This is a genomic window from Stenotrophomonas sp. STEN008 (assembly GCF_056760435.1).
On the sequence record NZ_JBRRET010000005.1, the window covers coordinates 111,355 to 162,955 of the forward strand.

Here is a 51,601-nt window from a genome sequence, read left to right on the forward strand (position 1 = left end):
CTGACCGGCCCAACCGGGATAACGCCATGTCGCCCATTTCCACCCTCGCCCGCACTGTCCTCGCCAGCACGGTGGCCGCCCTGCTCGGCGGCTGCGTGATTGCCGGCGACGTGCGCCCCTACCCCGCGATGGCGCCGCTGCAGCCGATCATGCCGCCCCAGGCCGAGCCGACGGCCGGTGCGATCTATGCGGCAGGACCAACCCTGCAGCTGTACTCGGACCGCCGCGCGCGTGATGTCGGCGACCTGCTGACCATCACGTTGCTGGAAAACACCACCGCCCAGACCAGCGCCAACACCGCCACCAACAAGGAATCGAACCTGAGCCTGGGGACGCCCTCGATCTTCGGTGCGCCGGTCACCCTGGGCGGCAAGGACATCCTCAGCGCCAGCGCCAAGGGCGCGCGCGACTTCACCGGCAAGGGCAACAGCGCACAGAGCAACCGCCTGCAGGGCAGCGTCACGGTCACCGTGATCCAGCGCCTGCCCAATGGCAACCTGGTCGTGCAGGGACAGAAGAATCTGCGCCTGAACCAGGGCGACGAGCTGGTGCAGGTGCAGGGCATCGTGCGCCCGGGTGACATCAGCCCGGACAACACCCTTCCCTCCAGCCGTGTGGCCGAGGCCCGCATCGTCTACGGCGGCCGCGGTCCGGTCGCGCAATCCAACGCGATGGGCTGGCTGAGCCGCTTCTTCAACTCCGGCCTGACGCCGTTCTGAGCATGGCCATGACGCTTACCTTCTTCTCTTCCTGGCACCGCCTGTCATCGCTGTGCTGCCTGGTGCTGCTGGCAGTGGCTGCGCCCGCCAATGCCGAGCGCATCAAGGATCTGGCCCAGGTCGGCGGCGTGCGCGGCAACGCGCTGGTCGGCTACGGCCTGGTGGTCGGCCTGGATGGCAGTGGCGACCGCACCAGCCAGGCCCCCTTCACCGTGCAGAGCCTGAAGAACCTGCTGGGCGAGCTGGGCGTGAATGTGCCGGCCAACGTCAATCCGCAGCTGAAGAACGTCGCCGCCGTGGCGATCCACGCCGAATTGCCACCGTTCGCTAAGCCAGGGCAGCCCATCGATGTCACCGTGTCCTCGATCGGCAACGCGGTGTCGCTGCGTGGCGGCTCGCTGCTGATGGCGCCGCTGCGCGGTGCTGATGGCCAGGTCTACGCCATCGCACAGGGCAACCTGATCGTGGGCGGCTTCGGTGCCCAGGGCAAGGATGGCTCGCGGGTGTCGGTGAACGTGCCCAGCGTCGGCCGCATTCCCAACGGTGCCACGGTCGAACGCGCGTTGCCGGATGTGTTCGGTGCCAACGGCGAAATCACCCTGAACCTGCACAACAACGACTTCACCACCGTCTCGCGGATGGTCGCCGCGCTCAACAACGCCTTCGGCGAAGGCGCGGCACGTGCCGTCGACGGCGTGACTGTGGCGGTGGCCGCGCCGACCGACCCGGGTGCACGCATCGGCCTGCTTGCCCGCATCGAGAACCTGGAGCTGACCCCGGGCAGCGCCCCGGCCAAGGTCGTGGTCAACTCGCGTACGGGCACGGTGGTCATCGGCCAGCAGGTCCGCGTCGGCCCTGCGGCGATCTCGCACGGTTCGTTGACGGTGACCATCCAGGAGAACACCAACGTCAGCCAGCCCAACGCACTGGCCGGCGGCAGCACGGTGGTCAGCCCGCAGTCGACCATCACCGCCACCAACGATGGCAGCCGCATGTTCAAGTTCAATGGCGGCACCACACTGGATGAGATCGTGCACGCGGTGAACGCCGTCGGCGCCGCGCCGGGCGACCTCATCGCGATCCTGGAAGCACTGAAGCAGGCCGGCGCGCTGAGCGCCGAACTCGAGGTGATCTGACATGCGCATCACCCCCGCCTTCGAGCTGAATCCGGCGCAGCAGAACGACCCGGCCAGGATCGACAAGGTCGCGCGGCAGCTGGAAGGCCAGTTCGCGCAGATGCTGGTCAAGAGCATGCGCGATGCCAGTTTCGGCGACTCGCTCTTTCCCGGTGAGAACAAGATGTTCCGGGAGATGTACGACCAGAAGATCGCCGAGGCGATGACCCGTGGCAAGGGACTCGGGCTGTCGGCCATGATCACCCGCCAGCTGTCCGGAGCGACCGCCGAAGGACCGGCGCTGGATACCGGCATCGGCGCTGCTAAGGCCAGCCGGGCCTATCAGCTCAACGCGCCCGCCAAGGCGGCGCCGTCGCTGCCGCTGGAGGACGCCGGCCAGGCCGTACGCATGCTGCAGCAGATGGCCGCAGGTGCACAGCAGGACGCGTCGGCCGCCATCGCGCCGATGGAACAGGCCCTGGACCTGATCGCCGGCCGCGAAAGCAGCAGCGTCCACCGGTCGCTGGGCACCGATGATCCGTACATCGCCGGGCTTGACGGCCCCGACTGGGCAGCCCGCAACGACCAGTGGGCCGCCACTGCCAGCAACCGTGGCAGCGGCACTACGACCGATGCGCTGGCGACCCGCACCGCGGTAGCCCAGTTGGGTGCGCATACCCCGGAAGGCTTCGTCGCCAGCATCTGGCAGCACGCGCAGAGCGCAGCCAGGGAGCTGGGCGTGGACGCCCGCGCGCTGGTTGCGCAGGCCGCACTGGAAACCGGCTGGGGCAAGCGCCAGATCAAGCACGCCGATGGCAGCACCTCGCACAACCTGTTCGGCATCAAGGCCAAAGGCTGGAACGGACAGCGTGCGGTGGCCGGCACCCATGAGTACGTCGATGGCGTGCGCCGTAATGAAACCGCAAGCTTCCGTGCCTACACCTCGCCGGCCGAGAGCTTCGCCGACTACGTGCGCCTGCTGAAGACCAGCCCGCGCTACCAGCAGGCCCTGCAGGCCGGCACCGATGTGCAGGGCTTCGCCCGGGGCCTGCAGCGGGCCGGCTATGCCACCGATCCGCGCTACGCCGCCAAGATCGCCGCGATCGCCGGCGGCCCGACCATCGAGCGTGCCGTCGCCGCCGTGACCGATGCCGGCAGTCGCCTTGGCCAGACCTTCGCCAGCACCGCAACAGCGGCGCTGGGTATCACCCGTCGTTGAGGAACCCCATGTCCAGCGTACTTTCCACCGGTACCGGTGCCCTGCTCGCCTTCCAGCGCGCCCTGGCAACCACCAGCCACAATGTGGCCAACCTCAACACGCCGGGCTACAGCCGGCAGAAGGTCAATTTCGCCACGGCCGATCCGCAGAACTTCGGCTACGGCACGGTGGGCAACGGCACGCGCATCACCGACATCCGGCGCACTGCCGACCAGCTGGCGATCTCGCGCCTGCTCGACAGCAGCGGTGAGCTGGCACGCCTGAAGCAGTTGTCCGGCATGGCCGACCGAGTCAACGCCCTGTTCTCCGACGCCGCCACCAACGTCGCAGGCGTCTGGTCCAGCTTCTTCGATTCGGTCAGCGGCCTGTCTTCCAATGCCTCCGGCACGGCCGACCGGCAGAGCATGCTGGACGGTGGCAAGGCACTGGCCAACCGTTTCGTGCAGCTCAATACCCATCTGAACAACCTCAACAGCGAGGTCAACAACGGCCTGCTCGCCGGAGCGACCGAGGTCAACCGGCTGGCGCAGGAAATCGCCCAGATCAACGGCGCCATCGGCACCAACATCGCCAGCGCGGCCCCGGACCTGCTCGATCGCCGCGACCAGCTGATCTCGCAGCTGATCGGCTATACCGGTGGCACCGCGGTGATCCAGGACGGCGGCGTGATGAACGTCTACACCGCCGGCGGCAACGCACTGGTGGTCGGCACCACCGCCACCCGGGTCACCACCGTGGCCGATCCGTACCAGCCCGAGCGCCTGCAGCTGGCACTGGAAACGCAGGGCAACACCATCACCCTGGATCCCAAGGCCGTCGGCGGCCAGATCGGTGGGCTGATGGAGTTCCGCGACACCGTGCTGACCCCGGCGCAGGCGGAACTGGGCAAGCTGGCGATCGGCCTGGCCGACAGCTTCAACCAGGTCCACCACCAGGGCGTGGATCTCTACGGCCAGCTCGGCGGTGACTTCTTCAACATCGGCACGCCGCGGGTGACGGCCAACAGTGGCAACAGCGGGACGGCCAGCATCAGTGCCAGCTTCGGCGATCTCGGCAAGCTGGACGCGCAGAACGTCGTCCTGCAGTTCGATGGCACGCAGTGGAAGGCGAGCCGCGCCGACACCGGCGCCAGCATTCCGTTGACCGGCACCGGCACCGCCGCCGATCCGCTGGTGATCAACGGCGTCGAGCTGGTGGTCGGCGGCACGCCGGCAATCAACGACCGCTTCCTGCTGCAGCCCACTGCCGGCGTGGCCGGCAGCCTGGAGATCGCCATCACCGATCCCTCGCGCATCGCAGCCGCGGCTGCCGTGAAGGGCGCCGCCGCCACCGCCAATACCGGTACGGGCAAGCTCAGCGGCGTCTCCGTGACCGATGCCGGCCATGCGGACCTGCGCAATCCTGCGGCGATCGTCTTCACCTCCGCCACCACCTACACCATCGATGGTGGCCCACCGCAGACCTACACCCCGGGCCAGACCATCAGCGCCAACGGTTGGAGTTTCGTTCTCGACGGTGCACCACGCACCGGCGACACCTTCAACATCACCCCGACCCCAGCCGGCTCTTCGGACAACAGCAACGCGGCAAGGCTGGCCAAGGTGGAGAGCGCCAAGGCGTTCAGCAGCGGCACCGTCACCCTGAACGGCGCACTGGGCGGGCTGACCACCCAGGTCGGCGCGGCAGCGCGCTCGGCCGAGTACTCGCTTGAAGCGCAGCTGGTGATCAACGAGAAGGCCCAGGACGCGCGCGACGAAATCTCCGGCGTCAACCTGGATGAGGAGGCGGCGAACATGCTCCGCCTGCAGCAGGCCTACCAGGCCGCCTCGCAGTTGATTTCCACTGCCGACAACATGTTCCAGACCATCCTGGGAGCCGTCCGCCGATGAGCAGCCGCATCTCCACCGGAATGATGTTCAACCAGTCGGTGACGCTGATGCTGGCCAAGCAGGCCAAGCTCAATCACCTGGAGCAGCAGATCGCCACCGGCAGCAAGATCGTCAGCGCCAAGGACGATCCCGTGGCCGCGGGCACCGCCGTGGGCCTGGACCGCAGCCTGGCGGCCCTCGAGCGGATGGGCCTCAACGCCGGCAACGTGCAGAACCGGCTCGGCGTGCAGGAGAACACACTGGCCCAGGTCAACGATCTGATGGGCCGCGTCAGCGATCTGACGCTGCAGGCCAGCAATCCGGCGCTGAGCGCCGCGGACAAGAAGACCCTGATCACCGAGCTGAACCAGATCCGCGACGGCCTGCTGTCGCTGGCCAACAGCAGCGATGGTACCGGCCGCTATGTATTCGGTGGCACCCATGACGGCGATCCGCCGTTCGCCAAGATCGACGGCAAGGTGGTCTATCGCGGCGACCAGACCCAGCGCCAGGTGGAAGTGGGGCCGGACACCTACGTGCTCGACGCCCTGCCCGGCAGCGAGATCTTCATGCGCATTCCAACCGGCGATGGCTTCGTCGACGGCAGCGCCGCCGCAGGCAACACCGGCAAGGGCGTGCTGACCAACATCACCCGCGACGGCAGCGACAGCTGGAACGGCCAGGCCTTCAGCGTGCGCTTCACCGCCAGCGACCAGTACGAGGTGCTGGACGCAACGGGCAACGTGACCAGTACCGGCTCCCTGAAGCCCGGCGACGAACTGGAAGTGAACGGCGTGCGCCTGCAGATCACCGGCGCTGCCGAGCCCGGCGATACCTTCAACGTGCAGCCGGCCGGCAGCCGCGACATCTTCGCGACGATGGACAAGCTGATCGCCGCACTCGACGCCGATACCGGCAGCACCGCGCAGCTGGCGGCGCAGCAGAACCAGCTGCAGAGTGCATTGCGCGACGTCGGCCGCGCGTCCGAGCGGATGATCGATTCGCGTGCTGCCGGCGGATCGCAACTCAAGGCGCTGGACAATGCAGCGGACATGCGCGAAGCCAACAGCGTGACCTTGAAGACCACCCTGTCACAGATGCGCGACCTGGACTACGCCGATGCCCTGAGCCAGTACCAGTTGCAGAGCACCGCGCTGCAGGCTGCACAGACGATCTTCTCGCAGATGCAGTCGATGTCGCTGTTCAACAAGATCGGCTGATCCGTTTCCCGCACACGCCCATGAAGGGGGCCGGGGCCCCCCCAGCGGGCCGGTTTGTTTTTAACAGGGGGGGGGTGGGGGGATAGCCCCGCGGGGGCCCCCCCCGGGCAAAAGGCACCCCCCCCCCCCCGCCCCCCCCCCCCCCCGGCCCCCCCCGGGGCCCCCGCCCCCCTGCCCGCCCCCCTTCCAGGCCGGTGAAACCCCGGAAAAACAGCGTCCCGCGGGCTTTTTCCGGTTCACCGGAATTCACGCCTAAAGGTTGTTGACAAAGCGCCGTTATTCATTTGGCAACGGCGAAGCACACAGCCAAACAAAAAACAGGCGGCGCTTCGTTCCATTCACCTACGGGTTCCAAATAAGAGGAGACGACCCCATGGCACAGGTAATCAACACCAATACGATGTCGCTCAACGCTCAGCGCAACCTGAGCACCAGCGGCAACTCGCTGGCCACCACCATCCAGCGCCTCTCGTCCGGCCTGCGCATCAACAGCGCGAAGGACGACGCCGCCGGCCTGGCGATCTCGGAGCGCTTCAGCACCCAGATCCGCGGCCTGGACGTGGCCATCCGCAACGCCAACGACGGCATCTCGCTGGCCCAGGTCGCCGAAGGTTCGCTGAGCGAAGTCGGCAACAACCTGCAGCGCATCCGCGAACTGGCCGTGCAGGCCTCCAATGCCACCAACTCCAGCAGCGACCGCAAGGCGCTGCAGGCCGAAGTGACCCAGCTGGTCAGCGAAATCGACCGCGTCGCCAAGCAGAGCGACTTCAACGGCACCAAGCTGCTCGACGGCAGCTTCACCAGCCAGCTGTTCCAGGTGGGTGCCAACGCCGGCCAGGCCATCGCCATCAACAGCGTGGTCGACGCCAAGGCCAACTCGCTGGGCGCGACGACCTTCGTCAACGCTGGCAGCGCCACCCTGGATGACGCAGCCGTCGATGCCGCCGCCGGCACGCTGGCCAACATCACGGTGGGCGACGTCAGCATCGGCGACGTCACGTTCGACTACACCACCCCGCCAGGCGCGCCGGCCACCGCCGCCGAGATCGCTGCGGTGCGTAAGGTCAACCAGGACAACGCCACCAAGGCGCTGGCTGCTGCCCTGAACGGCAAGATCGGCGAAACCGGCCTGCATGCCGCGCAGTCCACCACCGCGGGCGAAGTCACCCTGACCTCGGTCAAGGCCGACAACACCGTGGCCGGTGTGACCGTGAAGATGGGGCCGACCGCCACCGCAACCGACCTGAACGCCCCCGCCGCCGGCACCGCTGCCGCCCACGTCGCCGACATCCAGATCGATACCGTCGCCGGCGCCCAGCAGGCCCTGGAGATCGTCGACAAGGCCCTGGAATCGGTCAACAGCGTCCGCGCCGACCTGGGCGCGATCCAGAACCGCTTCACCTCGGTGGTCGCCAACCTGCAGACCTCTTCCGAAAACCTGTCGGCCTCGCGCAGCCGCATCCGCGATACCGACTTCGCCAAGGAAACCGCCGAACTGACCCGCACCCAGATCCTGCAGCAGGCCGGCACGGCCATGCTGGCCCAGGCCAACCAGGTGCCGCAGAACGTGCTCAGCCTGTTGCAGCGCTGACATGAGCCGCTCCCGGGGCACGTCGGGGGCGTCTGACCCAACTCACGTGCAACCGCTCAAGGACCTCTCCTCATGGCACAAGTCATCAACACCAACACGATGTCGTTGAATGCTCAGCGTAACCTGAGCACCAGCGGCAGCTCGCTGGCCACCACCATCCAGCGCCTGTCCTCCGGTTCGCGCATCAACAGCGCCAAGGACGACGCCGCTGGCCTGGCGATCTCCGAGCGCTTCGGCACCCAGATCCGCGGCACCGATGTGGCCATCCGCAATGCCAACGACGGCATCTCGCTGGCCCAGGTCGCCGAAGGCTCGTTGACCGAGATCGGCAACAACCTGCAGCGCGTCCGCGAGCTGTCGGTGCAGGCCGCCAATGCCACCAACTCGGCCAGTGACCGCAAGGCGCTGCAGGCCGAAGTGACCCAGCTGGTCAGCGAAATCGACCGCGTCGCCAAGCAGTCCGAGTTCAACGGCACCAAGCTGCTGGACGGCTCGTTCTCCAGCCAGCTGTTCCAGGTCGGCGCCAACGCCGGCCAGGCTATTGCCATCGACAAGGTGGTCGATGCCAAGGCCGACGCGCTGGGCAATGCCGTCTTCGACTCCAACTCGATCACGATCGAAGAAGGTGGCTCGTTGGCAGCCGATGCCGGCAAGGAAATCACCTATTCCGGCCTGACCATCGGTGGCGGCAGCCTGACCTCGGCGATCAAGATCGCCGACGTCAAGATCACCTCCACCGGCGACGCCGCCAAGGACCAGGCTGCCCTGGCCGCGGCGACCGTGACCGCGATCAACGCCAAGATCGGTGAGACCGGCGTCTACGCCGAACTCGACGGCACCACCGCCGGCCAGATCAACCTGACCTCGGTGAAGGAAAGCGTCGACAAGGACGGCAAGTTCGTCGCCATGTCGGCCACCGCGGGCGCCAGCACCGGCGTCACCGGGTTCGACAGCGATGCCGCCACCGCCAGCCCCAGCGCCGCAGCGGGCAAGCTGCTGAAGGACGTCGACATCAGCACCGTGAAGGGTGCCCAGCAGGCGCTGGAAGTGGTCGACAAGGCACTGGGTTCGATCAACAACACCCGCGCCGACCTGGGTGCGATCCAGAACCGCTTCACCTCGGTGGTCGCCAACCTGCAGACCTCGACGGAGAACCTGTCCGCCTCGCGCAGCCGCATCAAGGACACCGACTTCGCCAAGGAAACCGCTGAACTGACCCGTACCCAGATCCTGCAGCAGGCCGGCACGGCCATGCTGGCCCAGGCCAACCAGGTACCGCAGGGCGTGCTCAGCCTGCTGCGCTGATCCGCACCGCGATCGACTCCCGGGCGTCGGCCAGGCCGCCGCCCGGACCCTGAACCACGCACCACCTCCGCCAAAGGAAATGCACCATGGCACAAGTCATCAACACCAATACGATGTCGCTGAATGCTCAGCGCAATCTGAGCACCAGCGGCGCCTCGCTGGCCACCACCATCCAGCGCCTGTCCTCGGGCTCGCGCATCAACAGCGCCAAGGACGACGCCGCCGGCCTTGCGATCTCCGAGCGCTTCGGCACCCAGATCCGCGGCACCGACGTGGCCATCCGCAATGCCAACGACGGCATCTCGCTGGCCCAGGTCGCCGAAGGTTCGCTGACCGAGATCGGCAACAACCTGCAGCGCATCCGTGAGCTGTCGGTGCAGTCGTCCAACGCCACCAACTCGGCCAGCGACCGCAAGGCCCTGCAGGCTGAAGTGACCCAGCTGGTCAGCGAAATCGACCGCGTCGCCAAGCAGTCCGAGTTCAACGGCACCAAGCTGCTGGACGGCTCGTTCTCCAGCCAGCTGTTCCAGGTCGGCGCCAACGCCGGCCAGGCCATCGCCATCGACAAGGTGGTGGACGCCAAGACCGAATCGCTGGGCACCGCGACCTTCGCCACCGGCACTACGGCTGCCCTGGCAGCGGGCGGCGACGGCGCACGCATCACCGGTACCGTGATGGACGTGGATATCGGCACCGTCGAGATCAAGGCCGGCGCGACCACCGAAGAGGCCGCCAAGGCCGTGGCCACCGCCATCAACGCCAAGATCGGTGAAGCCGGCATTTACGCAGAAGCCAACAGCAACGGCACCCTGAAGCTGAGCTCGGTGAAGGAAGGCAAGGATGTCGTTGCCGCCGACATCGCGCTGGAGCGCAGCGACCTGACGGCCGCAACCGGCGTGTGGAGTGCAAAGACTGCAGTCGCGGCCTACGCCCCTGGCACCGCCACCGATGCCAGCGTGCAGAAGCTGGACGTGAGCACCGTGCTCGGCGCCCAGCAGGCGCTGGAAGTGGTCGACAAGGCACTGGGTTCGATCAACAACACCCGCGCCGATCTGGGTGCGATCCAGAACCGCTTCACCTCGGTGGTTGCCAACCTGCAGACCTCGACGGAGAACCTGTCCGCCTCGCGCAGCCGCATCAAGGACACCGACTTCGCCAAGGAAACCGCTGAACTGACCCGTACCCAGATCCTGCAGCAGGCCGGTACGGCCATGCTGGCCCAGGCCAACCAGGTACCGCAGGGCGTGCTCAGCCTGCTGCGCTGATCCACGGCAAGAAGGTACCGCTGCCGCCGGTCGAACCGGCGGCAGCGGCAACCCGACAGCCACGGCGCACGCAGGCGCGGGCCATGCCCGGCCCGGGACGCTTCCCGAACCGGCTTGGCATCGCCCGCCCCTGCGGACCTCTGTTTCAGCGCTGTACCTTTGACTGTACGCACCGGGCGGCTTCGTCTCCCCCCGATTGTCAGTAGCCTGATCCCTCCCCTGCTTTGGGGGAGGGTTTTTTGCAGACTCCCGGCAGCCTGCGTCGTCCCGACCGCACCCTGCCCCGTCACTCCTGCAACCTGCATGCCAAACCTGCCGTCCGGCACTGGCACGGCGCATGCATCAACGAAGTCCTCAAGACCCAGCGGCGCAGGCCGCTATTTTCGTTGACGACGGGCGGCCGCAGCGCGGCGCCCGGATTACCAGGAGAAACGACGTGGCAGACTTTGGATACGGTGGCATCGGCTCGGGCCTGGACATCTCCAGCATCGTCAGCCAGCTGGTCGCGGCCGACCGCAAGCCCGCCGACAATGCGCTGAACCTGCAGCAGTCCAAGACCAAGATGCAGCTGTCGTCGATCGGCACCGTCACCGCGGCCTTCGACAAGCTGAAGACCGCACTCACTGCACTGAAGGCCACCACGGCCTTCGACACCCGCACGGTCACCGCCAGCAAGGGCGGCAGCGGCGGTACCGACGAGATCCTGACGGCCAGCGTGGCGCTGTATGACGTCGGCACCACCAAGGCGGCAGCGTCCAATGGCACGCACATCATCGACGTCAAGTCGCTGGCGACCGCACACAAGCTGATCGCCGACACCTCCGTGCCCAAGACCGATACGTTCGCCGCCGGAACCTTGACGTTGACCGTCGGCGTCGGCGACAAGGCCAAGACCATGAACGTGGAGGTCGAGGAAGGCGACACGCTGACCACGATCCGCAACAAGATCGACGCCGCCGGCCGCAAGGAAGGCGTGCAGGCCACCCTGATCAGCTCCGGCGACAACCAGTACCTGTCGATCGCACAGGAAAAGACCGGCGCGGCAAACGCGATCAAGCTCGAATACGCCGGCAGCGACCCGAAGTTGGGAGCGCTGGTCGGCAGCCTGAAGCAGAACACCGCGGCCGCCGATGCCAAACTGACCATCGATGGCGTTGAAGTGGTGAGCGCCAGCAACACCGTGGCCGACGCCGTGCCGGGCCTGACCCTGAACCTGAAGAAGGAAGGACAGAGCACGGTCACGATCAGCACCGACACGGCCGCGGCGACCAAGGTGATGCAGGATTTCGTGACCGCGTACAACGCGGCCATCGCCGCCATCAACACCGAAACCAAGTACGACGCCAAGACCAAGGAAGCGGCAGCCCTCACCGGCGACGCACAGATGCGCGGCGCCGCCAGCCAGCTGCGCTCGGTGATGTCGGGCGTGCTCAAGTCGTTGTCCGGCGATGGCCTGGACGCCAAGGCCATCGGCCTGCAGACCCGTGGCTACCCCAATGCCGATGGCAGCCTGGTGCTTGATACCACCAAGTTCGCTGCCGCGCTTGCCAGCCAGCCGGAGAAGATCCGCCAGGCGATCACCGGCGATGCCGGCGGTGCGGGCCAGCTGTACTCGCTGGTCGACGGCTACGTGAGCACGACGGTCGGCAAGGAGGGTGCGTTCGTTGCCCGCACCAAGGGCCTGAACAACACCCTGGACAGCATCGACAAGCGCCGCAAGGACCTGGATACCCGCATGGTCGGCGTGGAGGCACGGTACAAGAAGCAGTTCCTCGCACTGGACAGCCTGATGGGCAAGCTGCAGCAGAGCAGTTCGGCGCTGCAGCAGCAGCTGGCGCAGTTGAACGGTTGACGGACGCGCGCGGCACTCAAGTTTGGTGCCGAACGCACCGATAACGGACGCAACAGCAATCATCGCGGTACTGCCGGCAGTGATCGTCACGATCCTGCTGCAGCACCCAGCGCAAGGAGAATCACGAATGTACGGTTCCAGCCGTCAGTACGCCGAGCAGTACCGCCAGGTGGGTGTGACCAGTGCGGTCACCGATGCCGATCCGCACAAGCTGGTGGCCCTGTTGCTGGCGGGCGCGCTGGAGCGCGTGCGGCGCGCGCTGGCCAGCCTCGAGCGCGGCGACCATGCCGGCAAGGGCAAGGCGATCGGCGAGGTCTGCGCCATCGTCGGCCACCTCAACGGCTCGCTGGACCATGAGGCCGGCGGCGAGATTGCCGGCAATCTTTCGTCCCTCTACGACTACGTGCTGCAGCGCCTGACCGAGGCCAACCTGCACAACGACCGCGCCGCCCTGGACGAATCGCTGCAGCTGCTGGGCGAGATCGACAGCGCCTGGAACGCAATTCCGCACGAGCAGCGCCGTACGGCAGCGGTGGCACCATGAGCCTGCAGGCACTGCATGCGCAGCTGGATGCTTTCGAGAAGGCGCTGGGTGAAGATGCCTTCGACACCGCCGACAGCCTGCTCGAAGGCCATGACAGCAAGCTGCACGCGCTGTTGAGCCAACCGCTGGCGGCCGCCGACCATGCGCCCCTGACCGCGCTGTTCGAACGCCAGCAGAACCTGCTCACCCTGCTGCGCCATCGCCGCGACGCGGTGGCCGTGCAGCTGCACGATGGACGGCGCTCCCTTCGCGCCGCGCACGCCTACCTGCAGGCAGAATCGCTGGCATGACCCTCCTGCCGACCACGTCGCTGCATCACCCGGCCGAAAGCGAGCTGTTCGACGAGACGCTCAGCTGCGAACTGGCGCTGCCGGTCGAGTTCCAGGCCGGCAATGCGGCGGGACGTACCAGCAGCGCCGAAGGCCTGCTGCGCAGCCTGGCGCTGGTCGAGGACAGCCGTGTCGATGAACACGAGGAGCGCAGCGAGGCCAGCCTTCCGCTGCAGCGGCTGGAAGCCAAGCTGGATCTGGCCATGGTGCTGCTGGGCCGGCTCGTGCGCCAGCAGGGCCCGGCATTGACCCTGCGCCCGGTGCGCTGGTCCCGGCGCGGCATCCGCCTGCAGCTGGGCCCCCGCAGTGGCGCGGCCCCGGGCCAGGCCGGCGTGGTCCGCGTGCAGCCCAGCGACTGGCTGCCCGACCATATCGATCTGCCGGTGGAAGTGGTTGCCGAGGCCGCCGATGGCAGCGGAGGCCACTATCTCTGGCTGCGTTTCCATCGCCTCGGCGACGGGCTGGAAATGGCCATGGAGCGGCATCTGTTCCGCCTGCACAGACGTCAGGTGGCCGAAGCAAGGCGCGCGCGCTGAACCCTGGCACGCCCGCCCGCAACGGACGACGCTTGGCTCGCCCGTTCAGCTAAGTTAAGGTGGACTCCCCTCCCGGACCTCCAGCGTGCCTGTGCGAGTTCTCATCGTCGACGATCACACCCTGGTCCGCGCCGGCCTGGCGCGGCTGCTGCAGGGGTTTGCCGACGTGCAGCTCGTGGCCGAGGCCAGCAACGCCGAGCAGGCGCTGCAACTGGCCCTGCAGCACGCGCCGGACGTGGTGCTGATGGATCTGTCCCTGCCCGGACGCACCGGCCTGGAAGCACTCAGCGACATCCGCATGCGCGCACCCGGCACCCGGGTGGTGATGATGACCATGCACGACGATGCCGCCCACGTGCGCGACGCACTGGATCGCGGTGCCGTCGGCTTCGTGGTCAAGGATGCCGCGCCGCAGGAACTGGAACTGGCGCTGCGCGCCGCACACGCCGGCCAGGTGTTCCTGAGCCCGCAGATCTCGGCGAAGATGCTGGCGCCGATGCTGGGCCGCGAGAAGCCCACCGGCATCGCCGCGCTGTCACCCCGCCAGCGCGAGATCCTGCGCCGCATCGGCAAAGGCGAAAGCAACAAGGAAATCGCCGCCGATCTCGGCATCAGCGTCAAGACCGTGGAAACCCACCGCGCGCGCATGATGGAATCGCTGGGGTGCCGCCGCGCCAACGACCTGCTGCTGCTCGCCGCCCGCCACCAGCACGAGCTGGAGTGACCGCGCCATCCGGATGACGGGTTCCCGTCACCCCCACAGGCACTGACGGAATCCCGTACACGCCGGCACGACGCCCCGACCGCGTGCGCAACAGGAAATCAATGGCTTGCGACCGGGAAACGTCAACATCCCGCGCCGATGTCGGGAAAAACCCTACACGCTGTCGGGTAATTCACCAACCACCTCAGGAACCCCCTGATTCCGCACCTGCCGGATCAGAAGCAAGATGCGTTCCACAAGGCGTCGGGGAGCGGCGCCGGGGAACCACGATGAAGGCTGCACTCTCGGCCCAGCTGGGCCAACAACTTCACCTCACCCCGCAGCTGCTGCAGTCGATCCGGCTGCTGCAGCTGGACGGGCTGCATCTGGAACAGGAAATCCAGCGCCTGCTCGACTCCAACCCGATGCTGGACATCGAGGATGCCGAAGCGCCTGCGCCCGAACCCGTCGACGCCGGCGCCACCACGCTGGAAACCGCGGCGTTCGACGAGCTGCCCGAATCCTCGATGTGGGACGTTGCCGGCGCCAGCTGGCAGGACGGCGACGATGACCGCATGGCACGCATCGCGGCGGGCGAATCGAGCGATCCGCAGCTGCGCGTGCTGCAGCGGCTGGCACTGGACCTGGATGACTGCGAGCTGGCGGTCGCCGCCTTCTGGCTCGAGCATTGCGATGACGCCGGCTATCTGCAGGCACCGCTGGCCCAGCTGCAGCTGCTGGCCAGCGCCCAGTTCGACATCGCCGCCGATGGCGTCGAAGCGGTCCGCCAGCGCCTGCTGCATGGCGAGCCCGCCGGCATGGCCGCGCGGGACCTTCGCGAAAGCCTGCAGGCCCAGCTGCGCAGCCTGGACGGCGTGGTTCCCGCGCGGCACCTGGCCACCCGCATCCTTGCCGGCGCGCTCGAGCCGCTGGCCGCGCACGACTACCCCGCCCTCGCCCGCCTGCATGACGCCGAGATCGGTGACGTGCGCGAAGCAGTGCGACTGATCCTCTCGCTGCAACCCCGCCCGGGTGACAACCTGCTGCCGGAGCGCAATGCCGTGGTGGTGCCGGATGTGGTCGCCTGGCACGCCGACGGCCAGTGGAAAGTGGCCCTCAATCCGGCGACCAGCCGCCGCGTATCGATCAACACGCAGTACGAACAGGCCCTGGCCGACAGCAACGAGGCTGCACCGGCGCTGCGCGAGATGCTGCAGGAAGCGCGCTGGTTCAGCCGTGGCCTGTCGATGCGCTATGACACCCTGCTGCGTACCGCGCGGGTGATCGTCGAGCGCCAAGCTGCGTTCCTGGTCCGGGGCGAGGAAGCGATGGCGCCGCTGACCCTGAAGGAAGTGGCCGAGGAGATCGGCATGCACGAGTCCACCGTCTCGCGCATCACCACCGGCAAGTACCTGCAGACCCCGCGTGGCACCTTCGAGCTGAAGCACTTCTTCGCGGTGCGCCTGGAAGGCGCCAGCGTCTCCGGTCAGGCGGTGAAGGCCATGGTGCGCCGCCTGATCGATGCCGAGCCGGCCGGTCGGCCGCTGGCCGATGAGGCCATCGCCGCCCTGCTTTCGCGCCAAGGGGTGAACATTGCCCGCCGAACCGTCGCAAAATACCGAGAACAACTGGATATCGCCCCGGCCCGCGAACGGCGCCGGCTCAGCGCCAGGCAACCGCAGCTGGCCCGGGTGGGCTGAAAAGGATGTTGGACATGAACACGCTCACGGTCCTGCTGGTCGACGACCACGAAGGTTTCATCAACGCAGCGATGCGCCATTTCCGCAAGATCGACTGGCTGCAGATCGTCGGCAGTGCCGGCAACGGCCTGGAAGCGATCGAGCGTTCGGAGACGCTGCGCCCGCAGGTGGTGCTGATGGACCTGGCGATGCCGGAAATGGGCGGCCTGCAGGCGACCCGCCTGATCAAGTCGCAGGATGACGCCCCGTACATCGTCATCGCCAGCCACTTCGATGACGCCGAGCACCGCGAGCATGCACTGCGCGCCGGCGCCGACAATTTCGTCAGCAAGCTGTCCTACATCCAGGAAGTGATGCCGATCCTGGAAGGCCTCAGGGAGGATCGATCGTGAGCGAGTCGCGCATCCTGGTGCTGGACAACGACGCCGTGCGTGCCGAACGCACCGTTGCCCTGCTGGAATTCATGGACTTCAATCCGCGCTGGGTTTCCGACGCGGCGGACTTCGACCTGGGGCGGCAGCGCCAGAGCGACTGGATGGCGGTGATCGTCGGCAGCCTCGACGACAGCGCCGCCAGCACCGCCCTCTACGCATGGCTGGGTGGCAGCAGCCTGCCGCCGCCGGTACTGCTGGCCGATGGCGAGGCCAGTGCCTTCGCCCACCGCCACGGCCTGCATGAAGCCAACATCTGGCCGCTGGAGACGCCGCTGCGCCATGCGCAGATGGAAGCCCTGCTGCGCCGTGCCAGCCTCAAGCGCCTGGATGCCGAGCACCAGGCGGGCGCCGTGCAGGAGCAGGGACCCACCGGCAATGGTGCCGCTGTGAGCGCGCTGCGCACGATGATCGACCAGGTCGCGGCATTCGACACCACCGTACTGGTGCTGGGCGAGTCGGGCACCGGCAAGGAAGTGGTCTCGCGCGCCATCCACCAGCGCTCGCCGCGCCGCGACGGGCCATTCGTGGCGATCAACTGTGGCGCCATTCCAGCCGACCTGCTCGAGAGCGAACTGTTCGGCCACGAGAAGGGTGCCTTTACCGGCGCGCTGACCGCGCGCAAGGGCCGCTTCGAAATGGCGGAGGGCGGCACCCTGCTGCTGGATGAGATCGGCGACATGAGCCTGCCGATGCAGGTCAAGCTGCTGCGCGTGCTGCAGGAGCGCAGCTTCGAGCGTGTCGGCGGCAACCAGACCATCCGCTGCAACGTGCGGGTGATCGCAGCGACCCACCGCGATCTGGAGAGCCGTATCGCCGACGGCAAGTTCCGCGAAGACCTGTTCTACCGCCTCAATGTGTTCCCGATCGACGTGCCGGCCCTGCGCGAACGGCGCGAGGATCTGCCGGCACTGGTGGAAACCATTGCCGCGCAGCTGGCGCGCACCGGCCGCGGCGAAGTCCGTTTCACTGCCGAAGCCCTGCAGGCGCTGGCGGGCTACGAATGGCCGGGCAACGTGCGCGAGCTGACCAATCTGGTCGAACGCCTGGCGGTGCTGCATCCAGGTGGTTCGGTACGCGTGCAGGACCTTCCCGCGCGCTACCGGGGCGACGCCCTGCTGGCCCCCGCCAGCACCCCGGCGGCGGCACCAGCAGCACCCAGCGAAGAGCGATTGGACCTGCGCAGCTTCTCCTTCCACACCCCCGGCAGCGGCGGCCAGCCGTCGCTGGAGCACGGCATCGCGGTCAACCGCGCTGCGGCTGCCACTGCGCTGCCCGACGATGGCCTGGACCTGCGCAACCACATGGCCAGCATCGAGCTGGGCCTGATCAACGAAGCGCTGGAGCGGACGCAGGGGGTGGTCGCCCACGCCGCGCAGCTGCTGGGCCTGCGCCGCACCACCCTGGTGGAAAAACTGCGCAAGTACGGCATCGAACGCGAGCAGGCCGAACTGGCCAGCTGAGCGCGATCGCCAGCATGAAGGGGGCACGGACGCCTGGGCTTGCCCGGGCGTTCGTGTATCCGGCGGCCGCCGGCAAGGCCAAAAAACCGACGCCGGTTCACTGACACCGGCAGACGACGACAGCGTATCGGCACGCCAGCTCGCCCGTCCTCCGCCGAACGCAAACTTCCGTCACGTTTCTGAACCACTCAGGCGTTCCGGCACGGCACTTGCAGTGATCCCTGCAGATTCCCCATCCCTGTTCCTGGAACCGTTGCAGATGTCCCACTCCGTCACTTCGATCCTTTCGCAGATCCGCACCTACCAGTCCCAGATGGGACAGCCGGTGCTCAATCCGCTGGCTGAAGCGCCGCGCAGCAATGCCCTTCCTGGTGCGGTGCTGGATGCGCCGCAGGTGCAGCCGGCCAGCTTCACCGAGACCCTGCGCGGTGCGATTGCCGGCGTCAACAATGCGCAGCAGACGTCCGGCGCGCTGGCCAAGGCGTTCGAGATGGGCGAACCCGGCGCCGACCTGGCCAAGGTGATGGTCGCCTCGCAGCAATCCCAGATCGCCTTCCGCGCCACCGTGGAAGTCCGCAACCGTCTCGTCCAGGCCTACCAGGACGTGATGAACATGCCGCTGTAAGGAACTTGACGCATGGCACTGACGCTTTCCAAGGACAGCCTGAACGCCGAGAAGGCGGGGCAATGGTTCGACCGCCTGCAGAGCCTGCAGATCACCCGTCGGCTGGGGCTGATGGCGATGATCGCAGTGGCGGTGGCGGCGGGCCTGTTCGTGTTCTTCTGGTCGCAGAAGCCCGGCATGGTTCCGCTGTACACCGGCCTGGACCAGAAGGCCACCGCTGAAGCGACCGACCTGCTGCGTGCAGCGCAGATCCCGTTCGCCCTGGACCCGGCAACCGGTGGCATCACCGTGCCGGAGAAAAACCTGCATGACGCCCGCCTGAAGCTGGCCGGCTCCGGTCTGACCGACAGCGGCAAGCTGGGTTTCGAGCTGATGGAGCGCGACCCGGGCTTCGGTGTCAGCCAGTTCGTGGAAAGCGCGCGGTACCAGCACGCGCTGGAAACCGAACTGTCGCGCACCATCAATACGCTGCGACCGGTGCGTGACTCACGCGTACACCTGGCCATCCCCAAGCCCAGCGCCTTCACCCGCCAGCGCGACGTCGCCAGTGCTTCGGTGACCCTGGAACTACGCGGTGGCCAGCAGCTGGAACGCAGCCAGGTGGATGCGATCGTGCACATGGTCGCCGCCAGCATTCCGGACCTGTCGCCGGAACGGGTGACCGTGGTCGACCAGAGCGGGCGCATGCTCAGCATCAGCGACCCGAACAGCGAAGCGGCGGTCAACGCCGCCCAGTTCGAGCAGGTCCGCCGGCAGGAGACCTCCTTCAACCAGCGCATCCGCGAGTTGCTGGAACCGATGACCGGCCCGGGCCGCGTCAATCCGGAAGTCAGCGTGGACATGGACTTCTCGGTCACCGAGGAAGCGCGTGAGCTGTACAACGGCGAGCCGGCCAAGCTGCGCAGCGAACAGATGAGCGAGAACACCACCAGCACGCCCGGACCGCAGGGCGTGCCTGGCGCCACCAGCAACACGCCTCCGGGCCAGGCTGCGCCGCCACAGACCGCGCAGACGCCAAGCGAAAGCAGCAAGAACGCGACGCGCAACTACGAGCTGGACCGCACGCTGCAGCACACCCGCCAGCCGGCCGGCCGCATCAAGCGCGTGTCGGTGGCGGTGCTGGTGGACAACGTGCCGCGCCCCGGCGCCAATGGCGCACTTACCCCGCAGCCGCTGTCGGCCGCCGAACTGACCCGCGTCGAGGCGCTGGTCAAGCAGGCCGTCGGCTTCAGCGCCGAACGCGGCGATACGGTCTCGGTGATGAATGCCCCGTTCGTGCGCGAGACCACACCGGTGGAAGGCCCGGCTTGGTGGGAGCTGCCGTGGGTGCACGATGCCGGCCGCATGCTGCTGGGGGCCATTGTGGTGCTGGCGCTGCTGTTCGGCGTACTGCGTCCGGCGCTGCGTGCCATCACCGGCCAGGCGAAGAAGCACGACCCGCTGGCACTGGAACCGCATACCGCTGACGTACAGCTGGTCGATGACGATGGCAGCCCGCTGCCGGCCCTGGGTGCCGAGCGCGCTGGCCTGGGTGGACCGGAGGCGCTGGCCCTGCCGGTGGACTCCTACGAGGAACGACTGCGGATGGCCCGTGAAGCCGTGAAGACCGACTCCAAGCGCGTGGCCCAGGTGGTCAAGGGTTGGGTGGCCAATGACTGAGGTACCGCTGACCGGAGTGCAGCGCGCCGCCGTGCTGCTGCTGTCGCTGGGTGAACTGGACGCGGCCGAAGTGCTGCGTCACATGGAACCCAAGGAAGTCCAGAAGATCGGCATCGCGATGGCCACCATGTCCGACATCACCCGCGAACAGGTGGAACGGGTGATGGACCAGTTCGGCCAGGAGCTGGGCTCCAAGACCTCGCTGGGCGTGGGGTCGGACGACTACATCCGCAACATGCTGGTGCAGGCACTGGGCAGCGAGAAGGCCGGCAACCTGATCGATCGCATCCTGCTGGGCCGCAACACCACCGGCCTGGATGCGCTGAAGTGGATGGATCCGCGTGCGGTCGCCGACCTGGTCCGCAACGAGCACCCGCAGATCATCGCCATCGTCATGGCCCACCTGGAAACCGACCAGGCCGCCGATGCGCTGAAACTGCTGCCCGACCGCACCCGCGTGGACGTGCTGCTGCGCATCGCCACCCTCGATGGCATTCCGCCGAACGCACTCAATGAACTCAACGAGATCATGGAGCGCCAGTTCGCCGGCAACCAGAACCTGAAGTCATCCAACATCGGCGGCGTGCAGTGCGCGGCCAACATCCTCAACTTCATGGACAGCGGCCAGGACCAGGCGATCCTGGGCGAGATCGCACGCATCGACGCGCCCTTGAGTGGCCGCATCCAGGACCTGATGTTCGTGTTCGACGACCTGGTGGATCTGGACGACCGCGAGATGCAGCTGGTGCTGCGCGAAGTCAGCGGCGAGCGGCTGGGACTGGCCCTGCGCGGCGCCGACATCAAGGTCCGCGACAAGATCACCCGCAACATGTCCCAGCGTGCCGCCGAGATCCTGCTGGAGGACATGGAGGCCCGTGGGCCGGTGCGTCTGTCCGACGTGGAAGGCGCGCAGCGCGAGATCCTGGCCATCGTCAAGCGCATGGCCGATGAAGGCACCATCACCATCGGCGGCAGCGCGGAGGCCATGCTGTGAGCACGGTCGTGCGCTGGCTCGCCCCTGACCTGCTGGCCCAGCCGGAACCCGTGCTGGAACAGGAGGACGCGTCCGGGCACGCCGGGCCGGATCCGGAGCACGAGCCGGAACCGCCGCTGCAGTTGCCGACCCTGGAAGAGATACAGGCCATCCAGGACAGTGCCGAGAAGGAAGGCTTCCAGCACGGCCATGCGGAGGGCTATGGCCAGGGCCAGGCCGAGGTGCGCCGGCTTGCCGCGCAGATCGAGGGCATCCTGGACAACTTCAGCCGCCCGCTGGTCCGCCTGGAGAACGAGGTGGTCGGTGCGCTGGGAGAGCTGGCGGTCCGCATCGCCGGTGCCCTGGTCGGTCGCGCCTACGAGGCCGAACCGGCGCTGCTGGCACAGCTGGTCGGCGAAGCCATCGATGCGGTCGGCGGCAGCACGCGCGAAGTGGAAGTGCGCCTGCACCCGGACGACATCGCTGCCCTCGCCCCCTTGCTCACCCTGCCACCGCAGCAGCGGCTGGTTGCCGACACCAGCCTCAGCCGCGGCGACCTGCGCGTGCATGCCGAGGCCGTGCGCATCGACGGCACTCTCGAAGCCCGCCTGCGTGGCGCGCTGGACGCAGTGATCCGCCAGACCGGAGCGAACGCATGACGGCCGAAACGCCACTGCCGCCGCCTGCGGCCGACTGGGCCCTGGCCCGCAATCTACGCTTGGCCCGTCGCCTGGACGGGCTGCGCGTGGACACCGCACACGGCCGTGGCCTGATCCGCGAAGGCGTGCTGCGCCGCGCGGTCGGGCTGACCCTGGAAGCGGTCGGCTGCGAAGCACCGCTGGGGGCCAGCTGCAAGGTCGAAGTGGTCGACGGTGGCTGGGTGGATGCCGAAGTGGTCGGCTTCGCCGGTGAGCGCACCTACCTGATGCCCAGCGCCGAACTGCATGGCCTGTTGCCCAACGCGCGGGTCGTGCCATCGGCACGGCGCGGCGGCGTGGAAGTGGGCGAAGGCCTGCTCGGCCGGGTGATCGACAGCGATGGCGTGCCGCTGGACGGCAAGGGCCCGATCCGTGCCGAAGGCCACGTCGGCATGGCCGGTGTGTCGATCAATCCACTCGCGCGCGAGCCGATCACCCAGCCACTGGATGTGGGCGTGCGCGCCATCAACGCACTGCTGCCGATCGGCCGTGGCCAGCGTGTCGGCCTGTTCGCCGGCTCCGGCGTCGGCAAATCGACACTGCTGGGCATGATGACCCGCTACACCGCTGCCGACGTCATCGTGGTCGGGCTGATCGGCGAACGCGGCCGCGAAGTGCGCGATTTCGTCGAAACCACGCTGGGCGAGGAAGGCCTGCGCCGCGCGGTGGTGGTCGCCAGCCCGGCCGACCGGCCACCGCTGGCGCGCCTGCATGGCGCCTACCGTGCAACCGCCATTGCCGAATGGTTCCGCGACCAGGGCCTGAACGTCCTGCTGCTGATGGACTCGCTGACCCGCTTCGCGCAGGCACAGCGCGAGATCGGCCTGTCGGTGGGCGAACCGCCGACCACGCGCGGCTACCCGCCGTCGGTGTTCGCCAAGCTGCCCGCGCTGGTCGAACGCGCCGGCAACGGCGCCAAGGGGCGCGGCTCCATCACCGCGTTCTACACCGTGCTGACCGAAGGCGACGATCCGCAGGATCCGATCGCAGACGCCGCACGCGCGATCCTCGACGGCCACATCCTGCTGTCGCGCCGGGTCGCGGACAGCGGCCTGTACCCGGCCATCGACGTGGAATCGTCCGTCAGCCGCGTGGTCACGGAAATCGCCGACGAACCGTGGCGCCTGCGCATCCGCAAGCTCAAGCGGCTGGTGTCGGCCTACTCGGCCAACCGCGACCTGATCGCCATCGGCGCCTACCAGCGCGGCAACGACGCAGCCACCGACGAAGCCCTGGAACGCTGGCCGGAAATCATGGAATTCCTGGGACAGGACGTGGCCAAGGCCGCGGATCTCCCGCACAGCCAGGCGGCGCTGCAGCGCCTGGTGGAAAACGAGGTGTAAGCGATGAACCAGTCCAAGCGTATCGACCCTCTGCTGAGGCGGGCACAGGAACATGAAGATGCGGTCGCCCGCGACCTGGCCGAGCGCCAGCGCCTTCTCGACACTCACCTGTCGCGTCTGGACGAACTGCGACGTTATGCCGAGGAGTACGCCAACGCACAGATGGCCGCGACCAGTCCCGCCCAGCTGTTGAACCGGCGTGCGTTCCTTGACCGCCTCGACAGTGCGGTGGAGCAACAGCAGCGCACCGTCGACGGCAACCGCGAGAAGGTCGAAGCCGAACGCGCGCGCCTGATCCTGGCCAGCCGCGACAAGGCGGTACTGGAGCAGCTGGCCGCCAGCTATCGCGCACAGGAAAAGGTGGTGACAGACCGCCGCGACCAGCGCGAGATGGATGACATCGGCGCGCGCCGCTCCCGCCTGGCGCAGGCCGAGGACCAGGACGGCGCAGACACCGGAGGCCGTTCGTGACGCCCGCCGCGCTTTCGGGCAGCAGCACGACGGCCACTCCGCCCGGCGTGGGCAGCAGCCCGTCGCGCACGGCACGCAGCGAAGGCGGCAAGGACTTCGGTCAGCTGCTGCAGGGCGGTGCGACCGTCCCGCCCGCGGACAGCCCCGCGCCGACCGGCGTTGCGGCCACCGGCAGCGATGACGCCGCCAGCGTGCGGCCCCCCGCCAGCGAGCAGGCTACGGGCGAGGCCGCTGCGCCACCGGCCGGCAAGGCTGCGACCGACCAGGACGCGACGACGGAAACCGACGAAGCGCCCTGGCCTCCATTTGGACTGGCCGGGCTGGTGCTGGCCACCCCACTGCCCGCCGACCCTGCGGCCAGCGTCCCACCGTCCGCAACGGGCACAGCGCCTCCGGCCCTGGCGGCGACCACCGCCCCCCCATCGCCGGTTGCCGCGTCGCCTGCCGCCGTGGTGCAGTCACCCGCCACGGGCGTCGATGGTGAGGACGGCGCACTGTCCCTGCCTGTGCTGCCGACGGGCGACGCCGCGCTGGAGCGCAGCGGTGACACCGACAGCACGTTGCAGGGTGATCGTGCCCCGCCTGCACCCCTGCAGGCGCCCCTGCCCGCCGCACTGCAGGATCTGAAGGCGGCGCTGTCCAGCAACGCGGTCTTCAACGGTGAACCGACGCCGAAGCCGGTGCTTGGCGACGATGGATTCGACCAGGCCATTGGCGCCCGCCTGGGCTGGCTGGCCGACCAGAAGATCGGCCACGCCCACATCCGACTGAGCCCGGACGATCTGGGGCCGGTGGACGTACGCCTGCAGCTCAACGGTGACAAGGTCCACGCCAGTTTCAGCAGCCCGCACGTGGATGTCCGCCAGGCGCTGGAAAGCAGCCTGCCACGCCTGCGTGAACTGCTGGGCGAACAAGGCTTCCAGCTGGCCCACGCCGATGTCGGCCATCAGTCGGGCGGCGGTGGCGCACCTGCCGGCCAGGCCGGGCAGGAGGCAGGTCGGGGTGACGGAGAACCGACGCGGGGTGATGCCAGCCTGCCGGCCACCCCGTTGATCCGCCAGCGTGGCCTGCTGGACGCCTACGCCTGACAGGTGTGCCAACCAAGGTTGGCACCCACCAGAGCGGAGCGGTTGGCACCCACCAGAGCGGAGCGGCTGGCACCCATCAGAGCGATGTGGTTGGCACCTGCCAGCATCGCGTTGGTGGGTGCGGAGCTTGCTCCGCACGGCCCCACCGGCACCCCGACGGAATTCCGTCGCACCCTGTTCCCGGTGCATCGGCACACCCCTTGCATATCCCGGTGAAGCAACCCTCAGGAGCTTCACCTCGTGGCCGCAGCCGCTGACAAAACCAAGAAGAACGTCGAAAAGGACAAGGCCCGCACGCCGCGCAGTCCGATCCTGATCACCGCGCTGGTGGCCGTACTGGCTGCCGCTGCCGCCGGTGGCGGCGTGTGGTTCTTCACCCAGTCCACGCAGGAAGAAAAGACCAGCCAGGCGCCGAAGAAGAAGAACGCCACGCCGGCACCGGCGCAGTACTTCGCGCTGGAGCCCGCGTTCGTGGTCAACCTCAATGGTCCCATCGACGGCCCGCGCTACCTGCAGCTGGAAGTGCAGCTGATGACCCGTGATCCGGCCGCGCTGGAGGCCATCAAGACCCACGCCCCGGCCCTGCGTGCACGACTGCTGATGCTGTTCTCGCAGGTCGAGCCGGCACAGATCGCCGATATCGCCGGCAAGAAGAAGCTGCAGGCCGATTCGCTGGCCGAGGTGCAGAAGGTGCTCAAGGCCGAGACCGGCAGCAATGGTGCCGACGATCTGCTGTTCACCAGCTTCGTGACCCAGTAAGGGCCCACCGATGAATGATCTGCTGTCCCAGGACGAGATCGATGCCCTGCTCCACGGCGTGGACAGCGGCGCGGTCGAGACCGACCCGGAGCCGCCCTCCGGCGAAGCGCGTTCATACGACTTCGCCAGCCAGGACCGCATCATCCGCGGCCGTATGCCGACGCTGGAAATGGTCCACGAGCGCTTTGCGCGCCTGTGGCGCATCGGCCTGTTCAACCTGATCCGGCGCTCGGCCGAACTGTCGGTGCGCGGCATCGAGCTGATCAAGTTCAACGACTACATGCATTCGCTGTATGTGCCGACCAACCTGAACCTGATCCGTTTCAAGCCACTGCGCGGCACCGGCCTGATCGTGTTCGAGCCGACCCTGGTGTTCGCCATCGTCGACAACTTCTTCGGCGGCGACGGGCGCTACCCCACCCGGATCGAAGGCCGCGAGTTCACCGCCACCGAGATGCGCGTGATCCATCTGCTGCTGAAGCAGACCTTCGCCGACCTGCGCGAAGCGTGGGCACCGGTGATGGACGTGGAATTCGAGTACATCAACTCGGAGATCAACCCGCACTTCGCCAACATCGTGACCCCGCGCGAATACGTGGTGGTGTGCCGCCTGCATGTCGAGCTCGACGGCGGTGGCGGCGACATCCACGTCACCCTGCCGTACTCGATGCTCGAACCGATCCGGGAGCTGCTCGATGCCGGCATCCAGAGCGATCGCAACGACCGCGACGAAAGCTGGGGCCAGACCCTGCGCGAGCAGCTCAACATCGCCGAAGTGACCCTGTCCAGCGTGCTGGCCAGCAAGCGCATGACCCTGCGTGACCTGACCCGGTTGAAGGTCGGCGACATCCTGCCGATCGAGCTGAGCCCGCAGGTGCCGCTGTGCGTGGAGAACATCCCGGTGTTCACCGGCGAATTCGGCATCGCCAACGGCATGAATGCCGTGAAGATCACTGCTACCCATCCGCCGGGCACCCGCCCGCGCGTACCCGTCATCCAGGAAGACCCGCAATGAACGATACCGACGCCCTCGAACCGACTCCGGCCCAGTTCGGCACCCTGCACGCCGACGAGGCCTCCGGGGTCGATCTGAATCTGGACGTGATCCTCGACGTGCCGGTGACCCTGTCGCTGGAAGTCGGCCGCGCCCGCCTGCCGATCCGCAACCTGCTGCAGCTCAACCAGGGTTCGGTGGTGGAGCTGGAGCGTGGCGCCGGTGAATCGCTCGACGTATTCGTCAACGGCACCCTGATCGCGCATGGCGAGGTCGTGGTGATCAATGACCGCTTCGGCGTGCGCCTGACCGATGTGGTCAGCCCGAGCGAACGCATCCGGAGACTGCGTTGAGCCTGCTGGCGTCCACCCTGCTGGGCGTCGGCAAGGCCGCCGCCCCGGTCGGCCAGCACGCGGCCTCGGCACCGGGCCTGTTCGGCGCGGTGCTGGCGCTGCTGGCCGTGCTGGCCCTGGTGGTCGGCCTGGGCTGGCTGCTGAAGCGCCTGCCCGGCAGCGGCTTCCGCCCGGCCGACGGCATGAAGCTGGTGGCCAGCCTCAGCGTCGGCGCCAAGGAACGCGTCGTGGTGGTGGAGGTCAACGGCCAACAACTGCTGCTGGGCGTCACCGCCGGCAGCATCAACGCCCTGCACACCCTTTCCGAACCGCTGCCGCCGCCCGCGCCGGTGCGCGTGCCGGACCTGAAGAACCTGCCGAATTTCGCCCAGCTGCTGCAGCAGCGGCTGCGCAAGGACCCCTGACATGCGTGTCATCCGTACCCGTCCAGCTACCCTGATCGCGTGGCTGCTGCTGATTGCCCTGTGCCTGCTGCCCGCGCTCGCCTTTGCCGCGCCGGGCGCTGCTCCGACCACGCCACTGCCGGATGTCAACGTGGGCAGGATCGGTGGCCAGCCGGTCAGCCTGCCGCTGCAGACACTGCTGCTGATGACGGCGATCACCCTGATCCCGTCGATGCTGCTGGTGCTGACCTCGTTCACCCGCATCATCATCGTGCTGGGCCTGCTGCGGCAGGCACTGGGCACCGGCCAGACCCCGTCCAACCAGGTGCTGCTGGGCCTGGCCCTGTTCCTCACCGCGATGGTGATGATGCCGACCTGGGACAAGGCGTGGAGCAGCGGAATGGCGCCCTACCTCAACGGCCAGATCGACTTCCAGACCGCGTGGACACTGACCACCCAGCCGCTGCGCGGCTTCATGCTGGCGCAGATCCGCGAGACCGACCTGATGACCTTCGCCGGCATCGCCGGGCACGGCACCTACGCCAGCCCGGATGCGATCCCGTTCCCGGTCCTGGTCGCCTCGTTCGTGACCAGCGAACTGAAGACCGCCTTCGAGATCGGTTTCCTGATCTTCATCCCGTTCGTGATCATCGATCTGGTCGTGGCCAGCGTGCTGATGTCGATGGGCATGATGATGCTGTCACCGATGCTGGTCTCGGCACCGTTCAAGATCCTGCTGTTCGTGCTCGTCGACGGCTGGGTGCTGACGGTGGGAACGCTGGCGGCCAGCTTCAATCCGGCGTGACCCGGACCGGCGTGATTGCAGGGGCCGCCAGCCATTGCCGGCGGCCGCATTGACCACCGCCGGGCAGGACCCGGCGCTACCGATGGAAAGACGATGTCTCCCGAACTTGCCCTGACCGAACTGCGTGGCGGCCTGATTGCCGTACTGTGGGTGGCTGGCCCGCTGCTGCTGACCGTACTGGTGGTAGGTGTGGTGGTCGGTGTCGTGCAGGCCGCGACCCAGCTCAATGAGCCCACCATCGCCTTCGTCGCCAAGGCGGCAGCGTTGACCGCCGTGCTGTTCGCCCTGGGCAGCCTGCTGATCGGCCATCTGGTCGAATACACCACGCTGCTGTTCCAGCGCATTCCGCACCTGATCGGCTAGGACGCGCACCGCGATGGATGCCGCCACCCAGATGGCTGCCGACGGCCTGCAGGCCTTCGGCATGATCGGCACCGTGCTGTGGACGATGCTGCGCATCGGCGCGGTAGCCATGGCCATGCCCATGGTCGGCACCCGTGCGGTGCCGGCGCGGATCCGCGTGGTACTGGCCGGTACCCTCGCCATCGCGCTCGCCCCGCTGCTGCCGCCCGTGCCGGAGTGGACCGGCTTCGATGCGGCCACCGTGCTGACCATCGCCCGTGAGCTGGCCATCGGCGTGGCCATCGGCTTCCTGCTGCGGCTGGTGTTCGAAGCTGGCGCGATGGCCGGCGAACTGGTGGCACAGGGCACCGGCCTGGCGTTCGCGCAGATGAGCGACCCCCTGCGCGGCGGCACCTCCGGCGTGATCGGGCAGTGGTTCTACCTGTTGTTCGGCCTGCTGTTCTTCACCGCGAACGGCCACCTCGCGCTGATCTCGCTGGTCGTGGACAGCTACCGGGCACTGCCGATCGGTGCGCCGCTGCCCGATCCGCACGCGTTCTTCAGCATCGCCCCGACGTTCCTGCTGACCGTGCTGCGCGGTGCGTTGACACTGGCCATTCCGTTGACGGTGGCGATGCTGGCGGTGAACCTGGCGTTCGGCGTGCTCGCCCGTGCGGCACCTGCGCTCAATCCGATCCAGCTCGGGCTGCCGGTGTCGCTGCTGCTGGGCCTGTTCCTGCTGGTCCTGCTGGCCGGCGAAATGGGGCCGCCGGTGCAACGACTGTTCGATGCGGCGTTCCAGGCTGCGGATGCGGTCACACACTGACGCTTCCATCACGCTTTGCTGCTTGCCGTCCCCCGGGGGACGCGCGTTAGAGTGAATACGCGGCAACCGGGGGGATGCCGCACCTGGCGGCCGCTTCTGGCTGCCTGCCACATGCATGCCCCACCGTAGTTTCCGTCGACAGGCAGGTCCGGGAGACTGACGAATGCTGGTAGGCACGTACAACGCATGGCTGGTGGCAGTCTCGCTGTTGGTGGCCGTGATGGCTTCCTACACGGCATTGGCGATGGCCGGACGCACGGTCACGGCACCCGGCAGGGGCGCGACCTGGTGGTGGCGGCTCGGTGGCGGCTTCGCGATGGGCCTGGGCATCTGGTCGATGCACTTCATCGGCATGCTGGCCTTCGACCTGCCCATTCCGCTGGGCTACGACCTGCCGATCACCCTGCTGTCGCTCGCCCTGGCCATCGCCTCGTCGGTGTTCGCGCTCTGGCTGGTCTCGCTGCCCACCCTGCCACATCCACGCCTGGCAGGGGGCGCCTTGCTGATGGGCACCGGCATCGCCGGCATGCATTACGTCGGCATGGCCGCGATGCGCATGCAACCCGGCATCGACTACCACACGGGCTGGCTGCTGCTGTCGCTGCTGGTTGCGGTCGCTGCATCCTGGACCGCCCTCTACGTCGCCTTCCGCCTGCGCGCGCAGCGCACCCGGGTCGGTGACCGGCTGGCCGCCGCCGCCCTGCTCGGTCTGGCCATCGTGGGCATGCACTACACCGGCATGGCCGCCGCACGCTTTCCACAGGGCAGCATCTGCGGCGCTGCGGTGGGCGATGGCCTGCAGAGCACCTGGCTGGCGATGCTGGTGGTGGTGCTGACCGTCGCGATCCTGGCGGTGGTGCTGGTGGTGTCCTGGCTGGACCAGCGGGTGGAAGCGCAGCTGCTGCGCCTTCGCAACGCGATGCTGAGCACCTCGCTGACGGATGCGCAGGAGGAATTGACCCAGGCCGCGCTGCACGACCCCTTGACCCGCCTTCCGAACCGGCTGCTGCTGCAACGGCGCATCGTGCAGTCACTGGCCGAAGCCGAACAGGGCGGCAGCCGCTTCGCGGTGATGTTCATGGACCTGGATGGCTTCAAGCAGGTCAACGATGCCTATGGCCACCAGGCCGGCGATGCCCTGCTGGTGGCCGTCGCCGAGCGCACCCGCCAGCTGCTGCGGCCGAACGACCTGCTGGCGCGGCTGGGCGGCGACGAGTTCGTGCTGGTGGTGCGCATCGACCATGACGAGGATCTACCGACCCTGGCCCGGCGCATCCTGCAGGCGGTGGGAAGCGGCCCGCTGCTGCCCGACAACGAACTGCAGGTGACTGCCAGCATCGGCATCGCCATCTGCCCCGACCACGCCGCCAGCGAACGCCAGCTGATGGCCTTCGCCGACGCTGCGATGTACCAGGCCAAGGAATCCGGCCGAAACTCCTTTGTCCTGTTCGCGGATTGGATGAACGACAGCGCCGAACAGCAGTTCCGCCTGCTGGCCGACCTGCGCCGGGCGATCGGCAGCGAACAGCTGTTCCTGCACTACCAGCCGAAGATCCGCGTGGCCACCCAGAAGGTCGCCGGCGCCGAGGCGCTGATCCGCTGGCGTCATCCGGAACAGGGCCTGATTCCACCGGATCGCTTCATCCGCCTGGCCGAGCGCAGCGGCGCGATCAACGAGATCGGCCGCTGGGCGCTGGACCAGGCGTGCCTGCAACTGCGGCACTGGCACGACGCCGGCCACGAGGGCTGGTCGATATCGGTCAACCTGTCGCCGGTCCAGTTCAGCTCGCCGCACCTGCTGCGCGATGTGCGCGACGTGATCGAGCGGCATCGCATCACGCCGCGCAACCTGGTGCTGGAGATCACCGAAAGCACCGTGATGCGCGACACCGACACCAGTTTGCGGCTGCTGCAGGCGTTGTCGGTGCTGGGGGTCGGCATCTCCATCGACGATTTCGGCACCGGCTATTCCAGTCTGCTGTACCTCAAGCGCCTGCCGGCCACCGAGATCAAGATCGACCACGCCTTCGTGCGCGATCTCGAACACAGCGCGGAGGACGTGGTGATCGTATCGGCGATCGTGGCGCTGGGCCATGCACTGGACATGGACATTGTTGCCGAGGGCGTGGAAACGGCTGCCCAGCGTGCCTACCTTGAGCGGCTGGGGTGCGATTACCTGCAGGGCTACCTGCTCGGCCGCCCGGTCGATGCGGGCCGTTTCATGCAACTGCACGACCTGCCGCGGCCACGGGTGGAGCTGGCGCAGACCCCGCCCCCACCGGCCCCGCCAGGGTAAGGTCGGACTCTCCGCGGCGGGCGGCCACCCACCGTATGATGGCCACGCGCCCGCCATTGCAAGGAACACCCCGTGACCTTACGCGCTCTTCTTGCTGGCCTGCTGCTGGCGCTCACCTGCACCGGCGTGGCCGCCAGCGATCTGCGGTGGTCACTGCCCCGCGATGCGCCGCCAGCACAGGTGGATACGGCACTGCAGGCGCTGGGTACGAAGCTGTTGCAGTCGGCAACGCTGACCGATGCACAGCGCTGCCATGCGCTGCTGGCCACGGGTCGCTACGCCGAGGCACGCACCATGATCGAGAAGCTGCGCGCGACGCTGGCCGCTGCCGGCGATGGCGCGGCGGCCCAGCGCTGGATGCCGATGCTGCTGGCAAGCACTGGCGCGCGGGATGCGGAAGCGTATTCGCGCGCCTTCCATTCGGCCTTTGCTGGCCTGGATGATGTTGCCGCCGTGCAGGCCGATGCAGCGCTTGCCTTGCCTCCCGCTGCGGTACAGGCGCAGCTGACGCAGGCGCTTGCGGCACAGGCCGATGCCGCCACCGTGCCGCAGTCAGCCGCGCTGGAGCTGGTGCGTCTGCAGGCTGTGTTGCGCGCGCAGACCCTGGCTGCGGCACTCGCCCCTGCACTGCTTGACGCAGAACAGCAACGCCGCTTCGTGATCGACAGCGGAGTGCGTATCCCCGTGGCCGAAGGGGTGGTGCTGTCCGCACAGCTGGCACGGCCCCGCAGCGCGTCCGCGCCGCTGCCGACGGCCATGCTGTTCACCATCTACACCGACCCGCCCAAGAACCGTCTGAAGATGCTGCTGGCCGCAGCCCACGGCTACGCCGGCATCGTGGTCGACGCACGCGGAAAAGGTCAGGGTACCGGCACCATCGCCCCCTACGAACACGACGGGGTGGACGCCAATGCCGCGATCGACTGGGTCAGCCGCCAGCCCTGGAGCGACGGTCGGGTCGCCATGTATGGCGGCAGCTATGAAGGATTCACCGCATGGGCGGCAGCGCGCCATCACCATCCGGCACTGAAGACCATCGTGCCCTACGTGGCTGCCATTCCGGGCCAGGGCCTGCCGATGGAGAACAACGTATTCCTCAGCGCCAACTACGGCTGGGCCTTCTACGTGGCCAATGGCCCGATGCTGGATACCGACACCTATGGGCAGCAGGACCGGTGGTCACAGCTGCCCGGCCGCTGGTATGCCTCCGGCCGGCCGTACCGGCAGATCGACCAGATCGACGGCACCCCCAATCGCTGGCTGCAGCGCTGGCTCGCCCACCCGGCCTATGATGGTTACTGGCAGGCCATGGTGCCGTACGCCGAAGACTTCAGGGACATCCGCATTCCGGTGCTGACCATTACCGGCTACTACGACGACGGCCAGATTTCCGCGTTGCAGTACTTCACCGATCACATGCGCTACCGGCCGGACGCCGATCATGTCCTGCTGATCGGGCCGTATGACCACGGCGGTGCCCAGGCCGCCAGCAAGCCGATGCAGCTGCGCGGCTACACGGTGGACCCGGTCGCGCAGTTCGATACGCCTGCGCTGACCTTCCAGTGGCTGGACCACGTACTTCGCGGTGCCCCGCGCCCGGCGCTTCTGGCCGACCAGGTCAACTTCCAGCTGATGGGCAGCAACACCTGGGGGCATGCAGCCACCCTTGATGCCGCTGCGGGCGGCCACCGCACGTACTACCTGTCGGCAGCCGCTGAGGGCGACCATCACCCGTTGCAGGAACAGCGGCCAACGCCGGGAACACTGCGGCAGACGGTGGACCTCGCTGACCGCACGGAGGTCCGGCATGGCTACTATCCGTTCCCGATCGTGGCCGCCGGGGACGAGTCGGACACGGCACTGACCTTCCTCTCCGAGCCCTTCCCAGCACCGATGGACCTGATCGGACGCTTCTCGGGCGATCTGAAGGTCCGCATCAACAAGCGCGACATGGACTTCACGGTCACCCTGTACGAGCTGCTGCCCGATGGGCGCCGGATGCAGCTGTCCTACTACGTCGGCCGGGCCAGCCACGTACGCGACCCGACCACGCGGCAGCTGCTGGTGCCGGGGCGATGGACCGACCTGCCCTTCGATCGCACCCGCATGGTCGCCCGCCGTGTGGGCGCGGGCAGCCGGCTGCTGGTGAAGGTGGACGTGCTCAAGGACGCCATGCACCAGGTGAACCACGGCACCGGACGCGATGTCAGCGACGAGTCAGCCGCCGATGCCGGTGAGCCCCTGCAGGTGGACTGGCACAGCGACAGCACGCTGAGCATCCCGCTGCGGCCGGCCCTGCCCGGCTAGCGTCGGGCGTTGCCCCGGCGGTGAACCACACGCCGCGGAACAGTTCTTGCAGGCAGCCCGGCATCCCCTGCCGCAGTGCCCGTGATGTCCGAGAACGAATCCGCCGGCGAAAAGACCGAACAACCCACCGAAAAACGCCTGCGCGAGGCCCGGGAACAGGGCAACCTGCCGCGTTCCCGCGAACTGGGGACCGCCGCGGTGTTCGGTGGCGGCGTGCTGGCGGTGATGGCCATGGGCGGCTCGATCGGCCGTGGTGCCACGCAATGGATGAAACAGGCGTTGAGTCCCGAGCAGGGGCTGCGGCAGAACCCGAAGGAACTGTTCGGCCACTTTGGCGACCTGCTGCTGCAGTTCATGCTGGTGATCACCCCGCTGGTGCTGGTCTGCCTGCTGGCCAGCTTCGTCGCCCCGCTGGTGATGGGCGGATTGCGCTGGTCGGCCAAAGCGATGATGCCCGACATCAATCGGCTGAACCCGCTGACCGGCCTCAAACGTCTGTACGGGCCGGAAGCCATCGCTGAATTCACCAAGTCACTGCTGCGCGTGGCGTTCGTGGGCGTCGCCGCCGGACTGGTGGTGTGGGGCGGCTTCGACACCCTGCGCGGGTTGATCCACCACCCACTGGAAACCGCCATCACCGATGGCCTGGGCTTCACCCTGCGACTGCTGCTGGCCACCGCCGGGGCAATGCTGGTGCTGGCGGCGATCGACGCGCCGTACCAGCGCTGGAACTGGATGCGCAAGCTGAAGATGACCCGCGAGGAACTGCGGCGGGAAATGAAGGAAAGCGAAGGCAGCCCGGAGGTGAAGGGCCGCATCCGCCAGCTGCAGCAGCAGATGGCCAACCGCCGGATGATGGAAGCGGTGCCCACCGCGGACGTGGTGGTGGTCAACCCGACCCACTACGCCGTGGCCCTGAAGTACGAGGGCGGCGCCATGAACGCGCCCACCGTGGTGGCGCTGGGCGTGGACGAGACCGCCCTGCGCATCCGTGAAGTCGCCGATGGCAACAAGGTCGCCATCGTCTCCGCCCCGCCTTTGGCACGCGCCTTGTATCGGGAAGGCCAACTCGGAAAGGAAATCCCCGTGAGACTGTATTCGGCCGTGGCCCAGGTCCTGTCCTACGTCTACCAGCTGCGCGCCTGGCGCACCGGCCCGATGCCGGGCGCCCCGCACATCGAGGTGGATGAATTCGGCAAGGGAGGCCGGGCATGAGCGCGCAGGCCTCGTCCGGATTCAACACCCGCCGGCTGCTGGAGATGATCCGCCAAGGCCTCGGCGCACCGCTGATCGTGCTGGCGCTGCTGGCGATGGTGGTGGTGCCGCTGGCGGCGCCCGTGCTCGATGCGCTGTTCACCTTCAACATCGCCATCTCGCTGATGGTGCTGTTGGCGGTGGTGTACGTGAAGCGCCCGCTGGATTTCACCATCTTCCCGATCGTGCTGCTGGTCACCACCATGCTGCGGCTGGCACTGAACGTGGCCTCCACCCGCGTCATCCTGCTCAATGGCCAGAACGGCCACGACGCGGCTGGCAAGGTCATCGCCGCGTTCGGTGAATTCGTGATCGGCGGCAACTATGCGGTCGGCATCGTGGTGTTCGCCATCCTGACCATCATCAACTTCGTGGTCATCACCAAGGGCGCCGGCCGTGTCTCGGAAGTGACCGCGCGCTTCATCCTCGACGCCATGCCCGGCAAGCAGATGGCCATCGATGCCGATCTCAACGCCGGCCTGCTGACGCGCGAAGAAGCCAAGCTGCGCCGCGAGGAGGTCCGCGAGGAAGCCGACTTCTATGGCGCGATGGACGGCGCCAGCAAGTTCATCCGGGGTGATGCGATTGCCGGCATCCTGATCCTGTTCATCAACATGCTCGGTGGCCTCGCCGTGGGCGTGCTGCAGCATGGCATGCCGTTCGGCGATGCCGCTGCGACCTACACCCTGCTGTCCATCGGTGACGGTCTGGTGGCGCAGCTGCCGGCCCTGCTGGTTTCCAGCGCAGTGGCGATGCTGGTCACCCGTGCCTCGCGCTCGCAGGACATGGCACAGGCGATGACCGGCCAGGTGTTCGGCCAGTACCGTGCCCTGGCCATCACGGCCGGCATCATCGGCCTGGTCGGCCTGGTGCCCGGCATGCCCAACGTCGCTTTCCTGACGCTTGCCTCCATTCTCGGCTTCATCGCCTGGAAGCTGTACCGGAAGGGACAGGCCCCGGCCCCGAGCGACGCTGCCGGCAGCGACCCCGGCGCGGTCAGTGCGCTGGGCCGACCGGCGGCGCCGGCCCCCACCGCGGAACTGAGCTGGGACGAACTGCGCCCGGTCGACCCGCTGGGGCTGGAGGTCGGTTACCGGCTGATTCCGCTGGTGGACAGCAATCAGGGCGGCGAACTCATGGCACGCATCAAGGGCGTGCGGCGCAAGCTGACCCAGGACGTGGGATTCCTGATTCCATCCGTGCACATCCGCGACAACCTGGAACTGCCGGCCAACGGCTACCGCGTGCTGGTACATGGCGTGCCGGTGGCAACCGCCGAGATCCATCCCGACCGCGAACTGGCGCTGGACCCCGGCAGTGCGCTCGGCCCGCTGGACGGCATCGCCGGCAAGGATCCCGCCTTCGGCCTGGACGCTACCTGGATCCAGCCGCACCAGCGCGCCCAGGCCGAAACCATGGGCTACACCGTGGTCGACCCGGCCACCGTGGTCGCCACCCATCTTTCCCACCTGATCCGCGAGCATGCGCCGGAGCTGCTGGGCCACGAAGAGGTGCAGCACCTGCTGGCCAACCTCGCCAAGAGCGCGCCCAAGCTCGTCGAAGATCTGACGCCCAAGGCGCTGCCGTTGTCGGCCGTGGTGCGGGTGCTGCAGAACCTGCTGGTGGAACGCATTCCGATCCGCCAGCTGCGCAAGATCGCCGAAGCACTGGTGGAGCACGCGCCGTCCAGCCAAGACCCGGCCACGCTCACCGCCGCAGTGCGCACCGCGCTCGGCCGCTTCATCGTGCAGGAGATCGCCGGAATGTCGGCGGAGCTGCCGGTGTTCACCCTCAACCCGCAATTGGAACGCGTCTTGCAGGAGTCCACGCAGGGCAACGGCGCCGCGCTGGAACCCGGGCTTGCCGAGCGACTGCATCAGAGTCTGGCCGAATGTGTCAGCAAGCAGGAAGCCCGCAACGAGCCCGCGGTCGTGCTGGTTCCCGGCCCGGTACGTGCCGCGTTGGCACGCCTGGTCCGTCACAGCGTTCCGTCGCTGTCGGTACTGGCGTACAGCGAAGTGCCGGAGGACAAGCGCCTGAAGCTGGTCGGAACGATCAGCTGACGCCGCCCACCGATGCGTCAGAAAACAGACACCACCTTCGAACCACCGCAACAGACAGATGCCAAGGGGAACCCGTTCCGTGCAGACCACCGACCACCCGCGTTCTCCCACCCCCACCCCGCCGTCCCCGTCCCGTGACCACAGCATGAAAATCAAACGATTCGTCGCCGCCGACATGCGCTCGGCCATGAACCTGGTGCGCAAGGAACATGGTCCCGATGCTGTGATCCTGTCCAACCGCCGGATCGAGGAAGGCGTCGAGATCGTCGCCGCAGCCAACTATGACGAGAGCGCGGTGCAACGCGCGCTGGAAGCCTCGCGGCGCGACTTGGCTCCGCCGCCGCCGAAACCGCGCACCGCCGCGGATGCAGTGATCGCCGCGGTCACCCGTCGCCGCTCCGCGACACCGGCCCAGCAGCCGGTGACGGCCACCACATCGGCCGTGGCCGCCCTCGCCCGCGCGGCCGTCGGTGCCACCGGCCGCACCCTGGACAGTGCGGACGAGATCGTGCCCACCCGCGGCAGTTCCGGCTTCGCTGCCACCCTGGCGCGTGCCACCGTCAACGATCCGGCACTGCCGGAGCAGATCTTCGCGCCGTTCGCGAGCGCCGTCGTGGCTCCCGCACCGGCGCCCGCCAACCGCGCCCGTTTCCTGATCGACCCGCCGCAGGACGAGCATCACGAATCCCCCGCGCCGGCAGTTCTGCCGCCGCCGCTGCCGATCACCGCTGCGGCCACTGCGCAGGCCGAGTCCGTGCACCCCGAGCCGCCGTACGCGCAGGACGTTGCCGAGACCACGCCAGCCCCTGCCGCTGCCGCTGAAGCGGAGACCGCGCCGGCCCCGGCGCCGCTCCTTGCCCCGACGCCGGTACTGACGGTGGTTGCACAGGACGATGCCGAGATCCGCCAGCTGCGCCACGAAGTGGCCGGCATGCGCCAGGTCATCGAGCGCGAGATGAACCGCTTCACCGACGAGCGCCTGCGCGGCTGCCCGGTGCGGGCGACCGCCCTGGACCTGATGGACGAGTACGGATTCGATGCCGGGCTGGCCCGCGATGTGGCCATGCAGATACCGCTGGAAACCGAAGCCCACCGGGGCCGCGGGCTGATGCTGGGCCTGATCTCGCGCAGGCTGCCGATCGCGCCGGTCGATCCGCTGGAAGAAGGCGGCGTGATCGCTCTGGTCGGTCCGACCGGGGCCGGCAAGACCACCACCATCGCCAAGCTCGCCTCGCGCTTCGCCGAGAAGCACGCGCCGCGCGATGTGGCCCTGGTCACCACCGACACGCTGCGCATCGGTGCCCGCGAGCAGCTGTACGGCTATGGCCGCCAGCTCGGCATCGCGGTGCATGAAGCCAACAGCGGTACCGACCTGGACCAGCTGCTGGAGCGGCTGAAGGACTACAAGCTGGTGCTGATCGATACCGCCGGCCTGGGCCCGCGTGACCGCGCCCTGGCCGCGCAGCTGCAGTGGCTGCGTGCCGCCCGCCAGGTCCGCACTCTGCTGGTGCTGCCGGCCAATACCAGCTTTGGCGACATGGACGAGGTGGTGCGCCGCTTCGGCTCGGCCAACCTGCAGGGCCTGGTGCTGAGCAAGCTGGATGAGACCGGCCGCTTCGGCAACGCCCTGTCAGTGGCGGTAGACCACGCGCTGCCGATCACCTGGGTGACCGATGGCCAGGACGTTCCGGACGACCTGCACCGGGCCAGCGCGGCCAATCTTGTACTTCGCCTTGAAGATTTGCGCCGAGCGGCCGATATGCCCTGCAACCCGGAGTTGAACCATGCCGTCGCGTGAGTACGCCAAGCTGACCAAGACCTTCCCGCTGTCGGCCACCCGCAGCGAGCCGCTCGGCCCTGTGCGCACCATCGCCGTGACCGGCGGCAAGGGCGGCGTCGGCAAGACCAACGTCTCGGCCAACCTGGCCGTGGCGCTGGCCGGCATGGGCAAGCGCACGCTGCTGCTCGACGCCGACCTGGGCCTGGCCAACATCGACGTGATCCTGGGCCTGAATCCCACCCACACCCTGGCGGATCTGGTCGCCGGCCGCTGCTCGCTGGAAGACGTGATCGTCGAAGGTCCGAACGGCGTGCTGGTGGTGCCGGCCGCGTCCGGTCGGCGGCACATGGCCGAGCTGGCCCCGGCCGAGCACATCGGCTTGGTGAACGTGTTCTCCGAACTGGAACGCGAGCTGGACATCATGGTGGTGGACACCGCCGCCGGCATCACCGATGGCGTACTGACTTTCTGCCAGGCCGCACAGGACACCGTTGTCGTGGTCTGCGACGAGCCGGCCTCGATCACCGACGCCTACGCACTGATCAAGGTGCTGTCGCGCGAGCGCGGCGTGGACCGCATCCAGGTGGTGGCCAACATGGTGCGCGACCCCAACGAGGGCCGCGTGCTGTATGAAAAGCTGACCCGGGTCTGCGAGAAGTTCCTTGCCGATGTCTCGCTGAACTACCTGGGCTGCGTGCCGCAGGATGACTGGCTGCGCCTGTCGGTGCAGCGCCAGCAGCCGGTGGTGAAGGCCTATCCATCCAGCCCGGCGGCGCTGGCGATCACCGAGATCGCCCGTCGCACCGCCCGCTGGCAGGCCCCCACCGAGCCACGCGGTGGCGTTGAATTCTTCCTCGAGCGCATCCTCAAGCAACGCGGGGTGGCAGCATGAAAGGCGCGGCCCAGTACAGGGAAGTCCAGCGCTCGGCGGCGACCGAGGTCATCGCCCAGCACTCGGACCTGGTGCGGCGCATCGCCCATCACCTGGCCGCACGCCTGCCGGCCAGCGTCGAAGTGGACGACCTGATCCAGGCCGGCATGATGGGCCTGATCGAAGCCTCGCGCAGCTACGACGCCGACCAGGGTGCCTCGTTCGAGACCTATGCCTCGATCCGCATCCGCGGCTCGATGATCGACGAGATCCGCCGCGGCGACTGGGTACCGCGATCGGTGCATCGGCGCGCCCGCGATGCGGCCGCCACCATCCGCCGCCTGGAGCAGACCACGGGCCGTGCAGCCAGTGCCACCGAGGTGGCGGCGGCCATGGACATGCCACTGCCCGAATACCTGCGGCTGATGGAGGACGCCTCGCGCGGCCAGGTGCTGAGCCTGGAATCGCGCATCGAAGACCAGGGCGAACTGGACACCGTCGCCCAGGGCGGACCCACACCGCAGCAGGTCCTGGAACGTGGCGAATTCGGCCGCGAACTGGGCAAGGCCATCGGCCATCTGCCCGAACGCGAACAGCTGGTGCTCTCGCTGTACTACGAGCAGGAGCTGAACCTGAAGGAGATCGGCGCGGTGCTCGGCGTGAGCGAATCGCGCGTCTGCCAGATCCACGGCCAGGCCGTGCTGCGCCTGCGCGGCCGGCTGAAGATCTTCGAGGCCGCGGATGCCGGGCTTGAAGAATGAACATGCCTGCGGCGGCCACGGCCACCGCGGGCGACTGAACAACAAAGGAACTCCGCTTTGAACAAGAACATGCGCATCCTGATCGTCGACGACTTCTCGACCATGCGCCGCATCGTCAAGAATCTGCTGGGCGATCTGGGCTTCACCAACACCGCCGAAGCCGAGGACGGGCATGCCGCACTGTCGATGCTGCAGAGCCAGCCGTTCGACTTCGTGGTCACCGACTGGAACATGCCGGTGATGACCGGCATCGAGCTGCTCAAGGCGATCCGCGCCGATGCCAAGCTCAAGACCCTGCCGGTCCTGATGGTCACCGCCGAGGCCAAGCGCGAGCAGATCATCGAAGCGGCGCAGAGCGGCGTGAACGGCTACATCATCAAGCCGTTCACCGCGCAGACGCTGGAAGAGAAACTGGGCAAGATCTTCGAACGCCTGGCGGCCAGCGCCTGATGGACGCCACGGTCGACAAGAACGCCCTCGCCCTGCGCCTGCAGGAAGCCCTCGACGCGCTCGAATCCGGCGACGAGAGCGCCTGGCGCCAGCGCATCGATGCCCTGGTGGCCGCACGCACGCAGCCGATGATGAGCGGCCTGTCACGGCTGGCCCGCGAACTGGGCCAGGCCCTGGGCGAACTGCCGACCGTCCCCAGCGAGGCGGGCGAGCTGGACGACGCCTGCGCGCGCCTGGACCATGTGGTGGCGATGACCGAACAGGCCACGCACCGCACCCTGGACCTGGCCGAAGAGTGCCGCAGCCTCACCGAACAGCTGCGCGCCGAAGGCCTGCAGCCGGGGCAGGATGCGCAGCTGGAACGCATCCGCCACAACCTGACCGAGATTGCCCTGACCCAGAGCTATCAGGACCTGACCGGACAGATCATCCGTCGCGTGGTCGGCATCGTCCGCCGCGTGCACGAAGGCTTTGGCGCGCTGGGCCTGCCACCGGAGCAGCATCGCACCGATCCGGCGCTGGCCGGACCGGCACTGAAGGGACTGGACCGTCACGCGGTCTCTCAGAACGACGCCGACGACCTGTTGTCGGACCTGGGACTGTAAGCATGAGCGCGGTATCCGACGACATCACCGCCGATTTCATCATCGAGGCACAGGAAATCCTGGATCGCCTCGGCGAACAGCTGGTGTCGCTGGAACAGGCGCCGCAGGACGCCGACCAGCTCAACGCCGTGTTCCGTGGCTATCACACGCTCAAGGGCGGCGCCGGCTTCCTCGGCATCACCGCCATGGTCGAGCTGTGCCATGCCGCCGAAGAGGCACTGGGCGCCGCCCGCGCTGGCCAGGCGGTGCTGCAGCCGCATCACTTCGATGCCGCACAGCAATCCCTGGACTACCTGCAATCGATGCTGGATGCCGTGTCTTCCGGCAACGAACCCGGCTATGCCCCGCCGGACCTGATCGCCCAGTTCGACGTGCACGGCGCTGCTGCGCCGGCCGCCGCCGCTCCCGCAGCGGCCGCGCCCGCTGCCGGTGACCTGATCACCGACGACGAGTTCGAGGCCCTGCTCGATCAGCTGCACGGCAGCAACGCCCCCACCGCGGTGGCGACGCCGGCCAAGGCCGACGATGGCCTGATCAGCGAGGATGAGTTCGAAGCCCTGCTTGACCAGCTGCACGGCGGCGCCGCCCCGGGCGCGAAACCCGTGACTGCCCCGCCGGCGCCTGCACTGCCCGCACCGCGCCCCGCGGCCGCCGCGGCCAAGCCCGCGGCCAACAAGCCGGTGGCCGAGGCCGAGCACACCGTGCGCGTGGATACCAAGCGGCTGGATGCGATCGTCAACCTGATCGGCGAGCTGGTGCTGTCGCGCAACCGGCTCAAGACCCTGCGTGCGCGCCTGCGCGACGAGGAACTGGACCGCGCCGTGTCGACCCTGGACATCGCCACCGCGCGCCTGCAGTCGGCAGTGATGCGCACGCGCATGCAACCGGTCGGCAAGGTGTTCTCGCGCTTCCCCAAGGTCGCCCGCGATGTTGCCCGCTCGCTGAAGAAGGAAGTGGACCTGGAGCTGGTCGGCGCCGAAACCGAGCTTGACCGCAACCTGGTCGAGGCCCTGGCCGACCCGCTGGTGCACCTGGTCCGCAACGCCATCGACCACGGTGTGGAGATGCCCGATCTGCGCGAAGCACAGGGCAAGCCACGCATGGGCCACGTGCGTCTGTCGGCCCAGCAGGAAGGCGACTACGTCAGCATCGAGGTGCAGGACGATGGCGCCGGCATCGATCCGGAAAAACTGCGCGCGAAAGCACGCGAAAAGGGCTTGATCGACCCGGAGGCGGCGGCCCGGCTGAGCAGCGAGGAATGTCTGCACCTGGTGTTTCTGCCCGGCTTCTCCACCAAGCAGCAGGTGACCGACATCTCCGGCCGCGGCGTCGGCATGGATGTGGTGCAGTCGCGCATCCGCGAGCTCAGTGGGCAGATCCAGATCCAGTCGGAACTGGGCCGGGGCAGCCGTTTCCTGATCCGCGTGCCGCTGACCCTGGCGATCCTGCCAACCCTGCTGGTGCAGGCCGGCGAGGACGTCTATGCGCTGCCGCTGGCGCGCGTGATGGAAGTGCTGCATGCACCGCGCACCTCGCTGGGCTGGTTCGATGGCCGGGCGGTGCTGGATCGTCGCTCGCACACCCTGCCGCTGGTCGATCTGCGCCAGTGGCTGGATGTGACGCCCGCCGCCTCGGCGCTGCTCACCATCGTGGTGCTGCAGGCCGGCGAGGCGCGCTTCGGCCTGGTCGTGGACCAAGTCCGTGGGCGCGAGGAAGTGGTCATCAAGCCATTGCCGAAGGCCCTGCGCGGCCTGCGCGGCTACGCCGGTGCGACGCTGATCGGTGATGGCCGGATGGCCCTCATCCTCGACGTGGATGGCCTGCGATGACGCTCGCCGGGCATGGCCCGGCGAACCAGAAACTGTGACTACCGTCTGTACGCGATCGACCGGTGTCTCAAGTCCCATTCACACACGCCGATACCGGACCCATGGATAGACTCAGCCTCATCGGACTCTTTCTCGCCCTGGCCTCGCTGGTCGGCGGCAGCATCCTCAAGGGCGCCGGACTGGCGTCCCTGTGGTCGCCTGCGGCGTTCGTGATCGTCATCGTCGGCACCATCGCCGCGATCCTGCTGCACACCGCACCCGCCGTATTCAGGCATGCCTTCCGGATCGTGCGCTGGGTCGTGCGCCCGCCGCACAGCGATCGTCGCGAGCTGATCCAGCAGATCGTCGAGTGGAGCAACATCGCCCGCCGCCAGGGCCTGCTGGGCCTGGAAGCGCAGGTGGAAGCGCAGCAGGATCCGTTCCTGCGCAAAGGCCTGCAGCTGCTGGTCGACGGCGTCGAGCCCGAATCGATCCGGCACATGCTGGAGATCGAGCTGGGCAGCCAGGAACACCGTGACCAGGCCGCTGCCAAGGTCTTCGAGGGCATGGGCATCTATGCGCCGACGCTGGGCATCATCGGTGCGGTGCTGGGCCTGATCGCCGTCATGAAGAACCTGGCCGACCCCAGCAAGCTGGGGCATGGCATCGCCGCCGCCTTCACCGCCACCATCTACGGCATCGCGTCGGCCAACCTGCTGTTCCTGCCGATCGCCGCCAAGCTGAAGGGAGTGATCGCCCACAACAGCCGCGACCGCGAGATGGTCATCGAAGGCCTGATCTCGATCGCGCAGGGCGAGAACCCGCGGAACATCGAAACCAACCTGTCCGGCTTCCTGCACTGACATGGCCCGCCGCAGACACCACGAAGAGCACGCCAACCATGAAGCATGGGCGATCCCCTATGCCGATCTGATGACGCTGCTGCTGGCCTTCTTCGTGGTGATGTATGCGATCTCCTCGATCAACGAAGGCAAGTACCGGATCATGGCCGATGCGCTCACCGATGCCTTTGGTGGCGCGCCGCGCACCATCAATCCGGTGCAGGTCGGCAACAAGCAGGTGCAGGGGGGCGGCTGGGACAGTCCTTCGGTGATCAAGTCCGGCACCAAGATCGGCCCGTCCGCACCGGCACCCTCGCACGACCCTACCCTGCTGCCGGCCATGGCCTCGCAGATGCGCATGCCGGTCTCGGTGCACGACCAGCAGCAGATCGCCCGTGCCGAGCGCCAGCTCAGCAGCATCGCCGACCGGTTGACCGCCGCGCTGTCGCCGCTGATCGAGCGCGGCATGATCAGCGTGCGCCGCACCGAGCTGTGGATCGAAGTGGAGATCAACAGCGACATCCTGTTCCCGACCGGCTCGGCGGCGCTGGACGTGCACGCGCGCGGGACGCTGTCCAGCCTGGCCGGTGTGCTGCGCGACGTACCCAACAGCGTGCGGGTGGAAGGCCACACCGACAACGTGCCGATCGCCACCGCCACCTTCCCCTCCAACTGGGAACTGTCGGCCGCGCGGGCCGCCAGCGTGGTCCACCTGTTCGCCGACCAGGGCCTGCAGCCTTCGCGTCTGGCCATGGTCGGCTACGGCCAGTTCCGCCCGCGCGAGGACAACGACAGTGCGCAGGGTCGCAACCGCAACCGGAGGGTGATGGTCATCATCCTGGCCGACACCTCGCACTCGGTCGACCCGCTGGGCCAGCGCCTGAACGCCGCCAACGGCGCGGCCGACCCGTCCGCCGGGCCTGCGGCAACACCCGCCACAGTGCCCTCCCCGTCCCCCATCGCACCGGTGCAGTTGCCACCGGTGCCGGCTGGCAGCCGTGTCGGCGCCGCCGCTCCCCCGGCAATGAAGGAGTAAACCCATGCGCATCTGGGCAGTCGCCAACCAGAAGGGCGGAGTCGGCAAGACGACGACCACCCTGGCCCTCGGTCGCAACCTGGCCACGCAGGGCCATCGCGTGCTGCTGATCGATCTTGATCCCCACGCCTCGCTCAGCCGCGCCTTCGGCGTGCCGGTGGACCCGCCACCGACCGGCGTACTTGAGCTGTTCAGCGCACCTCCGGCCGAGCTGTCCAGCCTTTGCCACACCAGCAGCGTCAGCGGCCTGGACTACGTCTGCGCACAGCCGGCACTGGCCACGCTGGAGCGCCGCAGCGCCAACCAGCCGGGCCTTGGCCTGGCGCTGCAGAACGCGCTGGCACGGCACCAGGGCCAGCACGACTACATCCTGCTCGACTGCGCGCCCACACTCGGCCTGCTGATGATCAATGCGCTCGCGGCAGCGGACCGCCTGATCATTCCGACGCAGGCCGAGCCGCTGGCACTGCACGGGCTGGACGGCATGGTGCGCACCGGTGAAATGGTCGAGCGCTCGCGCCGGCGCCCGCTGCCGATCTCGATCCTGCCCACCCTGTTCGACCGCCGCACCCGCACCGGCAACGAATCACTGCGCAGCATGCAGGACCGTCACGGCGCACGCGTCTGGGAGGATGCGATTCCGATCGACACGCGGGTCAGCAACGCGGCCGGCCTGACCCTGCCGAGCGTCGGCGAGGACTATCCCGGCCGCGGGCTCGCGGCCTACCGTCGCGCGCTGAACTGGATCCTTGGCGAGGATGCGCGCGCGCTGGAGCAAGCCGCATGAACACCACCGGCGTGCTGGACGACTATCTGGACGAGCTGCTGGGCGAAGCGATCGCCCCGGTGGCGGCCAGCCCCGATGCAGGCAACACGGCGCTTCCGGCGGCGATCGCCGAACGCGAGCCGACCTGGGACGACCTGCCGGCAGAGGTCATCTACGAAACCGGCAGCAGCGACGTGGTGCCCGTGGATGACGCCGCTCTGGCGGCCGCCTTCGAGGCCGCCAGCCAGTCCTCTGCACCGGCATCTGCCGAACGCCAGCCGACCTGGGACGATCTGCCCGATGAGGTGATCTACGAGACCGACGGCGCGGAAAGCCCGTTGCTGGCCCACACCGACAGCCCCGCGCTGCAGGCTGCCTTCGAGGCCGCCGCCAGCGGCGAAGGGGTGGATCCGGTGGCGCCCGCGCGGATCGTGCCCCCGGCACCCGCCGCTGCGCCGCCGGTAGTGGCCGCGCCGCCGCGTGTCGCCCTCGAAGCACCCGCCGCCAGCCGCCCTGCCAGCTGGCAGGAACTGCAGGCGCAGGCCCATCGACCCGCCAACAGCCCGCATCCGCAGCACCGCCGCGCGAACGAGCGCACCTCGCGCTGGCTGCGGATGCGCTGTGGCAGCCAGGCCTATGCACTGGAACTGCTGAAAGTGCAGGAGGTGGTACTGCCGGTACCCCTGCTGCCGCTGCGCGGCACTGCGCCGGCGATGCTGGGGATCATGAACCTGCGCGGCCAGGTGGTGCCCGTGATGGACCTTGGGCTGCACCTGGGCGCAGCGGCGGCCGAGGACGACGCACAGACCCGCATCGTGGTGCTGGAGGAGGACGGCGAGACCATCGGCCTGCGCGTCTCGGCCGTGGAAGACGTCGCCAATCTCACTGATTCGCAGATCGAGCCACCGGATACCGCCCGCATCTGCCAGATCTCCAACGACCTCTTCCGTGGTGTGGCCCGCGTCAGCCAACGGCCGATGATCCTGCTCGACGCCACCCGCCTGCTCAACTGAGGCGGGGTCCACGCGTTGCCCGGGCCCGTCGGAACGGGCACGCAGGGCCTCACCGCCCCCTAAAGAACCCCTGGCGGGTGCCGATATGGATGACGGAACCGTTTGTCCGGAGCAACGATGAGCACTGTCGAACTGGGTGAGGATCTCGGCATCGAGACCAGCACCGAGCTCAAGAACCGCCTCGCCCCGCTGGTAGCGCAGGTTGGCGAGCTGACCCTGGATGCAAGCCAGGTCGGCCGCGTCCACACCGCCGCCGTGCAGGTGCTGTGTGCATTCGTGCAGGCACGCCGCGAGGCGGGCCTGGACACCGGCTTCCACGGTTGCACTGCAACCTTCCGTGACGCCGCGCGCCTGCTGGGCGTCACCCAGGCCCTGGGCCTGGACGTACCCCATGACAACCTGAAATCTGTGGAGAACGCTGCATGAGCGCACGTATCTTGGTGGTGGACGATTCGGCGTCGATGCGCCAGATGGTGTCCTTCGCCCTCACCTCGGCCGGTTTTGCCGTCGAAGAAGCTGAAGACGGCGCGGTCGCGCTCGGCCGCGCGAAGGGACAGCGCTTCAACGCGGTGGTCACCGACGTCAACATGCCGAACATGGACGGCATTGCGCTGATCCGCGAGCTGCGCCAGCTGCCGGACTACAAGTTCACGCCGCTGCTGATGCTGACCACCGAGTCCGCCGCCGACAAGAAGTCCGAAGGCAAGGCCGCCGGCGCCACCGGCTGGCTGGTCAAGCCGTTCAACCCGGAACAGCTGGTCGCTACCGTGCAGAAAGTGCTGGGCTGATCGCCCCGCACCGTTCCCCTTCTTCGCTTCCGGATCACCACTGCATGAGCATGGACCTGCAACGCTTCCACGCCACCTTCTTCGAAGAGAGCCGCGAAGGCCTCGACGCGATGGAGGCCGGCCTGCTGGCCCTGGAGTCGGGGCAGCAGGACGCGGAGATCATCAACTCGGTGTTCCGCGCCGCCCACTCCATCAAGGGCGGTGCCGGTACGTTCGGCTTCGATGCCATCGCCGCGCTCACCCACGTACTGGAAACGCTGCTGGACGAGCTGCGCGCCGGCAAGCGCGCGCTGGAAGGCCACGCGGTCGATGCGATGCTGTCGTCCGTGGATGTGCTGCGCGCCCTGCTGCGCGAGGCCGAGCACGGCCAGGCGGCCGATCCGGCGGCCGTCGCCGCGGTGAAGGCGCGGCTGGAGGCAGTGCTGTCCGGCCAGCCGGCAGCCAGCGCCCCGGCCGCGGCTGCCGCCGCAGCACCGGTGGACGATACGCCCGAAGCCTGGCAGATCGGCTTCACCCCCGCGCCCTCACTGTTCATGAGTGGCAATGATCCGCTGCGCATCATCCGCGAACTGGAACATCTCGGCTCGCTGCAGGTCGCTGCGCGGCTCGAACGCCTGCCCGGCTTCGCCCAGCTTGACCCTCTCGAAGCCCATCTTGCGTGGGACCTCGGCCTGGTCGGCAAGGTGCCGCGCAGCAAGATCGAAGACACCTTTGCGTGGGTGCTGGACGACTGCGAACTGGACATCCGTCCGGCCGCGCCGCCAAGCCTGGCCACCCGCGCCCCCGATACAACAGCCAACGCCCCTTCCACGCCCGTTGCTGCAGTACCCCCCGTTGCCGCCGCCCCTGCCGCCAGTGGCACCCCTGGCACCAGCCAGGACGCGGAAACCTCGATCCGCGTCAGTGTCGACAAGGTGGACGCGCTGATCAATCTGGTCGGTGAACTGGTCATCACCCAGGCCATGCTCAAGCAGGTCTCGCATGCGCTGGATCCGGTGCTTGCCGAGAGCCTGTTCGCCGGCCTGGATCAGCTCGAACGCAACACCCGCGACCTGCAGGAAGCCGTCATCGGCGTGCGCATGCTGCCGGTCGACGCCGTGTTCCGCCGCTTCCCGCGCCTGGTCCGCGACCTCTCCACCCGCCTCGGCAAGCAGGTCCGCCTGCGCACCATCGGTGAAGGCACCGAACTGGACAAGGGCCTGATCGAGAAGATCGCCGATCCGCTCGTCCACCTGGTCCGCAACTCCATCGACCACGGGCTGGAAATGCCGGACGTGCGCAAGGGCGCAGGCAAGGACGAGACCGGCACCATCACCCTGGCGGCGTCGCACCAGGGAGGCCACATCGTCATCGAAGTCAGCGACGACGGACGCGGCCTGGATCGCGCCAGGATCCTCGCCAAGGCGGCCGAACGCGGCCTGAGCGTCCCCGACAATCCCACCGACTCGCAGGTCTGGGACCTGATCTTCCAGCCGGGCTTCTCCACCGCCGACGCCGTCACCGATCTCTCCGGGCGCGGCGTGGGCATGGACGTCGTCCGTCGCAACATCCAGGCGCTGGGCGGTGAAGTACAGATCGAAAGCAGCCTGGGCACTGGAACGCGTACCCTGATCCGGCTGCCGCTGACCCTGGCCATCCTCGACGGCATGACCGTGGCGGTGGCGGGCGAGACGTTGATCCTGCCGCTGGCCTATGTGCTGGAAGCCCTGCAGCCGCAGCCGGAGGACATCCGCAGCATGGCCGGCGAAGGGCGCGTGCTGCGCGTGCGTGGCGAGTACCTGCCGATCCTGTCCCTCAGCGAGTACTACGGGTACGGCGCCCGCATGCCCGGCAGCGAGTCGCTGGTGGTGGTGGTGGAAGGCGACGGGCAGAAGATCGCACTGGAAGTGGACGAACTGGTCGGTCAGCAGCAGGTCGTGGTCAAGAACATCGAGAACAACTACCGGCGTATCGGCGGCGTGTCCGGCGCCACCATCCTCGGCGATGGCCGCGTTGCACTGATCGTCGACATCGGTGGGCTGGTGCGCTCGCTGCGCGTGCCGCAGGCCGCCTGAGTCCGAGCGCAGGTGATCCAGGGCCGCCGCCCCACACGGGCGGCGGCTTTCGTTTGTGTGCAGCCCGGTAGCAAGGCGAGTGTGCGCCTCCCGCTCCATTTCGTGAACTCCGTCGGCCCACGGCGCCGCAGGAAACCACCCGCGTGCAGGCCGGAACACGGCCCCTGCAACGCGTCCGCGCCGCCGTCCCTACGCATCCGGATGTGACGCCCATCCATAAAGTCCGCCGGCCGTGCGCCGCTATCTCGCAGTGACAGTCGTGACCGGACTCGCATCGGCTCCGATTCACGCTGCACTCCCCGGCCGGCACGCACGCCCGCCACTCTGCCCACCTGGAGCACCTGCATGAAGTGGTTCCACGATCTGCCCATCGCCCGCAAGCTGGCCGTGGGGTTCACCCTCACCACCCTGATGACCCTGCTGCTGGGTGCGTTCGCACTGTTGCGCCTGAGCCAGGCCAACGACCAGCTGGGGGCGATGGCCAGCAACGATATTCCGTCGGTGCAGCATCTGGGCGAAGCCCGCTCGCAGCTTGGTGAATTCCGTACCTACGAGCTGGCCCAGCTGACCATGCTGGACCAACCGGACAAGGTGGCCGACTACAACAAGCGCATGGACGCCACCGCCAAAGCCGTACGCGATGAACTGGCGGCCTATGCCGCCTTGCCGGCCCAGGACAAGGAACGCGAACTGTATCGCGCCGCCTCGGCGCAGGTGGATCGCTACTTCGCCGCCAACAAGGCCATGCGTGACGCAGTGGCCGCCGGCGACGGCATCATGGCGCAGCAGATTTCCGACGAGCAGTCGCGCCCGGCACGGCGTGAACTGTTCGACGCCCTGAAGGCACTGGGTGCCCACATCGCCGGCCTGATGGACGCGCGGATCGCCGATGCCAACGCCACCCATCGCGCCAGCATGATCGCCATCATCGGCTGCATCGTACTGCTGTCGTTGCTGGCCGCCGCGCTGGCCACGGTCATCTCGCGGGCCGTGACCGGTCCGCTCGGCAAGGCCGTGCAGGCCATCCAGGCAGTCGCCCGCGGTGACCTGAGCGTCAGCACCCGCGCCACCAGCAACGACGAGGCCGGCCAGATGCTGTCCGCCACCGCGGAAATGACCGCAATGCTGCGCCGTTTCTCCGAGCAGACGCAGCTGATGGCGCAGATGCATGCCGGACCGGATATCAGCCATCGCATCCCGGAAGACTTCCCGGGTGTCTACGGCCAGCTCGCCAGCGGCATCAATACGGTCATTTTCGAGCACCTGGACGCGATCCGCGATGCGATCGACGTACTCAACCAGTATGCCGTCGGCAATCTCGCACCGGACGCGCGCCGCCTGCCCGGCAGCCGCGCCATCCTGCATGAGTCGATGGATGCGGCCAAGTCCAGCCTGCTGGCGATCAATACGCAGATCCAGCAGCTCGCGGCCGCAGCCGCCGCGGGCGACTTCAGCCAGCGCGGCGACGCACAGCGCTTCCAGCATGATTTCAAGGTGATGATCGATCACCTGAACACCATGATGGAAGTCGCCGACAGCAATCTCGGCCAGCTCTCGCAGCTGCTGCAGTCGATCGCTGCCGGGGACCTCACCGCGCGCATGGACGGGCAGTTCAACGGCGTGTTCGCACGGATGCGTGACGATGCCAATGCCACCGTCACCCAGCTGACCCGCATCGTTGGCCAGATCCAGGCCAGCGCCTCCAGCATCACCCTGGCCGCCGGCGAA

49 protein-coding genes (1 of these 49 cut by a window edge) are annotated in these 51,601 nt (G+C 68.0%); all 49 read left to right on the plus strand.

Annotated elements, in window-relative coordinates:
- Positions 1 to 4 carry the final stretch of a flagellar basal-body rod protein FlgG gene (gene flgG / locus ACVOME_RS04305; RefSeq protein ID WP_053517910.1) on the plus strand. Its footprint begins 782 nt before the window's first position, so 4 of the gene's 786 nt are visible here — the last part of the coding sequence; its start codon lies beyond the left edge, outside the window; its stop codon occupies positions 2 to 4.
- A 22-nt stretch (positions 5 to 26) separates the two neighbouring features.
- Positions 27 to 719: a flagellar basal body L-ring protein FlgH gene (flgH, locus tag ACVOME_RS04310; RefSeq protein WP_065175710.1), complete on the plus strand. Its 693-nt coding sequence runs from the start codon at positions 27 to 29 to the stop codon at positions 717 to 719.
- 8 nt (positions 720 to 727) lie between these two features.
- A complete protein-coding gene (locus ACVOME_RS04315) occupies positions 728 to 1,855 on the plus strand; it encodes a flagellar basal body P-ring protein FlgI (RefSeq protein WP_414487527.1) in 1,128 nt (375 codons plus the stop codon).
- A gap of 1 nt (position 1,856) precedes the next feature.
- Complete coding sequence (gene flgJ / locus ACVOME_RS04320) at positions 1,857 to 3,053, plus strand: flagellar assembly peptidoglycan hydrolase FlgJ (RefSeq protein ID WP_481504778.1); 1,197 nt, start codon at positions 1,857 to 1,859, stop codon at positions 3,051 to 3,053.
- Positions 3,054 to 3,061: 8 nt separating this feature from the next.
- Positions 3,062 to 4,942, plus strand: a complete 1,881-nt coding sequence (gene flgK, locus ACVOME_RS04325) for a flagellar hook-associated protein FlgK (RefSeq protein ID WP_053517907.1) — start codon at positions 3,062 to 3,064, stop codon at positions 4,940 to 4,942.
- Positions 4,939 to 6,141: a flagellar hook-associated protein FlgL gene (gene flgL, locus ACVOME_RS04330; protein ID WP_053517905.1), complete on the plus strand. Its 1,203-nt coding sequence runs from the start codon at positions 4,939 to 4,941 to the stop codon at positions 6,139 to 6,141. The genes flgK and flgL overlap by 4 nt, the downstream gene beginning before the upstream one ends.
- Before the next feature lie 373 nt (positions 6,142 to 6,514).
- Positions 6,515 to 7,732, plus strand: a complete 1,218-nt coding sequence (locus tag ACVOME_RS04335) for a flagellin (RefSeq protein WP_053517904.1) — start codon at positions 6,515 to 6,517, stop codon at positions 7,730 to 7,732.
- A 72-nt stretch (positions 7,733 to 7,804) separates the two neighbouring features.
- A complete protein-coding gene (locus ACVOME_RS04340; RefSeq protein WP_322522757.1) occupies positions 7,805 to 9,037 on the plus strand; it encodes a flagellin in 1,233 nt (410 codons plus the stop codon).
- Between the two features lie 86 nt (positions 9,038 to 9,123).
- A complete protein-coding gene (locus ACVOME_RS04345; protein WP_322522758.1) occupies positions 9,124 to 10,302 on the plus strand; it encodes a flagellin in 1,179 nt (392 codons plus the stop codon).
- 436 nt (positions 10,303 to 10,738) lie between these two features.
- Positions 10,739 to 12,154, plus strand: a complete 1,416-nt coding sequence (gene fliD, locus ACVOME_RS04350) for a flagellar filament capping protein FliD (protein WP_053519585.1) — start codon at positions 10,739 to 10,741, stop codon at positions 12,152 to 12,154.
- A gap of 127 nt (positions 12,155 to 12,281) precedes the next feature.
- Positions 12,282 to 12,698 carry a flagellar export chaperone FliS gene (gene fliS, locus ACVOME_RS04355; RefSeq protein WP_053519586.1) on the plus strand — a complete coding sequence of 139 codons (417 nt, stop codon included), beginning with the start codon at positions 12,282 to 12,284 and terminating at the stop codon, positions 12,696 to 12,698.
- Positions 12,695 to 12,988 (plus strand): hypothetical protein, encoded by a 294-nt coding sequence (locus ACVOME_RS04360; protein WP_111186089.1) that lies wholly within the window; start codon positions 12,695 to 12,697, stop codon positions 12,986 to 12,988. Before fliS ends, ACVOME_RS04360 begins: the two co-directional genes overlap by 4 nt.
- Entirely contained in the window at positions 12,985 to 13,563 is a 579-nt protein-coding gene (locus tag ACVOME_RS04365) for a PilZ domain-containing protein (RefSeq protein ID WP_111186090.1), read from the plus strand. Before ACVOME_RS04360 ends, ACVOME_RS04365 begins: the two co-directional genes overlap by 4 nt.
- A 91-nt stretch (positions 13,564 to 13,654) precedes the next feature.
- Positions 13,655 to 14,287: a response regulator gene (locus tag ACVOME_RS04370; RefSeq protein ID WP_053519589.1), complete on the plus strand. Its 633-nt coding sequence runs from the start codon at positions 13,655 to 13,657 to the stop codon at positions 14,285 to 14,287.
- Positions 14,288 to 14,556: 269 nt separating this feature from the next.
- Positions 14,557 to 15,966, plus strand: coding sequence for an RNA polymerase factor sigma-54 (rpoN, locus tag ACVOME_RS04375; protein ID WP_283219834.1), 1,410 nt, complete (start codon positions 14,557 to 14,559; stop codon positions 15,964 to 15,966).
- A 14-nt stretch (positions 15,967 to 15,980) separates the two neighbouring features.
- Positions 15,981 to 16,358, plus strand: a complete 378-nt coding sequence (locus tag ACVOME_RS04380; protein WP_053519591.1) for a response regulator — start codon at positions 15,981 to 15,983, stop codon at positions 16,356 to 16,358.
- Positions 16,355 to 17,860: a sigma-54 dependent transcriptional regulator gene (locus ACVOME_RS04385; RefSeq protein ID WP_481504779.1), complete on the plus strand. Its 1,506-nt coding sequence runs from the start codon at positions 16,355 to 16,357 to the stop codon at positions 17,858 to 17,860. The genes ACVOME_RS04380 and ACVOME_RS04385 overlap by 4 nt, the downstream gene beginning before the upstream one ends.
- A 259-nt stretch (positions 17,861 to 18,119) precedes the next feature.
- The gene (fliE, locus tag ACVOME_RS04390) at positions 18,120 to 18,485 is read left to right on the plus strand and encodes a flagellar hook-basal body complex protein FliE (RefSeq protein WP_053519593.1); all 366 of its coding nucleotides are present in this window, start codon (positions 18,120 to 18,122) and stop codon (positions 18,483 to 18,485) included.
- Positions 18,486 to 18,497: 12 nt separating this feature from the next.
- Complete coding sequence (fliF, locus tag ACVOME_RS04395) at positions 18,498 to 20,144, plus strand: flagellar basal-body MS-ring/collar protein FliF (RefSeq protein ID WP_065176166.1); 1,647 nt, start codon at positions 18,498 to 18,500, stop codon at positions 20,142 to 20,144.
- 7 nt (positions 20,145 to 20,151) lie between these two features.
- On the plus strand, positions 20,152 to 21,138 hold the full coding sequence (gene fliG / locus ACVOME_RS04400; RefSeq protein WP_053519595.1) for a flagellar motor switch protein FliG: 987 nt from the start codon (positions 20,152 to 20,154) through the stop codon (positions 21,136 to 21,138).
- Positions 21,135 to 21,776, plus strand: coding sequence for a FliH/SctL family protein (locus ACVOME_RS04405; RefSeq protein ID WP_053519596.1), 642 nt, complete (start codon positions 21,135 to 21,137; stop codon positions 21,774 to 21,776). Before fliG ends, ACVOME_RS04405 begins: the two co-directional genes overlap by 4 nt.
- Positions 21,773 to 23,158 (plus strand): FliI/YscN family ATPase, encoded by a 1,386-nt coding sequence (locus ACVOME_RS04410; protein WP_053519597.1) that lies wholly within the window; start codon positions 21,773 to 21,775, stop codon positions 23,156 to 23,158. The genes ACVOME_RS04405 and ACVOME_RS04410 overlap by 4 nt, the downstream gene beginning before the upstream one ends.
- Positions 23,159 to 23,161: 3 nt before the next feature.
- On the plus strand, positions 23,162 to 23,629 hold the full coding sequence (fliJ, locus tag ACVOME_RS04415) for a flagellar export protein FliJ (RefSeq protein ID WP_065183030.1): 468 nt from the start codon (positions 23,162 to 23,164) through the stop codon (positions 23,627 to 23,629).
- Entirely contained in the window at positions 23,626 to 24,717 is a 1,092-nt protein-coding gene (locus tag ACVOME_RS04420; RefSeq protein ID WP_481504780.1) for a flagellar hook-length control protein FliK, read from the plus strand. Before fliJ ends, ACVOME_RS04420 begins: the two co-directional genes overlap by 4 nt.
- A 240-nt stretch (positions 24,718 to 24,957) precedes the next feature.
- Positions 24,958 to 25,476 (plus strand): flagellar basal body-associated FliL family protein, encoded by a 519-nt coding sequence (locus ACVOME_RS04425; RefSeq protein WP_053519600.1) that lies wholly within the window; start codon positions 24,958 to 24,960, stop codon positions 25,474 to 25,476.
- 10 nt (positions 25,477 to 25,486) lie between these two features.
- Positions 25,487 to 26,491: a flagellar motor switch protein FliM gene (gene fliM, locus ACVOME_RS04430; RefSeq protein ID WP_065176161.1), complete on the plus strand. Its 1,005-nt coding sequence runs from the start codon at positions 25,487 to 25,489 to the stop codon at positions 26,489 to 26,491.
- Positions 26,488 to 26,823: a flagellar motor switch protein FliN gene (gene fliN, locus ACVOME_RS04435; RefSeq protein ID WP_053519602.1), complete on the plus strand. Its 336-nt coding sequence runs from the start codon at positions 26,488 to 26,490 to the stop codon at positions 26,821 to 26,823. Before fliM ends, fliN begins: the two co-directional genes overlap by 4 nt.
- Positions 26,820 to 27,227: a flagellar biosynthetic protein FliO gene (gene fliO / locus ACVOME_RS04440; protein ID WP_053519603.1), complete on the plus strand. Its 408-nt coding sequence runs from the start codon at positions 26,820 to 26,822 to the stop codon at positions 27,225 to 27,227. The genes fliN and fliO overlap by 4 nt, the downstream gene beginning before the upstream one ends.
- A gap of 1 nt (position 27,228) precedes the next feature.
- Positions 27,229 to 28,011, plus strand: a complete 783-nt coding sequence (gene fliP, locus ACVOME_RS04445; RefSeq protein WP_053519604.1) for a flagellar type III secretion system pore protein FliP — start codon at positions 27,229 to 27,231, stop codon at positions 28,009 to 28,011.
- Positions 28,012 to 28,104: 93 nt separating this feature from the next.
- The gene (locus ACVOME_RS04450; protein ID WP_053519605.1) at positions 28,105 to 28,374 is read left to right on the plus strand and encodes a flagellar biosynthetic protein FliQ; all 270 of its coding nucleotides are present in this window, start codon (positions 28,105 to 28,107) and stop codon (positions 28,372 to 28,374) included.
- Positions 28,375 to 28,387: 13 nt separating this feature from the next.
- Positions 28,388 to 29,179, plus strand: coding sequence for a flagellar biosynthetic protein FliR (fliR, locus tag ACVOME_RS04455; RefSeq protein ID WP_053519606.1), 792 nt, complete (start codon positions 28,388 to 28,390; stop codon positions 29,177 to 29,179).
- Positions 29,180 to 29,342: 163 nt separating this feature from the next.
- Positions 29,343 to 31,475, plus strand: coding sequence for a putative bifunctional diguanylate cyclase/phosphodiesterase (locus tag ACVOME_RS04460; RefSeq protein ID WP_459040380.1), 2,133 nt, complete (start codon positions 29,343 to 29,345; stop codon positions 31,473 to 31,475).
- Positions 31,476 to 31,547: 72 nt separating this feature from the next.
- Positions 31,548 to 33,782, plus strand: a complete 2,235-nt coding sequence (locus tag ACVOME_RS04465; protein WP_481504781.1) for a CocE/NonD family hydrolase — start codon at positions 31,548 to 31,550, stop codon at positions 33,780 to 33,782.
- Positions 33,783 to 33,866: 84 nt separating this feature from the next.
- Complete coding sequence (flhB, locus tag ACVOME_RS04470) at positions 33,867 to 34,997, plus strand: flagellar biosynthesis protein FlhB (RefSeq protein WP_065176157.1); 1,131 nt, start codon at positions 33,867 to 33,869, stop codon at positions 34,995 to 34,997.
- Complete coding sequence (flhA, locus tag ACVOME_RS04475) at positions 34,994 to 37,099, plus strand: flagellar biosynthesis protein FlhA (RefSeq protein WP_065176156.1); 2,106 nt, start codon at positions 34,994 to 34,996, stop codon at positions 37,097 to 37,099. Before flhB ends, flhA begins: the two co-directional genes overlap by 4 nt.
- Positions 37,100 to 37,244: 145 nt before the next feature.
- Positions 37,245 to 38,897 carry a flagellar biosynthesis GTPase FlhF gene (gene flhF, locus ACVOME_RS04480; protein ID WP_460256537.1) on the plus strand — a complete coding sequence of 551 codons (1,653 nt, stop codon included), beginning with the start codon at positions 37,245 to 37,247 and terminating at the stop codon, positions 38,895 to 38,897.
- Positions 38,884 to 39,771 carry a MinD/ParA family ATP-binding protein gene (locus tag ACVOME_RS04485; RefSeq protein WP_053520065.1) on the plus strand — a complete coding sequence of 296 codons (888 nt, stop codon included), beginning with the start codon at positions 38,884 to 38,886 and terminating at the stop codon, positions 39,769 to 39,771. The genes flhF and ACVOME_RS04485 overlap by 14 nt, the downstream gene beginning before the upstream one ends.
- Positions 39,768 to 40,511 (plus strand): RNA polymerase sigma factor FliA, encoded by a 744-nt coding sequence (locus ACVOME_RS04490; RefSeq protein WP_053520064.1) that lies wholly within the window; start codon positions 39,768 to 39,770, stop codon positions 40,509 to 40,511. Before ACVOME_RS04485 ends, ACVOME_RS04490 begins: the two co-directional genes overlap by 4 nt.
- Before the next feature lie 57 nt (positions 40,512 to 40,568).
- Entirely contained in the window at positions 40,569 to 40,961 is a 393-nt protein-coding gene (cheY, locus tag ACVOME_RS04495) for a chemotaxis response regulator CheY (RefSeq protein ID WP_053520063.1), read from the plus strand.
- Positions 40,961 to 41,566 carry a protein phosphatase CheZ gene (locus ACVOME_RS04500; protein ID WP_053520062.1) on the plus strand — a complete coding sequence of 202 codons (606 nt, stop codon included), beginning with the start codon at positions 40,961 to 40,963 and terminating at the stop codon, positions 41,564 to 41,566. Before cheY ends, ACVOME_RS04500 begins: the two co-directional genes overlap by 1 nt.
- A gap of 2 nt (positions 41,567 to 41,568) precedes the next feature.
- A complete protein-coding gene (locus ACVOME_RS04505; RefSeq protein ID WP_262218021.1) occupies positions 41,569 to 43,395 on the plus strand; it encodes a chemotaxis protein CheA in 1,827 nt (608 codons plus the stop codon).
- Between the two features lie 101 nt (positions 43,396 to 43,496).
- Positions 43,497 to 44,237, plus strand: coding sequence for a flagellar motor protein (locus ACVOME_RS04510; protein WP_053520060.1), 741 nt, complete (start codon positions 43,497 to 43,499; stop codon positions 44,235 to 44,237).
- Position 44,238: 1 nt separating this feature from the next.
- A complete protein-coding gene (gene motD / locus ACVOME_RS04515; protein ID WP_053520059.1) occupies positions 44,239 to 45,252 on the plus strand; it encodes a flagellar motor protein MotD in 1,014 nt (337 codons plus the stop codon).
- Between the two features lie 4 nt (positions 45,253 to 45,256).
- Entirely contained in the window at positions 45,257 to 46,039 is a 783-nt protein-coding gene (locus ACVOME_RS04520) for a ParA family protein (protein WP_111186097.1), read from the plus strand.
- A complete protein-coding gene (locus ACVOME_RS04525; protein WP_053520057.1) occupies positions 46,036 to 47,031 on the plus strand; it encodes a chemotaxis protein CheW in 996 nt (331 codons plus the stop codon). Before ACVOME_RS04520 ends, ACVOME_RS04525 begins: the two co-directional genes overlap by 4 nt.
- Positions 47,032 to 47,148: 117 nt before the next feature.
- Positions 47,149 to 47,457 (plus strand): STAS domain-containing protein, encoded by a 309-nt coding sequence (locus tag ACVOME_RS04530; protein WP_053520056.1) that lies wholly within the window; start codon positions 47,149 to 47,151, stop codon positions 47,455 to 47,457.
- Positions 47,454 to 47,819: a response regulator gene (locus ACVOME_RS04535; RefSeq protein WP_005409521.1), complete on the plus strand. Its 366-nt coding sequence runs from the start codon at positions 47,454 to 47,456 to the stop codon at positions 47,817 to 47,819. The genes ACVOME_RS04530 and ACVOME_RS04535 overlap by 4 nt, the downstream gene beginning before the upstream one ends.
- A 44-nt stretch (positions 47,820 to 47,863) precedes the next feature.
- Complete coding sequence (locus ACVOME_RS04540; RefSeq protein ID WP_053520424.1) at positions 47,864 to 49,873, plus strand: chemotaxis protein CheA; 2,010 nt, start codon at positions 47,864 to 47,866, stop codon at positions 49,871 to 49,873.
- 345 nt (positions 49,874 to 50,218) lie between these two features.
- On the plus strand, positions 50,219 to 51,601 hold a 1,383-nt coding region (locus tag ACVOME_RS04545; protein ID WP_481504782.1), incomplete at its 3' end, for an MCP four helix bundle domain-containing protein.

Excerpts from the sequence above, each read along its gene's own strand:
- flhA (WP_065176156.1), top strand. The coding sequence starts at position 34,994 with ATGAGCGCGCAGGCCTCGTCCGGATTCAACACCCGCCGGCTGCTGGAG.
- ACVOME_RS04340 (WP_322522757.1), top strand. The coding sequence starts at position 7,805 with ATGGCACAAGTCATCAACACCAACACGATGTCGTTGAATGCTCAGCGT.
- motD (WP_053520059.1), top strand. The coding sequence starts at position 44,239 with ATGGCCCGCCGCAGACACCACGAAGAGCACGCCAACCATGAAGCATGG.
- ACVOME_RS04535 (WP_005409521.1), top strand. The coding sequence starts at position 47,454 with ATGAGCGCACGTATCTTGGTGGTGGACGATTCGGCGTCGATGCGCCAG.
- fliE (WP_053519593.1), top strand. The coding sequence starts at position 18,120 with ATGTCCCACTCCGTCACTTCGATCCTTTCGCAGATCCGCACCTACCAG.
- ACVOME_RS04410 (WP_053519597.1), top strand. The coding sequence starts at position 21,773 with ATGACGGCCGAAACGCCACTGCCGCCGCCTGCGGCCGACTGGGCCCTG.
- ACVOME_RS04460 (WP_459040380.1), top strand. The coding sequence starts at position 29,343 with ATGCTGGTAGGCACGTACAACGCATGGCTGGTGGCAGTCTCGCTGTTG.
- fliP (WP_053519604.1), top strand. The coding sequence starts at position 27,229 with ATGCGTGTCATCCGTACCCGTCCAGCTACCCTGATCGCGTGGCTGCTG.
- flhB (WP_065176157.1), top strand. The coding sequence starts at position 33,867 with ATGTCCGAGAACGAATCCGCCGGCGAAAAGACCGAACAACCCACCGAA.
- ACVOME_RS04365 (WP_111186090.1), top strand. The coding sequence starts at position 12,985 with ATGACCCTCCTGCCGACCACGTCGCTGCATCACCCGGCCGAAAGCGAG.
- ACVOME_RS04505 (WP_262218021.1), top strand. The coding sequence starts at position 41,569 with ATGAGCGCGGTATCCGACGACATCACCGCCGATTTCATCATCGAGGCA.
- ACVOME_RS04500 (WP_053520062.1), top strand. The coding sequence starts at position 40,961 with ATGGACGCCACGGTCGACAAGAACGCCCTCGCCCTGCGCCTGCAGGAA.
- ACVOME_RS04315 (WP_414487527.1), top strand. The coding sequence starts at position 728 with ATGACGCTTACCTTCTTCTCTTCCTGGCACCGCCTGTCATCGCTGTGC.
- ACVOME_RS04510 (WP_053520060.1), top strand. The coding sequence starts at position 43,497 with ATGGATAGACTCAGCCTCATCGGACTCTTTCTCGCCCTGGCCTCGCTG.
- ACVOME_RS04530 (WP_053520056.1), top strand. The coding sequence starts at position 47,149 with ATGAGCACTGTCGAACTGGGTGAGGATCTCGGCATCGAGACCAGCACC.
- ACVOME_RS04490 (WP_053520064.1), top strand. The coding sequence starts at position 39,768 with ATGAAAGGCGCGGCCCAGTACAGGGAAGTCCAGCGCTCGGCGGCGACC.
- ACVOME_RS04450 (WP_053519605.1), top strand. The coding sequence starts at position 28,105 with ATGTCTCCCGAACTTGCCCTGACCGAACTGCGTGGCGGCCTGATTGCC.
- fliJ (WP_065183030.1), top strand. The coding sequence starts at position 23,162 with ATGAACCAGTCCAAGCGTATCGACCCTCTGCTGAGGCGGGCACAGGAA.
- fliS (WP_053519586.1), top strand. The coding sequence starts at position 12,282 with ATGTACGGTTCCAGCCGTCAGTACGCCGAGCAGTACCGCCAGGTGGGT.
- fliF (WP_065176166.1), top strand. The coding sequence starts at position 18,498 with ATGGCACTGACGCTTTCCAAGGACAGCCTGAACGCCGAGAAGGCGGGG.
- fliR (WP_053519606.1), top strand. The coding sequence starts at position 28,388 with ATGGATGCCGCCACCCAGATGGCTGCCGACGGCCTGCAGGCCTTCGGC.
- ACVOME_RS04380 (WP_053519591.1), top strand. The coding sequence starts at position 15,981 with ATGAACACGCTCACGGTCCTGCTGGTCGACGACCACGAAGGTTTCATC.
- ACVOME_RS04540 (WP_053520424.1), top strand. The coding sequence starts at position 47,864 with ATGAGCATGGACCTGCAACGCTTCCACGCCACCTTCTTCGAAGAGAGC.
- fliN (WP_053519602.1), top strand. The coding sequence starts at position 26,488 with ATGAACGATACCGACGCCCTCGAACCGACTCCGGCCCAGTTCGGCACC.
- flgL (WP_053517905.1), top strand. The coding sequence starts at position 4,939 with ATGAGCAGCCGCATCTCCACCGGAATGATGTTCAACCAGTCGGTGACG.
- flgK (WP_053517907.1), top strand. The coding sequence starts at position 3,062 with ATGTCCAGCGTACTTTCCACCGGTACCGGTGCCCTGCTCGCCTTCCAG.
- ACVOME_RS04335 (WP_053517904.1), top strand. The coding sequence starts at position 6,515 with ATGGCACAGGTAATCAACACCAATACGATGTCGCTCAACGCTCAGCGC.
- ACVOME_RS04525 (WP_053520057.1), top strand. The coding sequence starts at position 46,036 with ATGAACACCACCGGCGTGCTGGACGACTATCTGGACGAGCTGCTGGGC.
- ACVOME_RS04520 (WP_111186097.1), top strand. The coding sequence starts at position 45,257 with ATGCGCATCTGGGCAGTCGCCAACCAGAAGGGCGGAGTCGGCAAGACG.
- ACVOME_RS04360 (WP_111186089.1), top strand. The coding sequence starts at position 12,695 with ATGAGCCTGCAGGCACTGCATGCGCAGCTGGATGCTTTCGAGAAGGCG.
- rpoN (WP_283219834.1), top strand. The coding sequence starts at position 14,557 with ATGAAGGCTGCACTCTCGGCCCAGCTGGGCCAACAACTTCACCTCACC.
- ACVOME_RS04485 (WP_053520065.1), top strand. The coding sequence starts at position 38,884 with ATGCCGTCGCGTGAGTACGCCAAGCTGACCAAGACCTTCCCGCTGTCG.
- fliM (WP_065176161.1), top strand. The coding sequence starts at position 25,487 with ATGAATGATCTGCTGTCCCAGGACGAGATCGATGCCCTGCTCCACGGC.
- flhF (WP_460256537.1), top strand. The coding sequence starts at position 37,245 with ATGAAAATCAAACGATTCGTCGCCGCCGACATGCGCTCGGCCATGAAC.
- flgH (WP_065175710.1), top strand. The coding sequence starts at position 27 with ATGTCGCCCATTTCCACCCTCGCCCGCACTGTCCTCGCCAGCACGGTG.
- ACVOME_RS04345 (WP_322522758.1), top strand. The coding sequence starts at position 9,124 with ATGGCACAAGTCATCAACACCAATACGATGTCGCTGAATGCTCAGCGC.
- flgJ (WP_481504778.1), top strand. The coding sequence starts at position 1,857 with ATGCGCATCACCCCCGCCTTCGAGCTGAATCCGGCGCAGCAGAACGAC.